59 protein-coding genes, 2 pseudogenes and 1 riboswitch (2 of these 62 cut by a window edge) are annotated in these 57,671 nt (G+C 43.5%); of the genes and pseudogenes, 7 read left to right on the top strand and 54 right to left on the bottom strand.

Annotated features, from left to right (window positions below; translation table 11 throughout):
* From preA to QFZ78_RS02895, 9 genes are all read right to left on the bottom strand, one after another.
* Positions 1-224: the start of an NAD-dependent dihydropyrimidine dehydrogenase subunit PreA gene (gene preA / locus QFZ78_RS02935; RefSeq protein WP_307545199.1), read on the bottom strand. 1,072 nt of this gene lie to the left of the window's left edge; only the first 224 of its 1,296 coding nucleotides appear in the window; it begins with the start codon at positions 222-224; its stop codon lies beyond the left edge, outside the window.
* 32 nt (positions 225-256) lie between these two features.
* Complete coding sequence (locus tag QFZ78_RS02930; protein WP_307545198.1) at positions 257-1,621, bottom strand: NAD(P)-dependent oxidoreductase; 1,365 nt, start codon at positions 1,619-1,621, stop codon at positions 257-259.
* A 20-nt stretch (positions 1,622-1,641) separates the two neighbouring features.
* Positions 1,642-2,523 (bottom strand): nitrilase-related carbon-nitrogen hydrolase, encoded by an 882-nt coding sequence (locus QFZ78_RS02925; protein ID WP_307545197.1) that lies wholly within the window; start codon positions 2,521-2,523, stop codon positions 1,642-1,644.
* The gene (locus tag QFZ78_RS02920; RefSeq protein WP_307545196.1) at positions 2,516-3,790 is read right to left on the bottom strand and encodes a M20 family metallo-hydrolase; all 1,275 of its coding nucleotides are present in this window, start codon (positions 3,788-3,790) and stop codon (positions 2,516-2,518) included. The genes QFZ78_RS02925 and QFZ78_RS02920 overlap by 8 nt, the downstream gene beginning before the upstream one ends.
* 6 nt (positions 3,791-3,796) lie before the next feature.
* Positions 3,797-5,170 (bottom strand): aspartate aminotransferase family protein, encoded by a 1,374-nt coding sequence (locus QFZ78_RS02915; protein ID WP_307545195.1) that lies wholly within the window; start codon positions 5,168-5,170, stop codon positions 3,797-3,799.
* Between the two features lie 81 nt (positions 5,171-5,251).
* Entirely contained in the window at positions 5,252-6,325 is a 1,074-nt protein-coding gene (locus QFZ78_RS02910; protein WP_307545194.1) for an ABC transporter substrate-binding protein, read from the bottom strand.
* A gap of 60 nt (positions 6,326-6,385) precedes the next feature.
* Positions 6,386-7,279 carry an ABC transporter permease gene (locus tag QFZ78_RS02905; RefSeq protein ID WP_307545193.1) on the bottom strand — a complete coding sequence of 298 codons (894 nt, stop codon included), beginning with the start codon at positions 7,277-7,279 and terminating at the stop codon, positions 6,386-6,388.
* A complete protein-coding gene (locus QFZ78_RS02900) occupies positions 7,276-8,088 on the bottom strand; it encodes an ABC transporter permease (RefSeq protein ID WP_307555443.1) in 813 nt (270 codons plus the stop codon). The genes QFZ78_RS02905 and QFZ78_RS02900 overlap by 4 nt, the downstream gene beginning before the upstream one ends.
* Complete coding sequence (locus tag QFZ78_RS02895) at positions 8,072-8,884, bottom strand: ABC transporter ATP-binding protein (RefSeq protein ID WP_307545192.1); 813 nt, start codon at positions 8,882-8,884, stop codon at positions 8,072-8,074. Before QFZ78_RS02895 ends, QFZ78_RS02900 begins: the two co-directional genes overlap by 17 nt.
* 376 nt (positions 8,885-9,260) lie before the next feature.
* On the opposite strand from QFZ78_RS02895, the gene QFZ78_RS02890 reads away from it, so the two are divergent.
* Positions 9,261-9,566: a C40 family peptidase gene (locus tag QFZ78_RS02890; protein WP_307555441.1), complete on the top strand. Its 306-nt coding sequence runs from the start codon at positions 9,261-9,263 to the stop codon at positions 9,564-9,566.
* A gap of 49 nt (positions 9,567-9,615) precedes the next feature.
* Here the strand turns inward: QFZ78_RS02890 and QFZ78_RS02885 are convergent, their stop codons facing one another.
* From QFZ78_RS02885 to QFZ78_RS02870, 4 genes are all read right to left on the bottom strand, one after another.
* A complete protein-coding gene (locus QFZ78_RS02885; RefSeq protein WP_307545191.1) occupies positions 9,616-10,539 on the bottom strand; it encodes a S66 peptidase family protein in 924 nt (307 codons plus the stop codon).
* 104 nt (positions 10,540-10,643) lie between these two features.
* A complete protein-coding gene (locus tag QFZ78_RS02880) occupies positions 10,644-11,555 on the bottom strand; it encodes a tyrosine-type recombinase/integrase (RefSeq protein ID WP_307555439.1) in 912 nt (303 codons plus the stop codon).
* Between the two features lie 149 nt (positions 11,556-11,704).
* Positions 11,705-11,956 carry a YolD-like family protein gene (locus QFZ78_RS02875; protein WP_307545190.1) on the bottom strand — a complete coding sequence of 84 codons (252 nt, stop codon included), beginning with the start codon at positions 11,954-11,956 and terminating at the stop codon, positions 11,705-11,707.
* A gap of 24 nt (positions 11,957-11,980) precedes the next feature.
* A complete protein-coding gene (locus QFZ78_RS02870) occupies positions 11,981-12,184 on the bottom strand; it encodes a YwbE family protein (protein ID WP_029195001.1) in 204 nt (67 codons plus the stop codon).
* Between the two features lie 611 nt (positions 12,185-12,795).
* On the opposite strand from QFZ78_RS02870, the gene QFZ78_RS02865 reads away from it, so the two are divergent.
* The 3 genes from QFZ78_RS02865 (at position 12,796) to QFZ78_RS02855 (ending at position 14,629) form a co-directional block, all read left to right on the top strand.
* Positions 12,796-13,218: a DUF3995 domain-containing protein gene (locus QFZ78_RS02865; protein WP_307545189.1), complete on the top strand. Its 423-nt coding sequence runs from the start codon at positions 12,796-12,798 to the stop codon at positions 13,216-13,218.
* A 133-nt stretch (positions 13,219-13,351) separates the two neighbouring features.
* Positions 13,352-14,215, top strand: a complete 864-nt coding sequence (locus tag QFZ78_RS02860; protein WP_307545188.1) for a helix-turn-helix transcriptional regulator — start codon at positions 13,352-13,354, stop codon at positions 14,213-14,215.
* Between the two features lie 132 nt (positions 14,216-14,347).
* Positions 14,348-14,629, top strand: a complete 282-nt coding sequence (locus QFZ78_RS02855) for a hypothetical protein (RefSeq protein ID WP_307545187.1) — start codon at positions 14,348-14,350, stop codon at positions 14,627-14,629.
* Between the two features lie 382 nt (positions 14,630-15,011).
* Here the strand turns inward: QFZ78_RS02855 and QFZ78_RS02850 are convergent, their stop codons facing one another.
* The 7 genes from QFZ78_RS02850 to QFZ78_RS02820 all read right to left on the bottom strand — a co-directional run bounded on the left by QFZ78_RS02850 (position 15,012) and on the right by QFZ78_RS02820 (position 20,569).
* The gene (locus tag QFZ78_RS02850; RefSeq protein ID WP_307545186.1) at positions 15,012-15,767 is read right to left on the bottom strand and encodes a DUF3892 domain-containing protein; all 756 of its coding nucleotides are present in this window, start codon (positions 15,765-15,767) and stop codon (positions 15,012-15,014) included.
* 86 nt (positions 15,768-15,853) lie between these two features.
* Complete coding sequence (locus tag QFZ78_RS02845) at positions 15,854-16,699, bottom strand: ABC transporter permease (protein ID WP_307545185.1); 846 nt, start codon at positions 16,697-16,699, stop codon at positions 15,854-15,856.
* Positions 16,683-17,486 carry an ABC transporter permease gene (locus QFZ78_RS02840; RefSeq protein ID WP_307545184.1) on the bottom strand — a complete coding sequence of 268 codons (804 nt, stop codon included), beginning with the start codon at positions 17,484-17,486 and terminating at the stop codon, positions 16,683-16,685. Before QFZ78_RS02840 ends, QFZ78_RS02845 begins: the two co-directional genes overlap by 17 nt.
* On the bottom strand, positions 17,461-18,480 hold the full coding sequence (locus tag QFZ78_RS02835) for an ABC transporter ATP-binding protein (RefSeq protein WP_307545183.1): 1,020 nt from the start codon (positions 18,478-18,480) through the stop codon (positions 17,461-17,463). Before QFZ78_RS02835 ends, QFZ78_RS02840 begins: the two co-directional genes overlap by 26 nt.
* A 299-nt stretch (positions 18,481-18,779) precedes the next feature.
* Positions 18,780-19,124, bottom strand: coding sequence for a hypothetical protein (locus tag QFZ78_RS02830; RefSeq protein WP_307545182.1), 345 nt, complete (start codon positions 19,122-19,124; stop codon positions 18,780-18,782).
* A gap of 64 nt (positions 19,125-19,188) precedes the next feature.
* Positions 19,189-20,064, bottom strand: coding sequence for an anti-sigma-V factor RsiV (gene rsiV, locus QFZ78_RS02825; RefSeq protein ID WP_307545181.1), 876 nt, complete (start codon positions 20,062-20,064; stop codon positions 19,189-19,191).
* 1 nt (position 20,065) lies between these two features.
* On the bottom strand, positions 20,066-20,569 hold the full coding sequence (locus tag QFZ78_RS02820) for an RNA polymerase sigma factor SigV (protein ID WP_307555437.1): 504 nt from the start codon (positions 20,567-20,569) through the stop codon (positions 20,066-20,068).
* A gap of 205 nt (positions 20,570-20,774) precedes the next feature.
* Between QFZ78_RS02820 and xerS the strand changes: the two genes are divergently transcribed.
* Positions 20,775-21,857 (top strand): tyrosine recombinase XerS, encoded by a 1,083-nt coding sequence (gene xerS, locus QFZ78_RS02815; RefSeq protein ID WP_307545180.1) that lies wholly within the window; start codon positions 20,775-20,777, stop codon positions 21,855-21,857.
* Between the two features lie 3 nt (positions 21,858-21,860).
* Here xerS and mgrA read toward each other — a convergent pair whose 3' ends face one another.
* From mgrA to QFZ78_RS02770, 9 genes are all read right to left on the bottom strand, one after another.
* Positions 21,861-22,850: an L-glyceraldehyde 3-phosphate reductase gene (gene mgrA / locus QFZ78_RS02810; protein WP_307545179.1), complete on the bottom strand. Its 990-nt coding sequence runs from the start codon at positions 22,848-22,850 to the stop codon at positions 21,861-21,863.
* 567 nt (positions 22,851-23,417) lie between these two features.
* On the bottom strand, positions 23,418-24,446 hold the full coding sequence (locus QFZ78_RS02805; RefSeq protein WP_307545178.1) for a phosphotransferase: 1,029 nt from the start codon (positions 24,444-24,446) through the stop codon (positions 23,418-23,420).
* A gap of 24 nt (positions 24,447-24,470) precedes the next feature.
* Positions 24,471-24,977 (bottom strand): ADP-heptose synthase, encoded by a 507-nt coding sequence (locus tag QFZ78_RS02800; protein ID WP_307545177.1) that lies wholly within the window; start codon positions 24,975-24,977, stop codon positions 24,471-24,473.
* A 147-nt stretch (positions 24,978-25,124) separates the two neighbouring features.
* Positions 25,125-25,718: a ribonuclease H-like YkuK family protein gene (locus QFZ78_RS02795; protein ID WP_307545176.1), complete on the bottom strand. Its 594-nt coding sequence runs from the start codon at positions 25,716-25,718 to the stop codon at positions 25,125-25,127.
* A gap of 106 nt (positions 25,719-25,824) precedes the next feature.
* Complete coding sequence (locus QFZ78_RS02790; protein WP_307545175.1) at positions 25,825-26,778, bottom strand: C40 family peptidase; 954 nt, start codon at positions 26,776-26,778, stop codon at positions 25,825-25,827.
* 165 nt (positions 26,779-26,943) lie between these two features.
* Positions 26,944-27,031: riboswitch (cyclic di-GMP riboswitch) on the bottom strand.
* A gap of 119 nt (positions 27,032-27,150) precedes the next feature.
* Positions 27,151-27,444: a hypothetical protein gene (locus QFZ78_RS02785; protein WP_307545174.1), complete on the bottom strand. Its 294-nt coding sequence runs from the start codon at positions 27,442-27,444 to the stop codon at positions 27,151-27,153.
* Between the two features lie 70 nt (positions 27,445-27,514).
* Positions 27,515-29,818, bottom strand: coding sequence for a thiamine pyrophosphate-dependent enzyme (locus QFZ78_RS02780; protein ID WP_307545173.1), 2,304 nt, complete (start codon positions 29,816-29,818; stop codon positions 27,515-27,517).
* A 34-nt stretch (positions 29,819-29,852) separates the two neighbouring features.
* Entirely contained in the window at positions 29,853-30,863 is a 1,011-nt protein-coding gene (locus QFZ78_RS02775; protein WP_171688207.1) for a 2-oxoacid:acceptor oxidoreductase family protein, read from the bottom strand.
* Positions 30,864-30,976: 113 nt separating this feature from the next.
* A complete protein-coding gene (locus tag QFZ78_RS02770; protein WP_307545172.1) occupies positions 30,977-31,153 on the bottom strand; it encodes a hypothetical protein in 177 nt (58 codons plus the stop codon).
* Between the two features lie 214 nt (positions 31,154-31,367).
* On the opposite strand from QFZ78_RS02770, the gene QFZ78_RS02765 reads away from it, so the two are divergent.
* The gene (locus QFZ78_RS02765) at positions 31,368-32,615 is read left to right on the top strand and encodes a sensor histidine kinase (protein WP_307545171.1); all 1,248 of its coding nucleotides are present in this window, start codon (positions 31,368-31,370) and stop codon (positions 32,613-32,615) included.
* A gap of 90 nt (positions 32,616-32,705) precedes the next feature.
* On the top strand, positions 32,706-33,104 hold the full coding sequence (locus tag QFZ78_RS02760) for a hypothetical protein (RefSeq protein ID WP_307545170.1): 399 nt from the start codon (positions 32,706-32,708) through the stop codon (positions 33,102-33,104).
* 83 nt (positions 33,105-33,187) lie between these two features.
* On the opposite strand, the gene QFZ78_RS02755 is transcribed toward QFZ78_RS02760, so the two are convergent.
* From QFZ78_RS02755 to sleB, 25 genes and pseudogenes are all read right to left on the bottom strand, one after another.
* Positions 33,188-33,670 (bottom strand): low molecular weight protein-tyrosine-phosphatase, encoded by a 483-nt coding sequence (locus QFZ78_RS02755; protein WP_307545169.1) that lies wholly within the window; start codon positions 33,668-33,670, stop codon positions 33,188-33,190.
* Complete coding sequence (locus QFZ78_RS02750) at positions 33,667-34,443, bottom strand: phosphonate ABC transporter ATP-binding protein (protein WP_307545168.1); 777 nt, start codon at positions 34,441-34,443, stop codon at positions 33,667-33,669. Before QFZ78_RS02750 ends, QFZ78_RS02755 begins: the two co-directional genes overlap by 4 nt.
* A gap of 105 nt (positions 34,444-34,548) precedes the next feature.
* Positions 34,549-34,938 (bottom strand): YlbF/YmcA family competence regulator, encoded by a 390-nt coding sequence (locus tag QFZ78_RS02745; protein WP_307555434.1) that lies wholly within the window; start codon positions 34,936-34,938, stop codon positions 34,549-34,551.
* Positions 34,939-35,047: 109 nt separating this feature from the next.
* Entirely contained in the window at positions 35,048-36,517 is a 1,470-nt protein-coding gene (gene miaB, locus QFZ78_RS02740; protein ID WP_373461094.1) for a tRNA (N6-isopentenyl adenosine(37)-C2)-methylthiotransferase MiaB, read from the bottom strand.
* Between the two features lie 129 nt (positions 36,518-36,646).
* Positions 36,647-37,217, bottom strand: a pseudogene (gene pduL / locus QFZ78_RS02735) (phosphate propanoyltransferase).
* 95 nt (positions 37,218-37,312) lie between these two features.
* A pseudogene (locus QFZ78_RS02730) lies at positions 37,313-38,180 on the bottom strand (2-oxoacid:ferredoxin oxidoreductase subunit beta).
* Positions 38,168-39,916, bottom strand: a complete 1,749-nt coding sequence (locus tag QFZ78_RS02725; RefSeq protein ID WP_307545166.1) for a 2-oxoacid:acceptor oxidoreductase subunit alpha — start codon at positions 39,914-39,916, stop codon at positions 38,168-38,170. The pseudogene QFZ78_RS02730 and the gene QFZ78_RS02725 overlap by 13 nt, the downstream one beginning before the upstream one ends.
* Positions 39,917-40,121: 205 nt before the next feature.
* Positions 40,122-41,063, bottom strand: coding sequence for a dipeptidase (locus tag QFZ78_RS02720; protein WP_307545165.1), 942 nt, complete (start codon positions 41,061-41,063; stop codon positions 40,122-40,124).
* A gap of 124 nt (positions 41,064-41,187) precedes the next feature.
* Entirely contained in the window at positions 41,188-41,448 is a 261-nt protein-coding gene (locus QFZ78_RS02715) for a stage V sporulation protein S (protein WP_028558349.1), read from the bottom strand.
* Between the two features lie 114 nt (positions 41,449-41,562).
* The gene (locus tag QFZ78_RS02710; RefSeq protein WP_307545164.1) at positions 41,563-42,357 is read right to left on the bottom strand and encodes a TIGR00282 family metallophosphoesterase; all 795 of its coding nucleotides are present in this window, start codon (positions 42,355-42,357) and stop codon (positions 41,563-41,565) included.
* 117 nt (positions 42,358-42,474) lie between these two features.
* The gene (gene rny / locus QFZ78_RS02705; RefSeq protein ID WP_307545163.1) at positions 42,475-44,016 is read right to left on the bottom strand and encodes a ribonuclease Y; all 1,542 of its coding nucleotides are present in this window, start codon (positions 44,014-44,016) and stop codon (positions 42,475-42,477) included.
* Positions 44,017-44,402: 386 nt separating this feature from the next.
* A complete protein-coding gene (locus QFZ78_RS02700) occupies positions 44,403-45,095 on the bottom strand; it encodes a regulatory protein RecX (protein WP_307545162.1) in 693 nt (230 codons plus the stop codon).
* 76 nt (positions 45,096-45,171) lie between these two features.
* Positions 45,172-46,215, bottom strand: a complete 1,044-nt coding sequence (recA, locus tag QFZ78_RS02695; RefSeq protein WP_047672987.1) for a recombinase RecA — start codon at positions 46,213-46,215, stop codon at positions 45,172-45,174.
* A 175-nt stretch (positions 46,216-46,390) separates the two neighbouring features.
* Positions 46,391-47,641 carry a competence/damage-inducible protein A gene (locus tag QFZ78_RS02690; RefSeq protein WP_307545161.1) on the bottom strand — a complete coding sequence of 417 codons (1,251 nt, stop codon included), beginning with the start codon at positions 47,639-47,641 and terminating at the stop codon, positions 46,391-46,393.
* 159 nt (positions 47,642-47,800) lie between these two features.
* Positions 47,801-48,385 (bottom strand): CDP-diacylglycerol--glycerol-3-phosphate 3-phosphatidyltransferase, encoded by a 585-nt coding sequence (gene pgsA, locus QFZ78_RS02685; protein WP_307545160.1) that lies wholly within the window; start codon positions 48,383-48,385, stop codon positions 47,801-47,803.
* Positions 48,382-49,710: a 30S ribosomal protein S12 methylthiotransferase RimO gene (rimO, locus tag QFZ78_RS02680; RefSeq protein ID WP_307545159.1), complete on the bottom strand. Its 1,329-nt coding sequence runs from the start codon at positions 49,708-49,710 to the stop codon at positions 48,382-48,384. The genes pgsA and rimO overlap by 4 nt, the downstream gene beginning before the upstream one ends.
* Positions 49,711-49,838: 128 nt before the next feature.
* A complete protein-coding gene (locus QFZ78_RS02675) occupies positions 49,839-50,330 on the bottom strand; it encodes a YajQ family cyclic di-GMP-binding protein (RefSeq protein ID WP_047672977.1) in 492 nt (163 codons plus the stop codon).
* A gap of 142 nt (positions 50,331-50,472) precedes the next feature.
* Positions 50,473-51,357: a helix-turn-helix domain-containing protein gene (locus QFZ78_RS02670; RefSeq protein ID WP_307545158.1), complete on the bottom strand. Its 885-nt coding sequence runs from the start codon at positions 51,355-51,357 to the stop codon at positions 50,473-50,475.
* Between the two features lie 48 nt (positions 51,358-51,405).
* Positions 51,406-52,149 carry a DUF3388 domain-containing protein gene (locus QFZ78_RS02665; protein ID WP_373291262.1) on the bottom strand — a complete coding sequence of 248 codons (744 nt, stop codon included), beginning with the start codon at positions 52,147-52,149 and terminating at the stop codon, positions 51,406-51,408.
* Between the two features lie 128 nt (positions 52,150-52,277).
* A complete protein-coding gene (locus QFZ78_RS02660; RefSeq protein WP_307545157.1) occupies positions 52,278-53,129 on the bottom strand; it encodes a hypothetical protein in 852 nt (283 codons plus the stop codon).
* A gap of 93 nt (positions 53,130-53,222) precedes the next feature.
* Positions 53,223-53,474, bottom strand: coding sequence for a DUF3243 domain-containing protein (locus tag QFZ78_RS02655; RefSeq protein ID WP_307545156.1), 252 nt, complete (start codon positions 53,472-53,474; stop codon positions 53,223-53,225).
* Between the two features lie 96 nt (positions 53,475-53,570).
* Positions 53,571-54,326 (bottom strand): elongation factor P 5-aminopentanone reductase, encoded by a 756-nt coding sequence (gene ymfI / locus QFZ78_RS02650; protein WP_307545155.1) that lies wholly within the window; start codon positions 54,324-54,326, stop codon positions 53,571-53,573.
* Positions 54,323-55,612, bottom strand: a complete 1,290-nt coding sequence (gene yfmH, locus QFZ78_RS02645) for an EF-P 5-aminopentanol modification-associated protein YfmH (RefSeq protein ID WP_307545154.1) — start codon at positions 55,610-55,612, stop codon at positions 54,323-54,325. Before yfmH ends, ymfI begins: the two co-directional genes overlap by 4 nt.
* Positions 55,613-55,615: 3 nt before the next feature.
* Positions 55,616-56,896: an EF-P 5-aminopentanol modification-associated protein YfmF gene (yfmF, locus tag QFZ78_RS02640; RefSeq protein ID WP_307545153.1), complete on the bottom strand. Its 1,281-nt coding sequence runs from the start codon at positions 56,894-56,896 to the stop codon at positions 55,616-55,618.
* Between the two features lie 102 nt (positions 56,897-56,998).
* Positions 56,999-57,671, bottom strand: partial view of a spore cortex-lytic enzyme gene (gene sleB, locus QFZ78_RS02635; RefSeq protein ID WP_307545152.1) — the 3' portion only. Its footprint extends 107 nt past the window's final position; 673 of the gene's 780 nt are visible here — the last part of the coding sequence; its start codon lies beyond the right edge, outside the window; it ends in the stop codon at positions 56,999-57,001.

Below are 57,671 nucleotides of genomic sequence, written 5' to 3'. Positions count from 1 at the left end.
TCAATATTATTGAAGCCTGCAACGCGTTGTCCGTTGAAATGAATAGCCGCAAAGCGCGAAGATGTATTAATGATTGGATCACCAAGTGTTTTCCAAACCGCTCCACCCCACCCCGCTTCGAAAGCGCGCTGAACTTGATAGCCTGTGTTAGTCGGTGGCGCCGATGCCAACCAGAACGGATTAGGTGACACGATACCTGCCAGATTTATGCGTAAATCAGCCATGTTGAATCCCTCCCGATCCATTTAGTTAGTCGTTAAGCCGATGCATGTTCCCTTTTCACCAGTTGATTATAAATAGCATAAGCCGTTTGTTTGCCTTGCTGAGCCGCCGATACAACCATCGCTTCTCCCTGTCCTTCTCCGAAAATGACGTCACCTGCTGCATACACCTTGGGATTGGACGTTTGACCTGTTAACGGATCAACCGTAACGGTTCCTCGCGTATGTGCAAGTTCAAATTGATCAATGAGGGAACCGTGCCTCGTCTGCCCAATCGCCTTAATAACGGCATCCACCTCAATGATGAATTCTGAGCCTTCAATGGGAACCGGACGTTTGCGTCCCGCATCCACATCCACAAGCTCCATTCGCAGGCACTCTAAAGCCACAACGTTTCCATTCGCATCTCCTATGATCCGTTTTGGAGCCGTAAGCCATTGAAACGCAACGCCATCCTGCTTAGCGAAATCAAATTCAAATTCATACGCCGTCATCTCTTCCTGCGTACGCCGATACACAATTTGCACCTTTTCTGCTCCTAGCCTCACTGAGCACGTGGCCGCATCAATGGCTGTATTCCCAGCTCCAATGACCGCCACCCGCTTCCCAATAAAGGATGTATCCAACAATTGTTCTGTCTTCGTGGATTCCACAAAATCAATGGCATCGTATACACCCGTCAAGGATTCGCCGTCAATACCGAGCATCGGAACCTTTGACATGCCCACAGCCAGAACAACAGCATCATAGTCACCAAGTAAATCTGCACTGCTTATATCTATGCCGACTCGTGTGTTCATATGGAATTCCACACCTAACTGTCTAACCTGCTCGACTTCCCATAGTGAAATCTCTTGGGGCAGCCGAAACGATACGATCCCGTATGTATCTAACCCTCCCGCCTGCTCCTTCGCCTCAAACACCGTAACCTTGAACCCGAAGCGGGCAAGCTCCCGAGCTGCCGACAAACCAGCAGGCCCGCCACCAATCACAGCAACCGACTTCCCATTACTTGTCCCGGCCTTGAACAATATTTGTTCATTCTTGATAGCCCAATCCGTCGCATAGCGCTGTAAGTTGCCAATCAGGATAGGCTTGGACGAATGATTGAGTACACAAGCCCCTTCACAAAGCTCCTCTGTAGGACACACCCTTGAACAAGAGGCCCCTACCGGATTCGCTTCCATAATTGTACGTGCGGAGCCTTTGAGATTGCCGGAAGCAATCTTTTTGATAAAAGATGGAATATCAATCCCTGTTGGGCAGGCACGAATGCAAGGAGCATCATAACAAAATAAGCAGCGGTTCGATTCCTCGATCGCCTCTTTCGGCTTCATGCCAGATTTGACCTCGGCGAAATTGCGTTTTAAATCGGTTAAGGAAATAAATGTTGAACTCATCTTCGCTCCCCCTCCCACGCTTATAAGCTAATAATTTGATCATAGGTTTCAGGCCTGCGATCCCGATAAAATTGCCAAACATTGCGGACTTCACGGATTAACTCTTTGTCCATTTCTCCGATGACTACTTCATCTTGATCTCGACTTCCGATGGCAACAATCGAACCGCGCGGATCCACTAAGTAAGATTGACCATAGAATTCTCCCATGTTCCACGGAGCTTCGAGACCCACACGATTAATTGCACCGACATAATACCCATTGGCCACGGCGTGTGCTGGCTGTTCGAGCTTCCAGAGATACTCCGATGTCCCCGCTACCGTAGCGGAAGGATTAAACACAATCTCCGCTCCGCCGAGTCCGAGAGCCCTTGCTCCTTCTGGGAAATGGCGATCGTAACAGATGTAAACCCCAACCTTAGCAAACGCTGTATCGAATACGGGATAGCCCAGATTACCTGGTTTAAAATAGTACTTCTCCCAGAACCCGCAAGAACCGCCGCCTGCCGCCACGTGAGGTATATGTTGTTTGCGGTATTTGCCCAAATAGGCACCATCGGCATCAATCACAGCAGCCGTATTGTAGTAGGAAGCGATACCTTCTCTCTCATAAATAGGGAGAATGATGACAACACCAAGCTCCTTCGCCAATTCCTGAAAGAGCATCGTCGTTGGCCCCTTCGGAATTTCCTCTGCGGCATCGTACCACCTCGTTATTTGCTCTGCGCAGAAATAAGGGCCATAGAAAATTTCTTGTAAAGAAATGATTTGCGCGCCTTGCTGCGCCGCTTTACGAACCAACGCGATATGCTTTTGTATCGCTGCTTCTTTGTGCTTGGCCACAGCCTCATCCCCATGTACATCATGCGAGGCTTGAATGAGGCCAATTTTCACTTTACTCATGGCTGGAAGCCCCCTTTTCCGTGGCGATCCGTCGTGCGGTGCGGTATAAAAGCTCCGTGCCCAGCGTGATGTCCTCTGGACTAGCATATTCTTTGGGATTGTGACTGATGCCTTCGAGGCATCGAACGAAAATCATCCCATAATCACACACATAGGACATGGTGAGCGAATCATGGAAAGGTCCGCTCATCAGTTCTGGCGGGGTCAACCCCATCAGCGCTGCTTCCTGATGCAGGCTTTGCTTGATCCAATTCGCACAGTAGCGGGGTTCACTGTTCGTATCTTCACGAATCGTATACGTAAGGCCATGCTCGAGCGACACGTTCTCGATCACACTGAGCAGCTCAGCTTCCAGCGCGTTGCGACGCCGTAAATCAATATCCCGCAAATCAATGGTGAAGGATACCTTCTCAGGGATGATATTGCGAGAGTCGGGGAACACAGAGAGTGAACCCACTGTACCAACGGTAGGTGCACCCGGCTCCTGCCGCACTAACTCATTGAGCGCCACGATGATTTTGGCGCAGCCTAGAAGCGCGTCGTGGCGCATAGACATCGGCACTGAACCCGCGTGCCCGGCGAATCCGATCATCTCCACGGTGAGCCATAATGGACCAGAGATTCCGCTGACGATACCGATCGGAGCATCGAGTGACTCCAGAACTGGACCTTGCTCGATATGCAGCTCTAGAAAAGCGCCAATCCGACCTTCTTGGTACACATAGCTCTCGAAGTCTGCAGGGTCGCACCCGAACTGAACCAATGCTTCTCTGCGTGTAACGCCATTTTTGTCCGTACGCTCCAACTCATTTTCTTCAAGCTTCCCGGTCATGCCACGAACGCCGAAGAGCCCTTTATTGAAGCGACAGCCTTCTTCATCGCAGAAAGCCACAACTTCAATATTACATTCTGGCGTTATCCCTTCCTCTACTAGCGTTTGGACCACTTCAATCGCACCAAGTACACCTATCGCACCATCAAATCTACCGCCATAAGGCTGGGAATCCACATGTGAACCTAGCATGAGAACAGGCGCATTTGGATTGCTCCCCTTAAGTACCCCAATTAAGTTGGCGAATGGATCGATTGAAGCTTCCAACCCGGCTTCTTCCATCCACCTTTTCACAAGCTCCACGCCTTCTCGATCTTCTTTGGACAAGGCCAACCTGCATACGCCGGTTTCTCCGATTTTCCCGATTTGAGCGAGCTCCTGAATTCGCTGTTGCAGTCGTGAAGCGTTAATTTGTATCTGAGGTGCTCTAGGCAAGTCCTATCATCCTTTCTCCTGATTGGCATCAAACACAGCAAGCAAGGTCTCGATGATAAAAGCAATATCCTCATCTGTCGAAGATAACGGCGGACTTAGCGTGAGAATGTTAGCAAATCCAGGCACCGTATCCCCGTTCTTCCCAATGAGCAGACCCTTTTGCTTGCAGCCTGCAATAATCTTCATCACACGCTCAGCAGTCGCCGGAACCTTCGATACTTGATCTTCTACAAGCTCGATGCCCATTGCTGATCCGAAAATGCGTATCTCGCCAACATGAGGGTGGTCAAGCAAAGGTTCTAATTGAGTTCTAAATGTGCTACCGATATAAGCAGAGCGCGTAACCAGGTTTTCTTTTTCCAAGATCTCCATATTTTTCAACGCAACAACGCAAGAGACTGGATTACCCCCGAAAGTATTGATATGTCTTAAATGGCTGGTCGCTTCTTTATCTTTGAACGATTCATACAATTCAGCCGAAACAGCGGTTGCAGAAAGTGGCGAGTACGCACTGGTCAAGCCTTTGGCCATCGTCACGATGTCGGGTCTCACCCCATAGTTCAGATGACCGAACTTTTCGCCGGATCGACCGAATCCGCAGATCACTTCATCGACAATGAGCAGCACATCATACTTATCACAAATGCTGCGCACCATGGGCAGGTACTCGTCCGGAGGAACAATCATTCCGCCTCCCGTAATTACTGGCTCCACGATTACGCCGGCAACGGAATCTGCACCCTCCCAAACAATGGCATCCTCGATTGCTTTGGCGCATTGAAAACGGCATGCCCCCTTCGTCTGGCCAAATGGACAGCGATAACAATAAGGCGGCGGCACATGCTGAAAGCCTACACCAAGCGGTTCATATTTCAACTTACGCTGCGCTTGCCCTGTTGCACCCAATGCTCCCATGGAATTGCCATGATAAGCGCGATGCCGCGAGATGAACTTATGTTTGGATGGCTTCCCGTTCTGATGATGGTATTGGCGGGCAATCTTGAAGGCCACTTCATTGGCATCTGACCCTGAATTCGAGTAAAAGATTCGATATTCGCCATCCAGCCACTCATTCAATTTCGCCGCTAGTTCAATTGCAGGAACATGGGACTGAACGAGCGTAGCATAAGCGATTTTCATCATTTGCTCAGCGGCCGCTTCCGCTATTTCTTTTCTACCGTGACCCACATTAACGCACCATAATCCGGACATGCCATCCAAATAACGATTTCCATCCACATCCGTAACCCAGCTTCCCTCACCAGAAGCAAGTATCATCGGATTCTCGTTATGTGCTGACATGTGATGCCACACATATTTGCGATCCTTCTCAAGCAGGTCCTCCTTCGTCAGCAGATCACTAACCTCGTTAGCGCTCATAAGCCCAGCTCCCCTCTCCTGATGATGTAAAGAAGGATCGCAGACTACAGTCATCCACGATCCGCCTTCCTTTCCGAAAATTTACTTGCCCTGTAAAATCGTTTTATCAATAGCCGCTGTCAAATCGGCCGGTTTCTTAATCAAGCCATATTTCAGCGCAATGTCCGCTGTCCGTGTCACTGATTCATCTACGAATGAACCGACTTGTTCATTTTTAAATCCATCCGGCTTCACAAGCTTTGCCATTTCCTTCAGCATTGTCGTTTGGTGCTGTTTAGTTGTACTTCCTGCCGTTACACTTTTCATCACAATATCAACGACTTCGTCCTGATGCTCAATCGCGTAGTTCCAGCCTTTCATGGTTGCTCTCACGGCTTTAACTGCGAGATCGTGGTTCTTATCGACCCAGTCCTTCTTCGCAATAAGCGTATCCTCCAGCATCGCAACACCGGCATCATCAAAGTTAAACACATTCAAGTCTGTCTCTTTCACACCGCTCTCAAGCACAACATAGTACTCGTTATAAATCGTTGCTGTCGCCACATCCAGTTGATCCCCAAAGAATTGATCCATCGTGAAGCCTTGTTTCACTAATTGAATGTCTTTTTTTGGGTCAAGTCCGTTCTTCTCCATAAATGCAAGCACTTGGAACTGCTGGCTTCCCATCCATGTCCCGACCTTTTTGTCCTTCATTTTGGCTGGCGCATCGATACCGGTCGACTTTTTGGATAATAAACGGTACGAGCTCTTCTGCGTCACTTGCGCTAATGAAACGAGAGGTAATCCATTGTCACGGTTAACTAGCAAGGAATCAAAGCTCGATACGCCGATATCGACAGCGCCATTCACAACCTGCTGCTCGATAATGACATCCGGTCCGCCAGGCACTATTTCTACATCTATTCCTTCATCCTTGTAGAAGCCTTTCTCTTTAGCGGCATAGATTCCGGCAAACTGCGCTTGCGGCACCCATTTCAACTGAATTTTGACCTTCTTGAGCGGCTCTGCCGATGGAGACTTGGTTGCACCTGCTTCGGTAGATGCAGCTGGTGTTGTGGTTGCTGATTTGTCGGAAGCACAAGCTGTGACAAGAACTAAAACCAAGAACATACTAAGCATCAAAGCCAATTTTCCAGTAAGGATTCTCTTTTTCAAACGAACCAATCCTCTCCTATTTATTTCTATGTATGTAAAGATGGTGTCATCCCTTGATGCTCATGTTAAATATTCGTTTTCATTACGATTGGAAATTGACCACGGTATAAAGCGTTTTTCTAAAAGTTGAATAATCGTATATAAAACAATACCCAAAATAGCAGCGATGACAATACAAGCCCAAGCTAGGGGCATATTGGCCAGGCGGATCTGGTCCGAAAGTAAGTAGCCTAGGCCACGCGACGCAATGAAAAATTCCCCCACTATCGCACCAATGATACTCGTTGACATGTTGATTTTAAGGGCAGAGAAAATCAATGGTAAGGCTTTGGGTAATCTTAATTTGAGAAAAAGCTGTCTAGCGCTAGCCGCGTATGAACTCATTAACTCCAGGTAGGACGGCTCAATGGAGCGCAGCCCTTTGTAAGTACTGACCGCCATGGTAGCCATCGTCATGACCGAGACGATCCCCATTCGTGAGGCGACACCATCTCCCAACCAATTATTCATGATTGGCGCAAGTGCCACGATCGGCACCGCATTGAGTGAGGCCATGATCGAAATCGCACCAGCACCCGCTTGTGGCCGAAAGGAAGCCGCGATTGCAGCAAGCCAGCCTAGCAGAGAACCGATGAGGAATCCGCCGATGATTTCTACACCCGTGTACAGCGAGTAAATGAGCAGGATATCGCCATTCTCTCGCATGGCAGTAATGATATCCGAAGGAATAGGCAGCTGATAGCGTTCTAAGCTAAATAAGGTGTGTATCCCTCTGAATTGCCAAAGCAGCAAGAATACGAGTCCGAATAAATACGGGAACAGCTTTATTGGCTGCGTGAACATAGCCGTGTAGTCTGCTCGGGCATTTCCCGTGGAAGCTCGAGTTGGTTCTTCTAAACTCTTTAACGTCGACACTGCAGCTTTTTGGTCTTTGCTTAAAATGACCTCCTTCATGCGCCTCCCCTCCTGCTTTCGCGGAAATCAGGCTGCCAAGGTGTCAGCCATCTTTCTAGGAGAACTAGCATTAGAAAGGTTGTAAAGCCGATAGCAATCGAGACAAGCACTGTGCACCAGAACATGTACACTTGTGCAGCTCCGTAATATAGAGAGCTAACCATTAGCACGCCGATTCCATCGGGAGCTCCCATCAGCTCAACGATAATGGAAGCTGTGATCGCCAGCGGAGCTGATATCTTGAGTCCAACGAACAGCCCCGGCAGCGCAGATGGCAGCTTGAGCTTCAGATAGCTGTGCCAGGTTGAAGCAGCTAGGGAGCGCATTAGCTCCAACTGTTCAGGCTGCACACTGCGCAGCCCGCGAAGCGAGTTAATGGCGACAGGGAAGAATGTCACATAACCTGCCATAACGATCCGCGAAAGACTCGGATCATGGAGGATGCCGTACAGGATCGGTGCAAGACCGATGATAGGCACCATTTGAGAAGCAACCATGTAAGGTGTTAGCGTGTGTTCAACCGTTTTGGAGAGGCTCATGAAAATGGCTAAAGCGGCACCGAAAATGGTACCAATCAGGAAGCCAGTCATCGCATTGCCGAATGTTGTGAAGCCTTGCTTGATGAGGGTAGGAAGATTGTCTTGTAAGGAGGAGATGACCTTATGCAAATAAGGCAGTTTGGAGTCAGGTTGTGAGACTTGAATTACGTTATGGAGCAGCCATGCGAACACTTCCCAGAGGAGGAGTAATGCTGCTATCCAACAAGCAATAACAGCAGCTTGATGCCATTGTTTATCCAATTTGATCATCAAGGGCATCACTCTCCTCGTAAAAGCAATTTCGAATCGAAGCCGTCAACGTATGGAAACGCTCCGATTCTCGGGTTTGCAAAGTGCGATCCTCTCCCAAATCGACGTGGTGAACGGAGTGTACGCGACCAGGATTTGCCGATAAAACAATGATTCGATTAGATAAAAATACAGCTTCCGGAATACTATGAGTAACGAAAACGATCGTCTTATTCGTCTTTCTTTTGATTTCTAGCAATTCGAATTGCAGTTTCTCCTTTGTGAATTCATCGAGCGCCGAGAAGGGTTCATCCATAAACAAAATAGGCGGATCCAGCGATAAAGCACGTGCAATAGCCACTCTTTGCTGCATGCCTCCACTTAGCTGCCAAGGGTAATAATCTCTGAATTTCGTTAAACCTACGGTTTCAAGGAGTTGATCGACCATACCTCTGTACTCCGCGCGATTACGCCCCATTACCTCTAAGGGAAGCTCTACATTTTCGCGTACGGTTCGCCATTCGAAAAGCGTGGGATTTTGAAACACAATGCCGAACTTCCTGCGCAAACGCACTTCCCGCGGATGCTCCTTTTGAATAATAATTTGCCCACTGGAGGGTTGCAGCAGGTCGGCCATCAGCCGCAGCAGCGTTGATTTACCACAGCCGGAAGGCCCAAGTAAGGATACGAATTCATTCTGGGCTACATCGAACGAGATGTCTTGGAGTACAGTCACTTGCCTTCCTTTTTTCCCGAACACCATGCAGACGCCATCCACCGATATTTCCACTTTCTGCTGGGAAAGATCAGAATTCATTGTGTCCCTCCTCATTTGAACTTTATCATTGCGTCATGTAAATGTAATGTATGATTACTGTATATGTTATATTATATTACTTCTATGACGATTTACATTATACAAAGTGTTCCAAAATTAGACTCTGCATTTGACATAGTGTAAAACAACTAATAAAACAACCCCCGCAGCATGGATATAATTTGGATCCCCCTACTCGTTTCTTTATCATACTTGGGGAAGCTAGTTGTTCTTTTTGAGACTCCCTGAATTGTTAACTACATAATATATGTTATGTAAACAAATGATATGCAAATAGCCCCGCTTCACATTTATCTATAATTTGTTCATATTCTCTATTTCTTCATTTTGATAGAATATTTATGTAACTACATAAATCATCTTACAATATGCATTTAACCAACACGGGTTTAACTTTCTTTATTCGTCAGTATTGTTGAGTCAATTAGGAACGCCAGTAGATAAAAGCAATCTGCGTAAAGGAGACCTAGTAATTCTACAAGGAACTTATACAAGCGGAGTTTCCCATGTAGCTATCTTTCTTGGAGATAACAAAGTTCTTCAAGTAGGTACCATGGGAACGAGGGAAGTAAAGATTAGCCCTTACTTTGGTACTCCCTACTATGATGCACATTATTGGGTGCGCGTCGTTTTAATTAACTCGTATGGAAAAAGCCGGTGATCACCGGCTTTTTTTCGTTCTAGACAAGGGATTATGTGCAAAAAGTGCTCTAAGCTTTTACCGTTGGTTCAAGTACAGTAAGCCTGTTATTGTATGTATCAAGGTTTACGTTCGCTCCAATGGGGATTGCCGCTTTATAATACCCATGAGCTGTGCTTACGTTGGTCATGAGAGGTTTTCCTAGAGGAGCAATTACCCCATTTATCAAGTCGTTATAAGTCGTAGAATAAGAAATGGAGCAATTCGAGCATTGCCCCATGACCACACCGACGCAATCTTGAAATTTCCTTGCCATGATCAGATGAGTCAAATATCGGTAAATCACATTCGTTGCTTCGTGTGTCTCTTCTAGGACCAATATTTTTCCAGCTGTATCAATTTCGTATGGAGTTCCAAGTGTATCAACCAATGAAGCGATATTCCCCCCTACGATTGGACCTCTAACATTTCCTTTAATCAGGCCGGTCATCTGCATGCCGGGTGGGTTCTGAATCACTCTTGGGCTGCTGAGGGTTGATGTAGCTGAATAAAACTGGTTGAAGTTATACGCTGGTGTGCTCGTGCTAAAGTCAATTAATAATAGACTTTGAAAAGTAATTAAGTTGGAAAATTGGTACAGGATATTTAATAAAATCGTGATATCACTGTATCCTGTTACGATTTTGGGATTGTTATTTATAATCGTATAATTTAGGTACGGCAAAATATCTTTGACCCCTGTCCCTCCTCTTGTAGGTAATATCATCTTCACACTGCGATTTTCAAACATACTCATAAGGTCTTCAGCACGCTGCTGTGCTGTTGAGGCAACAATGCCACCATAAGCATACGTATATTTCCCCACCACTACTTTGAATCCCATATTTTCAATTGTTCGAATTCTTTCATCAATCATATTTGCATCAAGCGGACTTCCTAAAGTAACAATTCCGATGGTATCACCCCTTTGTAAAATGGGGGGCTTTATAGCCATACATATGCCTCCTACCAAAGAGAACTTATTCAATATTGGATCTACGTTGTAATCTCTCTGTTGCCTTATATGCTTCACACGAACTAATTATTACTTCAACCGTTCTATATCTCCATCCCTACCGGAATAAACGCCGAAACCCTGTTCATTGCTTCCTGCTTTTGTTTATCTCCGACATGGGTGTAAATCTGTGTGGTCTGGATGCTCGCATGGCCAAGTAATTCCTGCAAAGTTCGGATATCCGTCCCTGCCAGAACCTGCATCGTGGCAAATGTATGGCGAAGCTTGTGACTTGAGATCGACTTCCCTTGTAGTTCGGCATACTGCTTCTTCAGCACCTCGAAATGCTTCTCTGCAATCGTTTGAATCATACGAACACTAATTCGCCGGCCAAATTGAGAAACAAAAAAAGGCTGCTCCGCCGAGCTCCTTGTATCCATTCGTTCCATTAATGCTTTATTCAGAACTTTAACCAATTCGGCAGGAAGAGGGATGACACGCCATTTTCGTCCTTTGCCGAACACCTGCAGCGTACTCGTTGAACGATTGAAATCAGCAATGTTTAGTCGATGCAGCTCACTTACACGTAAACCTGCATAACTCATTAATAGAAACATGGCCACATTCCGGATCTGATACTTTCCCTCAATCGATTGTAAAAACACAGCAAGCAGCTGTTCGCTGAGAAACGTAGGAATTTGGTTTTTCTCGACCTTCGATTTCTTCACGTTTAGTGAAGGGTTGCTCTGCGCAATCTGGAGTTCGATCAGTGCCGCGAAAAATGTCCGAATTGAAGATAAATAGCGATTACGCGCGGCATCCCCTGCCCCGCCCTGTCGCATTTTTGTCAAAAAGCGCATGATATCAATTGCCTCAATCGTTGGCAATGATTTCTCAACGCCGGAAAGGAATAACCGAACATCCCCTAAGTAAGCTTGTTGTGTTCGTTTCGTAAATCCCTGATCTTTCATCCATGAGTCAAATAGCTCCAAATACTCATCATCATACTCGTACACTTGCCCCAATCCTATTCACTCCGTCCGTTACAATCTAAGTTGCGTTAAATATAGATTTAGTGCAATTTTTTTGACAGCAAAAAACGGTCAATTAGTGCTTATCCCGTGTAATAAACAGCAGAATAACCTTATTAACCGTTTTTCTGGTCTTAATCCCGTGGGTATTCGACTTTCATAATATCCATGAATGGAACTTTATCAATTTCACCATTCGTTTCCATATGTACTCTACCGGTCCGCGAATCCATTGTCGCTATAATCCCTCGAACACGTTCTTCACGCCCCCAAACCGTCAGAACAATCTCGGAGTTCTCCTGCTTCGCTTCGGACAATTGATTACCGATCTCTTCCAATACAAATTCATCCCGCGTTGGTCTTTTTGCTACTTTTGCCTTGGCCATCTCACGTTCCCCCTGGATTATAAATCACCTTGCCGGCGATAATATTTCTTTGACACGTCCAACCTGTCCATCTGCAAGTCTTACTTTAATCCCATGCGGATGGGTAGGCGAGTTCGTTAATAAATCTTTGACAATTCCACGCGTTAACTTCCCGCTACGTTGGTCTTGCTTCAAAACAATATTTACTTCAATACCTGGAATCACATCTTTGCGATTTTGGCCATTCATGCTGTGTAAGTCGCCTGCTTTCTTTCAATTGTGTGTTTTATTATACCATAGTTTTCCCCCATTCCCCATCAAGTTGCGTACATTTGCAAAACCCTTTACAACACCTTACTAATTCAATACGATTAACCTACATTATAAATTTCGAAGTCGTGAACACAGAAAGAGAACCACTTATGAGCCGATCATGGCCGTTACCTGACAAGTCATGGATCATGCGCCAAATCTGGAATGATTTACTCTTTGCTCATTGGCCCATTCTATGTCCCATGGCCCTTACAATCGGCTGAAGCTTCAATCAACGTCAATACCCTCCCTAACTCCTTTGGGATCCAGTTGCCAGATACACCACCGCTTTTCCATTATGCTAAAAAGTTAAAAGTTAAAATCTGGGCACTCGAAAAGCTTCATCTTACATAAAGCACGATAATCTTACTTCAAAGGTGCCAAAATAATAATTAATGATATTAATATTTAATGTGACTAATTCATATAAAACCCACATTCTGATGACGTTTTTCTATCATTTCGCTCTTTTTCCTATTGAAAACAGCTTAATTCAGTTAAAATAATGACAGAGATGGCATTCGTTCCCGAGAGGTTGTGATTCAAGGATGATGATCAGTGGAATTTCTGTTTTCCTTTTATTTTGTATCGGAGGATTACATGTGTTCTGGGCATTTGGTGGTCAGTGGGGAAGCAGAGTTGCTATCCCTGCTACAAGCGGATTAGGAGAACAGACGTTTAAACCTGGCCCAATAGCCACTTTAATCGTAGCCATTCTCTTATTTAGCAGTGCGCTGCTACTGTCTATTCAAGGGGGCTTACTTCCAGTCCTCCCTTCATTTCCATGGGTTCAATGGGGCTGTTGGCTTTGTGTCTTCGTATTTGGACTCCGAGCAATTGGGGATTTTAAATATGTGGGTTTATTCAAGAGGGTCAAACAGACTCGTTTCGCTACATATGATACATTTTTGTTCACACCGCTTTGCTTATGGCTTTGCTTCACTTTTTATTTCACGCTCATTTATAACTAATTCGTCTCTTCAAGCAATCACTTTTTTTAAGCCATACTATATCAAATTTTTGTTGTCCTTTTTCTCAATTAAAAAGGTGCTTTTCACACTTTATCAACGATACCATGGAGCTTACACGGAGGGAATATACGATATGCCAAGATTCATGGACTATATGATCAGTCCTTATCCGCTTCGGATCATTTCATTGCCTATTGATTCCAGTAAATTAAAGCTGCAATCCTTGATTATCCTCGCTGTTGGGCATCTTCCAGGCCGTATATCATTTCGAGCTCATGCAAAATTTACCAAATGGGCCTTCGTCTATATTGCCGGTGGAAAAGGCTCCTATCAAGTCGATGACGGAGCTGTTCAACACATTGAAAGCGGCAGTCTGTTTTTCCTTCGACCAGGAGCTGTATATAATTATGGACCTGATGCAGACGGTTATTGGGATGAGTATTACTTCACATTCGAGGGAAGCCGTATTGCGGATTGGCTCAGTAGTTGGCTTACACATGTGGATTTGGCGAAGCAGGTTGGGCATGAAGATGCCGCCCAGCACAATCGGATCGAACGCATCTTTATTCTCATGGAAAGCGGTGTACCCGATAATATCGACCGTGCTTCCTTACTGCTTGAATCCTTGCTTTTTGAATTTATTCTAAAAGATCAAGTACCGGCAGAAACGACAAAAACTCAGCAATTGATTGATCTCATGGCCGATCTCGGTGATTCGTTGTTCCAGCCCTTTGACGCGGCGCTTATCGCAAAACGCCACCATATGTCGCTTTCCACTCTCCGGAGGATCGTAAGCGAATATACCGGCTACCCACTTGGAGCCTATATTCACCGTTTGAAAATGGCTGCAGCTAAAAACATACTGCTGAATTCAGACGATACCATAAAGGAGATCGCAGATTCGCTTGGTTATAAAGATGTTTTTTACTTCTCACGTTTATTTAAGAAATACGTCGGTGTCTCCCCCCTTATTTATCGAAACAATATGCAGCTTTAAATATGTTTACATAATTATAATTATGTAAACATATTTTTTATATAAAATAATCGTATCGTCCTAGTACGACTTGTCATATGACAGCATATGATAAAGTAGAAAGAAAATCTTCCTACGGGGAGGTGAATCTAAATGACACTTACACTTACGGGTTGGATGCTCTATTCGATGTGGGTAGTTCTTGGTTTTATGGGGCTTAGCTTTTTACTAGGCTTATATAAAACACTCAAAGCTGGAAGCTTCTCCAGCACTCTGATTCTGACTTATCTGCAAGATATGCTGTTCTATGTTTTCCCATTATTTTTAATTTCCAACATGATGTCCCTTGATCCAACAGGCTTCGTATTGTTAATTTCTTATTACATCGGCGCACTTGGACTTGTTCTCAAGTATCTGGCAGATTTCAAAAAGTAAAATGTATCCGCATTCAAAGAATGCTATTATATGAGTTCATTAAAACACTAGAGCAAAAAAGGCTGCCGTCTGTAACGGTAGCCTTTTCATTTGGGAATACCTCTTCGCAAAAAAAAAACTGAGGCTCCGCCTCAAATCCTTTGACTAATGCATACATTTGGCGGATGAAGAAAGGCTAGGATTTTCTACTCTATATTAAAATTGCCGGTACTCTATGAGATGGGCTAATTTTGTGAAAACTCAGATACAGACCTAAACCTTAGCGATCAGACTTACGCGGAGCGACGGGCTGTAAGCGCCTTTTCGGCGCTTATCGGGTAAATTCTCACTTCTACATAAAATAAGCAGCTTGCACCAGGGCAAACTGCTTCAGATAAGCTTTTTAAAAACGAGGTAAATTAGATAAATTGTTGCTTGGATCGCCATCCGGATAAGATCTTAGCGTTTTTTGACCTTCCCGATTCCTGCCCGTATTCACATCTTCAATCAGTCCTGCTTCTGTCATGGCAATGGCATTCGCAATATCAACCACCCTGCCATCTTGGAATTGAACCGCACTAATGCCGCCATCTCCATAATGGACGGATTGAATAATAGCTTTATTGGGGTCTATCGTGTGTGGACCTGCACCATACTGCGTTCCATCCCGCATAAAAGTGCCATATTGGGTTGGTTGGCCATTGGCACCATAGCCTGTATATCCCCCTTGAAAGCCTACATTTCTCGCATCCGCATTGTTGATTCCCGTGTTTCGCTGGCCATATTCGGCATTCATGTTGCCTGAAGAACCTGGAACTGGCATTCCACCTTCGGATGTCTGAGTTCCATTGTTACGAGCTTGGGGAATAAATGACTGCTGCCCGCTTTGCCCAGCTTGCTGGTACATCTGCGTTGGAATCGGTTGACCATTCCATGCAAAATTCCCATTATGGATAGGTTCGACCGCATTGCTATAATTTTGAGATGGTTCAAGCTGTGTATTCGTCATACCAAACGGTTGATTCTGCATCATCGGTTGTTGCATCTGTTGCATCATCGGTTGTTGCGTCTGTTGCTGCATCGGTTGCTGCATCGGTTGCTGCATCGGTTGTTGCATCAGTTGCTGCATCGGTTGTTGTCCACGTCGGCGTCGCGCCATAGATATCAGCTCCTTTGTTAATTCTATAAAGCGGCTTCCACCTATAGCATGCGTCACCTATATGCAACTTATCCCTATTAACCCAATTAACGCCGAAGCCCCATCATATTGCCAGAAGCGTATCGCCGGAGTCCTGTGTAAAACAAATACATACCTCCCAAGCAAAGCAGGCCTGTCACGGCTATGGCACCTGATATAAAAGGAATGTCAACCTGTCGTAACAACCCAATTGGCAAGTAACTGATGAACCCTGCCGGCAACACCGTAAACAGTACGATTTTACCTAGCCCCCGAAATATGCTCGTTGGATATGTGGTGAATGTCAGAAGCCCATTATATAGCTGAAAACTCAACCCGTCTGAACTCCCTAACCAGAACGCAGGACTGTTCACAATAACCGTGAAAAATAAGAAAATCAGCGTCGATAACAGCAGCGCTAGACCAAATTTAAGAAAGCCTATCATCGATTTATCTCCAAAAGTGACATAAATTAAAAGTGCGAATAAGACGTCCCCAATTGCACTTACCGACATGCGGCTAATGAGAACATGAAGCAGAACTGGCTTTGGTTGCGTTAAATAAATATCAAGCTGTCCGGTTACGATCAGATTAGAAATGCGCATCGCATTACCGAAAAACGTAGCCATAACGCCGAAGCCGCCAGCCGCTACAGCCCAGAGCATCATCACATCCTGTAGTTCCCATCCATTCAATACAGGAAATCGGCCAAAATAAAGTCCCCAGAACACAATCCAAACCACATTATTGATAATCATCATACCGGCCGTGAGAAAGAAGCTCATCCGAAACTCCATGGCGCCAGCAAGATTAAGTTTCCAGCATTGCCAGACGAAACGAAGTAAACGCCTGAATTTACCTGGCTGTTCAAATTCACTAATGGGTGTCAATTTGCGGCTATCCACCATTAACATTGAGCTTTTTCACTCCTTTTCTATAGACCAATGAGACAATTATGCCAATGATAACAACCCATATCAGCTGTGTGCATATCATTCTTGGCAATTGAACTGCATCAAAGGTCACGGTTGTCTTGGCCGGGATGTAGACAATGGCTTGAAACGGCAGCCAACGACCTACCTGCTGCAGCACGTCGGGAAATAACTCCAGAGGCATCAGCATGCCGCCAATCGTGAATAGAAATTTGTTGTATACGAACTCCAGCCCTCGTGTCTCCTCCACCCAAAAAGAGCTTAGCGCTAAAACCATATTCAACATGAAATTAACCGTGAAACCGCACAAAGCCACAACTGGCAACCATAGTAACCCATAACCAAAATCAGGCGGACCAATAATGAGCAAACCTAACAAACCGCCAATCGCCGCGTTGACGAGAAACCGCATCGCAGCTTCGCTCATATATTCGACGTAGTGAAAGGCGACAAAGCTAACAGGACGGACGAATTTGAACACGATATCCCCGCTTTTCACTTCTTCCTCTACGCGTGTGCAGAGACTTGGACAGGCGAGGATCATCGATTCCGTTATTACGAGATACCACATGATCTGCTTGAAGCTGAAGCCTCCTATAGATTCCGTTCCTTCGCCATGAAACGTTGCCTGCCATAGTTGAAGAAAAATATAAAGAATCAACAGCAGAAACAACGAGCGGATAAGAAAATCAGCCACATAAGCAAGTTGATTGCGAAGTGTGATTTTGCCGATAAAGACATATTTAACCGATTTTCTCCAGTTGTTCATGTCCTTTCTCCTCCTTTCCGAAGCTCCCGTACATACGTGTGATGATGTCCTCCATCGGTGGATCTTCAACCGTAACGTCGATAATCCGGTGCTCAGACATGATCTGGGACAGCGCTGCTTCAATCGTTGTTTGACTCATATCGACGGAAAGAACAATTCTTACACCACTTCGTTCGAGTACTTTCACCCCGACAATTTCTAGGGAATCGGGCTCCTCTCCCAATACAAGGCGGACTGTTTTTTGTGTCAAAAACTGCTGCTTCATCACCTCGACTCGGTCATCGAAGACAATCCTGCCGTGATTGATTACAATCGCCCGGTCACATAGCCGCTCAATATCACCAGCATCATGGGACGTAAGAAACACAGTTGTTCCTTCTTCACGTTTTAACTCTAGAATAAGCTCGCGTATTCGTTGTTTAACGACAACGTCTAGTCCAATCGTAGGTTCATCAAGGAACAGCACCTGCGGGCGGTGCATCAAGGAAGCAGCGATCTCACAGCGCATCCGTTCGCCTAGCGAGAGCTTCCTGACTGCCGTATGCAAATAGGGTCCAAGTTCAAATCTCTCGATGAGATCATCACGCCGGCGTATATACTCACTGCGCCGCAGCTCGTAAATACGGCTCATTAGCTCGAAGGTATCGATGGGTGGCAGATGATACCAAAGCTGCGACTTTTGCCCGAAGACAGAGCCTATTCGATAGCTTAGCTTCGTCCGCTCCTTCCATGGACAGCAGCCTAGAACTTCAGCCTGGCCTGTTGTAGGATGAAGAATGCCTGTCAGCATCTTAATAGTCGTGGATTTCCCGGCACCATTCGGTCCGAGAAAGGCAAGTGTTTCCCCCTGATCCACGGAGAATGTTATCCCCTCTACAGCTGACTTGTCTACATACTCCGGCTTTAAAAGTGTCCTTACACTCGCCATAAAGCCTTCTTCTTTTTTCTTGAGTCGAAAGGATTTCCCCAATTGGTCCACACGGATCGATGCCATCTCTGTTCCCTCCACTTTTTATTTCGGTAAAGCAAAAAAGACCTCAGTCCGTTTCGCCTAAACAGGCGGAACTTTCCGAAGGTCTTTTATCCCTTACGGTGTAACACGTCAGGTATCCGTGTCGGCTTCGCTCGGTTCGCCACCTTTGTAGGTTCGGATCCCTAGAAGCCCTTCCGTTTATTTTCCACATATTAACACATGATGTCATGTACAGACAACACTTTTTTTGCGACTCATCCAAGCAAAAAAAAGCCTGTTGCAGATGCACAGACTTTTTACGCTAACCCTCTTTCGTTGCGCTATTGGGTTTGATGAGATTGCGAAGATTGCGAAGATTGTTGAGATTGTTGAGATTGTTGAGATTGTTGAGATTGTTGGGACTGTTGAGATTCTTGAGATTGTTGAGATTCTTGTGTCGTTTGTAATTCTTGTTTTAAACTTTCCGTCTTTTGCTGGGCTTGCTGAATTTGTCCCTGAAGATCCTGCAGCTGTTGTTCTGCTTCGGACAATGCAGCTTCAGTCGCCTGTGTATAAATATCCTGAGCAACTTGCAGCGTTTGTTCAGCAGCTTGCTCAGCTTTTTGGGCAGCTTGTTTAATTTGCTCAAAGCCTTGTTGATTTTGTTGCGGCGTTTGTTGTTGCATAGAGATACCCCCAGCTGAATTTTTCATACCCGATTAATTTTAGTAAATGTTCCTTTTTTTATTCCTAATGAATATACTCGCCTCTCATCGTCAAGGTATCAGACAGCACGGGAGTCGGAATGATAAATTCTACAATACCCATATAACCGGGTGAAACCTCGTATTTTTGGAAAGAGAGAACAAGTTGACCGTTTGAATTGATATAGAAGTTTTGATCCATCGTGATGGTTTTGAAGTATGAATTTAACTCATTAGCAACACCCTCAACCCAGTAAATCTTCTGCGGGTCCCGCTTCATCTTTTCCTTCATTTGCTCCTTAATATTTTCACTGATAACATCAATATAATCATCATTTTTAAACAAACTTGGCAAAGTAATGAGCAATTGTTTCTTCTTGTCGATTGTGTCGTATTTGAATGTTGTTGAGGAGGATCCGACTGTATTTACCACGTATCTTCCCACTGAGAGGATCTGATCATTATCAGTTTTAATGACATATCCGCTATCTACCCCTAAATGACCGCCGCCACTTTGCTTCATACTTTCCATTTCAATGATGAAATCAGTATATAACTTCTTGCCTTCTTCTAGATATTTGTTATTCAGGGTATCTTCCAAGGTTTTATTATCCAAATTCGTGATAACTGGCACTTCTAAATTAGCTTTATAGGTTCCATCGTTGAACTTATATTCTCTAAACGTTAGCACCTTAACGATGTCACCAACGAGAGGCACCTCAGACAAAGCATGGGCCAAAGTAGGACTGGTATTGATACCTGTGACAAACAAGATAGCCGCCGCCGCAACTGCAAATCCCCAATTAACATTGCTTTTTCTTCTCTTATTCTGCTTAATGGCTTGGTTTACAATAAAATCCAGTTCTTTTGGAATCGGAATATCCATATAGTGTTGTTTCATTTGTTCTAGTTTTTCATTCATTTTAGTTGACCTCCTCTAATTTATCGTCGATCATTTTAATCCGGAGTAATCGGAGGGCTTGATACAACCGTGTTTTTATCGTACTGCTGTTTTCTTGTAAAACCTCGGCGATTTCATCAATCTTCAAATCCTCGAAAAATCTTAGTAATATCACACTTCGATAGATTGTCGGCAAATCATCTAGTGCCCTTTCCAGATCAATATTAGGATAGGCATCTTCACTGCCTTGAGCATACGATTCCATCGTGATATCATCAACGACTTGAATTTTTTTATGCTTCCTCAAGAAATCCAATGAAGTATTTACTACAATCCTGTAAAACCAGCTCTTTATGGATGCGGTGTCTTTCAGAGAGCAAGCTGAGGCAAAAGACTTATGTATGGCGTCTTGAACGACATCGAGGGCATCTTCCGAATTTTTCACGTAACTATATGCTAATCGATAAACATTTTCTTTATGTTCTGTTATACATGCAATCAGCAACTTTTCTAACTTGCCATTCATCGTCATGAGGTTAAAAGACGCTCCTTTTTCTACGCGCGTAAAAGATTTGGTCTTGTATGAGCTAGGACGTGCGAGTGCGTAGAATAGTTTGGTACACTACATAATAGCACAGGGTCAGAGGCTTCGAATCGACCTTCTTCTACCAATTTCCCTTGCCCACTGCTATACTAACAGCAAGAAGAAGCTAGTGAGGTGACATTTACCTATGAACATTATTAAAGTTAAAGATCGCCTTGAATTAGAAAAAAGAATCCCTACTATGCCTTGGTATATTGAGAAATTTATCAATTATAAGCTGCCAGACCTCTCTCCATCCTCATTACTTGAGTATGTGCGTGATTACGAAATCTTTCTATCCTGGCTGCTGGCCGAAGGATTAAGTTCTGCTCCCTCTATGAACCAAGTTCCTCTGGAGGATTTGGAGAAATTACATATGGATAGCGTTGATAACTTTCGCATGTTCCTAGCTACTCGTAAAGTTCAGGCTAATGTGAAAACCACGATTAACCGTAAGCTTTCCGCTTTGCGTTCCTTATTCCATTATTTAAGCCAAATTGCAGAGGACGATAATTTCTACCCGCTTCTGAAGCGGAATGTGATGGCCAAAGTAGAGATCAAACGATCGCATAGGCCCAAGGACAGTGCCGCAAAGCTCGAGGGCAAGCTGCTCCAAGAAGAGGAAATTGTAGAATTTATTGCGTATGTACAGCATGGTTATGAGCACGATGTAGCTACCAATAAGCAAGCTCTCTACTCCTACGAGTTGAATAGAATAAGAGATACTTGCATCATTACTCTCATACTTAATTCGGGGCTTCGTGTATCGGAAGTATTCAATCTGAACGTCGATGATATTGACCTTAAGAAGAAGCTTACCTATGTATATCGTAAAGGTAAGAATGATGACACGTTCAAAACTCCCGTTTACTTCCGTAATGAAGCTATTCAAGCTCTAACGGACTATATCAACATCCGCTCAACTCGCTATAAGCCGCTTAAAAAGGAAAAAGCCCTCTTCCTTGCCATCGCAAATGGCAAAAAAGAGGGCGAACGTATGACGAAACGGGCTATCCAAGAACTCGTTATCAAGTATGCCAAGCGCTTCGGCAAGCCCTACCTATCTGTTCATAAGCTGCGGCACTCGTTCGCCACAGATTATTACTTACAGAATGACTTGTATAAAACACAAGAGCAGCTCGGCCATGCTTCCCCTGAAACAACACAAATCTATGCGCATCTCACGGATAAAACAATGTCCGAAGCGATTGATAAACGGCTGGAATCCTGAAGATTACTTCAGGATTTCTTCAATTGTAGCCAATTCTTCTGGAGAGAATGCTAGGTTTTTGAGTGCAGCTACGTTCTCTTCAATTTGAGACACACGACTTGCACCAATCAGCGCTGACGTTACTCGCTCGCCGCGGAGAACCCAAGCAAGCGACATTTGCGCCAAGCTTTGGCCACGACTGCTCGCTATCTCATTCAGTTGATTAATTTGTGCAAGTTTCTCTTCCGTAATATCTTTCGTGTTCAGGAATTGACTCTTCCCGCCCGCGCGAGAATCATTTGGCACCCCACTCACGTATTTGTTCGTCAGCAGGCCTTGTGCAAGCGGACAAAACGCGATGCTGCCTACACCAAACTCATCCAGCACGTCCTGCAGGCCATTCTCAATCCAACGATTCAGCATGCTGTAGGATGGTTGATGAATCAGCAGCGGTGTTCCCAGACCTTTCAGAATGGTTACTGCTTCTTTCGTTTGCTCTGCCGTATAATTGGATAGCCCTATGTACAACGCTTTACCTTGACGAACTATTAAATCCAGGGCAGCCATTGTCTCTTCGAATGGCGTATTCGGATCCGGTCTGTGCGAATAGAAAATATCTACATATTCCAATCCCATTCTTTTCAAACTTTGATCCAAGCTGGATACTAGATATTTCTTGGAACCCCACTCTCCATAAGGACCTTCCCACATGTGGTAACCCGCTTTGGTTGAGATGATCAGCTCATCACGATACGCGGCCAAGTCGCTTTTTAACACCTTACCAAACATTTCCTCAGCTGACCCTGGCGGCGGCCCGTAGTTATTAGCCAAATCAAAATGGGTAATCCCTAAGTCAAAAGAGCGAAGCAGCATAGTTCTTCCATTCTCATGGAGATCTAATCCACCGAAATTGTGCCACAAACCTAATGATATGGCCGGGAGCTTAAGTCCCGATTTACCTGAACGATTATATTTCATTTCTGCATAACGCGTTGAGCTTGCTTGATAGACCATTTTTGTCCTCCTCAGAGTTTTCGTAGAAAACTTACTTCGTAAGCATCCACTTATGTTTTCGTAGAAAACTTATCTCGTAAGCATCTACCAAAGTTTCACCATTAAACTGGCTTCTTAAGTACTAGTATAGGTTAACCGCGGTAACAAAAAAAGAACTAAAAAAAACGTGTCTTACTTACCTCTAGGTTAGTTATGCTTTTATTTTGCCTACAATCAGAAATAAAACTGCCGAATTCCTTCGACAGTTTTTTCGAAATTATTTACATTTGCCACAACCGCAGTTACATTTACGTTTTGATTTGTGAGCCATTTTTCCTTTTGATTTCACAGTGGACTTTGCGCTTCCGCGTAATCCACCACACCGCAGACAATCCGCAATACATTGATTTCGCCCAACTACAAATAATCGATTGCACACATTACGACAGAAACGACCACAGTTAGGAGCGAGAACATTGTTGCCCAGATAAACACCTTTAGGCATACCTAAACACCACCTTTTCAATTGGTGTTATATGGTATTCCAACCAGAGAAGTATCGATTGTACGATTACCCCTATCTTTATGCTATTTGAGCAAAGTAAGCACAAGCTCCGAGCCATTCAATTCCAGCCACTCCGTTTTGTCAAACGTGTTATGAATAATATCAACGAGCACGCCTTGAGCATCCACACCATCTAAATATCTTCCTAGAAAATGAATAAATACATCCAACCTACGAAGCTCGATCAGAAGAGGCAGCAACACAATTTCTTCCTCTCCCAAATGAATCGATTGGCCATACCCCTTATAGAAGGCAGTACAATTGCGTCGCAATTCTTCTGACGGTAGGGTGGGATCGATAAGATCTGATAAACAGACCGCTAGCTCCATCACTCGAACATCTTGAGTTACGAACTCAAAATCAAGTACGGCCGTAATTTGACCCTCGTCATTAACCAGCATATTAGACCCATTGATATCACCATGAACGAGTTGATGAGGAAGCTTTCTAAGGTCAGGAATAGCCTTATAAAAAGCAGCAAATCGTCCAAATATATAGGAGAGCTCATCGCGCTGCATCCTGAATGGTTCTGATGGATGAAGACAGAACTCTTGAATCGCATCTGGTGTGCAGCGGGGATGGATATGTTCAATTTCATAATAAGGTGGGTAGACAGGTTTAAGTTCCATGGTAATCGCAGCCAGAGCAGAAGACAGCTTTCCAACAGCTTCTCCGAACTGCAGCAGTTGATGCATACTCCCCCAAGTAGGATTACAGCCATCTGTATACGTAAATAAGGCAGCCAATTTGCCTTCGCTTGCATCTAAGCGAACAACAGTCCCCCCAGTTGGGAGCTCCACTGGCACAGGTACACGAAAGGGAAGTTTATCTTTTTCTTTGTCTAGTGCCAAAAGAACACTATGTTCGAACATAATTTTGTCCATGTCACGATGAGTTTCGTACAATCGAAGAACATAGGAAGTACCTTCCACGTCTACGAACCGAGTTGTATTATTCATACCTCCCGCGCCAACACGCATGGACCATGTTTGAGCTGGAAACCAGTAAGTTGGTAGTGAGGTTAATTGCTCCTCTTGATCTTTGACACGCATAATTGCCTTCCTCAACTCCTCTTCCTAAACCTGATTGTCACCTTCTACCGCAAATTCAAAATCCTCTACGTCATATGCTTCGACTGGAATTCCTGCTTGAACCATACGTTCAATGAAATCTAACTGGTCAGTTAACAAAGCAGCCTGTTCTTTGATCGCCGTTAGAATTAATTCGGTTTCAATCGGGTCAAAATTGTCCCCATACTCCTCATTGTCAATCGCAAAAACAACCATCAAGGTGACATGCTCATTAATTGGCAAAGGTGGGCTTTTCCGCCATGGAACAGTTAACGCTTTTTCAATTTTTTTCTTATTAAAAGATTCCTCGAAGAAAGCAATCAGCTCACCAATCATTTGCTTCACGAAACCATCGTCTTCTTCCTCTAACATGATCGGCTCAGAGCCTGTCTGAAGCTCGTATAACTCCTGAATGCTGGTATAAGGTATCACATAAGTAACAGGCTGCCCAGGCAGCATTAACTGACCATGCACCGCTAGCATAACGGCTTCGATAATAAATGTTTTGCTCATCTTGTTCTCCCCTTTCTCTCTAACCTTGTAAAAGCATTATTTCGCTAAGAAGCTGAGGAATCCTCTTTTCACAACCTTCTCAACTAAACAAAACCGTCAGTTCCTATGATCGTGGTGACCACTTCGAACTAACGGTTTCGATTTCTCTTATAGGATGCCATCGATGACCTCATGATTCTCATAAATTGGCTGATACGGCTTCTTCGAAAACCGATTGGCATAGGCCGAAGCTACATAACAATCTGGTTTAATAACAGGAACCATACCAACAGATTCCACTCTCCGCACCATTTCTTGGACGAATTTAGCAGTCCTGTTTTTATTCTCATCGTCACCAGCATCAATATGAATAAACATGTCGAAGGAAGCACCTTGATACAGATGTGGAAGAATAATGTTTTCCATATCCTGTCGCTTAGACTCATCAAAATACATGGCAATCTCTTCACTCAAAGCAGTTTCCATCGAAAGTTTTTCCTTAATCGAATGCAGGGCCCGATGAACGATGACTTGACGATAACACGCCCACGCTCCTTTTCCTAACCGCTGGATAACTACACCGGTAATGAATTTCGTATGACCTGTGTGTACCTGACAATCCGTACCAATAATAAATTTGTAGGTTGCTACGGGGTCGTGACGCATGAATTGTAGAATACGCTCGTGTACGGTATCTAGGTTAAGTCCTCTTTCCGTTGTGTTCCGAAATTCCAGTGGCTGGGTCGTCGTCAAAGGTTTCAAAGATAAGGTTCTTCCTTTCTTCTTAGAATGAGGAAGAAGCGGATGCTGAAGCTGCATCCGCCCCTATCTATAGTATATGGCAAAACTCCTATGATCGAACCATCACTTATCGTAAAACACTGCCGCCGAACAAAAATCGATTTTCCCATTGCTTCCCAGCGATCGTATCTGTGCGAACTCCGCCGGATTCGACAGAATACGTATGCAGCATATTCCCATTTCCTAAATAAAGTCCAACATGCGTGATCGGCTCTGTAAGAACGTTCACGTTATCATAATCTGATTCTCTACTCCCTTTGTAGCTGCTGAAGAACATCAGATCTCCACGTTTCAAATTTGTCCACTCCTGAATTACAGGACCTAACGATTTAACATAGTTGCCTTGTGCCTGTGAATCGCTTGGTACGGAGAATCTTAGAGCATCCCAGAACATCGTTTGAATGAAATCCGAGCAATCAAAGGTCGTGGTGTCATTGCGTACCGAACCAAACTCATAAGGTGTGCCTAAGTAAACTTGGCCAGCTGCAATAACAGCTTCAATTTCTTCAGCGAGAGGTAGATTGGGTTTGATGACAGAGAAATCCGTGCTTATGTATTTACTATTTGTGCTTACATACCCGTTAGTTCCATTGGCGTCTTGAATTTGATACCAACTGTCGTTGACTTTTGCTATAACGAGGACGTCTTCCCCTTTACTAAGCATTCGAATAATCTTGGAGCCGGGCTCGGTTGCTGGAAGTGTACGAAAGTTTACGCCATAGATGATTTCCGCATTACTAGTTATTTTTATGTATCTGCTATTCGTCGAAACATAGCCGCTTACGCCCTGCGCATCCTTGATTTTATACCAATTCGTCGTTACATAGTCTGTGACGGTAACAATTTCGTTTGTTTTCAATAAACGTATAACATTGCTTGAAGTACTAGCTTGATCTCTGAAGCTTACCCCCGAAACAATTTGAGCCTTTGTTGTTACCCCCTCTTCTGCCTGAATGGCTGCAGGGACTACAAAAGTAAGCGCTAAAACAAGCATTCCGATAACCATCGTCCATTTTCTCATCGTCTCTACCTCCATAGGTTGATATCGCTCTTGCTGCGTTTGAGTCACGTAAAACCGAACTGGCGAAATGGATTATTTGAACCTGACACCTCCTCTACATCGAAAAAAGGATGACCCGTTTGCCTCAGCTGGGTCATCCTCTTCTTGTAGATGGGTCCTATCGCATTCGGCAGCTGGCTAGCACTGTACCTTTGGCACGAGAGCCCCTAAAGCTTTGCGTCCCTAGCTTTCGCTCGGTTTGCCATTTCGTTGTGATGTTAATTTTTTCTTTCGCATCTTATTATAGTTTGAGGGGGTTCTTCACGAATATAGGCGAAAGGTTGCGATTCTTTGTCGATATCATAGTGTCTGCGTACCTATTGACGCTAAGGTTTATTTTTCCAGTTTACGGACTTCCAGTTTTCGTGTATGTGTCCAAAACACTTGTAAATTAGGATCATTTTTCAACTTCACATTGCAGAGCTTCATTTCCCCTTCCTCGAGCTCAGTCACCTGCCAAGCATCCGGCTCCATTTCCCCTATGTTGTGCAGAAAAGCAGGAAACTGCTGCTCAGCCTCTTCTAAATCCGGCCAAAATTTAACGCCATAATAGGCTAAACCGTAGTGATTGACAAGTGTGCATGTGAAAATCTGCTGCGATATTTTGTGCTGCAACACATAGGGCATTTTCATTCCTCCGATAAAAAGGCACGTTCACCACGGAGGTGAATGTGCCTTCATTTTTTATGATGACGACTTATAAATAAGCATTCTCATGCTTGGCTTTTAACATATTCCAACGACGCTCGACTTCCGTTTCGAATGATTTCAGGGAACCCTCATATTCAGGCTTCGTCATATGCTTCGTTTTCCCCATCGTCTTGAGCCAATCCGATAGTGGTATCTTCTTGCTCTTATCCTCTGGGTTATATGTGATGGATGTAACCCCGTGTTCCACTTCATAGAGCGGGAAGAAGCAGGAGTCTACCGCAGCTCCAACGATATTGGAGCCTTCCTGGTCATCCGACAGCCAGTTCAGCGGACAGGCAATGAGAATTTTTCCATATACCAATCCCTCATTTTGAGCGTACCATTGTGCTTTCGCGGCTTTCTTCACAAGATCCTGCGGATACGCTTCCGACCCCGTAAATACATACGGAATATGGGTAGCGGCCATAATTTGGGCGGTATCCTTGTGATGGAACACTTTACCACCTTGGTGCTTCCCAACGTTCGAAGTCGATGTACGATGACCCATTGGCGTCGAATAAGACAACTGCGCACCCGTATTCATGTATCCCTCGTTATCGTACTCGAGAATAATCATTTTATGATTGCGCAAAGCCGCTCCGATTGCTGGTCCCATGCCGATATCCATTCCGCCGTCACCAGTGATCATCACGAAGGTGAAATCGTCCTTCAAACCCAAATGGTCGAGCTCGCCACGTCGCTTGCGCTCCCAGAACATCTCCACAACTCCTGAGAGGGTCGCTGCGCCGTTCTGGAACAGATTATGAATATAGGTCGCTTTGTGAGCCGAATACGGATAACCCGTCGTTACAACCATCGCACAGCCTGTGTGGAAGATCGAGACAATATCGCCTTCAATCCCTTTGAAAAACAGTTCCAAGCCGGAGAAAATACCGCAACCTGGACAAGCGCCATGCCCCGGAGCAATACGCTTCGGTTTCTTCGTCAGTGCTCGCAGTGGCGGAATACGCACATTCAGCTTGCCTGAGTTCTCATCCGGCGTTACCGTGATGAGTCCCGTCTTCAAATCCTCATACTTCATCGGCGTCAACACCCGCTTCGGCGCTTTCGAAGGATCACCTGGCGTGTGGCCGTAGTAATCGAAGGGAACTTCAACCTTGCCGCTTTGTACAGCGTCAGTGGCAAATTGGAACAAACTATGCCCGTCTTCGGCATAAAAGTCCTTGCCACCTAAGCCGTAGATTCGGCTTATGACAAGCGTATCTCTGTTCCCGTGTGTGAACAGCGCCGCTTTAATTTCGTTGACCATATTGCCGCCATGGCCGCCATAGGAATCCGCGCGATCGCCAACGGTGATCGCCTTCACATGCTGCAAAGCTTCAGCGATCTGCTTTGCCGGGAATGGTCGGATGATATTCGGCGCGATCGATCCGGCCTTAATACCCTTCTCACGGAGTTGATCGACGACGTCCTTAATGATTTCGGAAGCCGAATTCATCAAGAACACGGCGACTTCCGCGTCCTCCATGCGGTATAGCTCAAGAATCGGATAATCACGGCCTGTTAACTCCGCGTATTCCTGCCGAATACGATCATAAACACCTTCGGCGTTATACATGGCCATGGACTGCTGATAGCAGTTATTTATATAATCCGGCTCATTCATATAAGGACCTACGGTAATCGGATTATTACGATCCAACGTATCCGGGAAGCCCTGTGGCTTCTCTCCGACGAAAGCATGCACATCCTCACGATGTGCGAACGTTTGTACTCTACGCTTTTGGTGGGACGTGAAATAGCCGTCTGAAGCAACCAGAACCGGCAAGCGCACTTCCGGATCCTCAGCCAGCTTTAAAGCTATGATATTCATATCATAGACCGCTTGCGGGTCCCGACACATCACAATCGGCCAACCTGTATTTAAAGCATAGTATAAATCGGAGTGATCCCCATGAATATTCAATGGTCCAGATACAGAGCGACATACCAAGTTCATTACCATGGGAAAGCGTGTCCCCGATTGTACCGGCATTTGCTCTAACATGTACAAATAACCGTTGGCGCTTGTCGCGTTAAATACGCGGCCGCCAGCAGTTGAAGCGCCATAACATATGCCAGCCGAACCATGTTCACCATCTGCTGGAATGAGCACGATATCATGTTGTCCGTTGGACTTCATAAGATCTAGAAATTGGGCAACCTCCGTAGATGGAGATATCGGAAAGTATCCCATAACATGATAATTAATTTGATGAGCCGCATATGCCGCCATCTCGTTACCTGATTCATATACAATGCGCTGTTCGACCTTGGCTTGCCCTAATTCCTTCTTGATATCAATGGACATGCGAGTAGTTCCACCCTTCTCCCATAAATACTCTCTAAGAGTTTACAGCTAGATTGAATCGATGCGGCATGCGATTTAAGTCCGCATAACCATCCTCTTCCCGCTCACTTACGAGCGCTTCGGTCGGACAAGCTTGTACACATTTAAGGCACCCTTTACAGTATTGATAGTCGATCCCCTGTAAGAACATCTGAGGCCGCCCCTTCTTGTCGGGGAGTTCATCCCAAACGAAACAGAAATCCGGACACACATTATCGCAGGAAGCACAGTGAATGCATTTATCTTCATGGAAATGCGGCATCATCCCCGCACGTGAAATGCTTAAATCTTTCAGAATGCTGTTCCCAGGATTCGTAATGACACCACCAATGGACTGCGTTTCATAGCCAAGCACTGGCGTATCGAAACGAACGAAATCGGGCATCGTCTCCCCTTCGGGAAGCGCATACGTTTGGAACTTAACTTCATTGTAACCACGGTCAAAAGTTCGTAGGGCTGGTGCTACAGCAAGCGGATATTTCTTTTCTAATGATTTACGAATAACGCCTCTCATGACATCTGGATCAAGGAAATCACACAACCGGAACAGCGCGCCAAGCATCGCCATATTCACGCGGTTCTTCTCCTCTAGCGAGATTCCAATTGCATCGATAACGGCAATGGTACCTCCCCGGAGCTTCATCTTTTCCTTCAACTCATCCGGTGTTTTTGTCGAATTTACAAGTACGGTACTATCTTCATAGATGCCACTGATAACGTTTACAGTTTTGGAAAGCGATTCGTGAAAAACACCCACAACATGCGGTCGTTCGACCGGAGAAGTATCCCGAATTCGCGTATCCATGTCACAAAACCTTATATGTGCTTTCACTGCCGATCCTTTCTTCTCTGAACCATAGGAAGAAAAGCTAACCCCGTTCAAACCCACCCCAACGACTCCCGCTTCCGCCAGCATCTTACCCGCTAGATTCGCGCCAAGCCCACCGATGGATTCCAGTCTAATCTCAAAAAACCCGAGATCGTTCAATTTAGGTAAAGTTACCATGCCAGGTCTCCTTTCAAAAATGAACTGCATAAAGAATGAATAGTATGAATAGTAAATCTACTCTCATTGTAACAAGAAATCTCTGGTAATCAACCTTTTTTTGAAGGGTCCATTCATAGTAAATAATCAATTATGAGGCCGCACCCTCCCAAATAGTAACTTTTCGGCTCTTCATTCTCGTCTTGAGCAGAATTATCTTTCTCGGCATCCTCACAATCCGCACATACGTCCACATAATCATCATCAATCGGATTAAAGACAACACCGCAAACCTGTGAGCACGCCCGCATCCTCATCTCTCCTTGTTTGACAACCAACTTAGATTGTAAACGCTTGCATCATTGTGTTCCTTTATTATACAGCGGTTTATAGGAATAACACCATAAGTCTTTATCAAATCTTTAGCATTCGAAATAGCCTTTTTCCCTTGATAAGGTCAGTTTATGTGAGATAATGTAGAAATAATAAAGATACTGTCGGACAGTGGAAAGGATGGCATTTCATTTGCTCCATTCAATCATTTCCAATGAACTACATGGTCTCTTCTACATCATGAGTGCTATATTAATCCATCTAGTTCTTACCCCTATTTTCATTTACAAAGAACATCAGCGTAGATCTCTATTTGCTCTTATTTTGATCGTACTCATCTTTTTGTACTGGAAATTTGAAGACATTGATCCCTTAATTTATTCCCTCCATTTGTTTCCGATCAGCTTGATTGCTGTGATTCTGTTTGTCGGATTTATACCAGCTTTTATTGCCTGGACCTTATTTAACATAGGCTGTATGGTCGTCCTGAATTACTATTGGCAACCCGCTCTAATAAGCAGTGCTGTTTTACTATTAGGTGGATTTCTCTTTAGAAATAGGACAAATCAACCTATACTCAAGATGAAATTCGCTTATGCAACGGGTATGCTGCTCGTGTACGTAGTATTGTATGCGCTTTTAGCGCTGAACATACGATCTCCTATAAGCTTGTATGCTGCATACACCGTAATTTTATCCTTTTTCTCTCTTTGGATGATTACATACTTACAATTTTTTGTGAAAAAGCATGAGATTCACAAACAAAGACTTGTCGCATTGGAAAAGGATCGAATGCTCGGCCAATTTGCAGCCACCATTTCTCATGAAATACGTAATCCTCTCACATCTACAAGAGGCTTTCTTCAGTTGCTGGATCAGAAAGAGCTATCCTTCAACGATCACAAACGTTATGTCGACCTTGCATTGTCAGGTGTGGATCAAGCAAATGCCCTCCTAGGTGATTACTTAAACTATGCCAAGCCGTCATCTAACTTACAGGAACAATTAGAACTCAAAGAAGAGATAGAAGCTATGCTGCGTTTCATCTCGCCATTTGCTACAGATCATCAAGTTGCTATCCATATTAGTCATGAAAATGAGGATCCCCTTTACATCCTAGGAGAATCCAAAAAGCTGCGCCAATGCTTGATGAATCTTGTTAAAAATGCGATTGAGTCCATGCCTAACGGCGGTAAGATTTCATTAAGCACCTGTAAGCTGCCTAATGCTGTTCAAATCTCTATTTCTGACACTGGCGTTGGAATGAGTAAGCAGCAATTAAATTCGCTTGGCATGCCATTCTACACGACCAAAGAACAAGGGACTGGACTTGGGCTCGTTGTGGTAATGAGTATTATCAAAATGATGAACGGGAAGATCTCCTTCTCCAGTAATTTAAACCAAGGCACCCAATGCTCCATTTTATTTCAGCAAAATTGAACACCCAGAGACCTCCATTAACATACTTGATGATCTGTGCTATTCTGTTAAGACATGCGATCATCATGACTGGTAAGGAGGTCTTTTACTATGAATTCAGATTTCATTCCGATTAAATCACTTGAGGGCGACTTGAAAATGTCGCATAAGAAGAGGGATTTCGGTCTTACTGTCTCATCCAAAGAGTTGATCCTTCACAAACCCCACATTAATTATTATTTCAAGTTGGAACATATCATTAGCATTATTCCATACGATCATTCTGCTCTCAAAGCAGTCACCTTCGTAAACTTGCGATCAGCCAATCGAGAATTCACCCATGTAGCTCCGGGTTCTGATTACTTCCGCATTTATGTCCAAGCAGCTACCGTCCATAACCGCAGCGGGCTGTTCGAAATAGGTCCAACCGATATCATTATTCCCATCCACCCGAGTATGCTCAAAGCCATATCTGAATATATGCAGCGCATCGGTATAACTATATTTTAGAGCTCCATCACAACAAAAAAGCAAGGGTGAAAAGAAATGAATCTTTTCTCACACTTGCTTTTTTAATTTTATAAGAGATTATCTTACAGCTTTTCTTTTTCGATAATAAAGGCTAGTAAGCGTTCGCAGCTATCTTCTACCATCTCGTACACCTCTTGAAAATTACCCGTGTAATAAGGGTCTGGAACATCTTTATTAGCACGATCAGGTGCAAAATCCAGCAATTTATGAATGGCAGCTCGTTTCTCACCTTCAACTAAAACAGGAGCAAACGATGCCAGATTAGTTACATTGCTCTCATCCATCGCAATGATATATGTATATTGTACAAAGTCATCAGACCTAACTTGCCTTGCTTTTAGACCCTCATGATTAATCTGATACTGATCCAATATGTCCCTAGTTCCTTGATGTGGGGGATGTCCAATGTGCCAATCACCAGTTCCGGCAGAATCAATCGCAATTACAGCATCGAGACCCGCCTTTTTTACCTGATGACGAAAAACCGCTTCAGCCATGGGAGAACGACATATATTTCCTAAGCAAACGAATAAGACCTGGATCATACTTCACCAAATATGAGCTTTTTTTCACGCATGGTGAGTGACCTTGCTGGAATATCCAGCACAATTTTACCTTCAGAAAGTCCCCAAATACGGGTGGCATATCTTTCCGCAAGTTCAACTTGGTGCAGTGTTGCAATGACGCTCATATTTCGATCTTTGCAAAGCGATTTTAAATCCTGCAAGATATATTCCGTTGATTTTGGGTCAAGTCCAGAAACAGGTTCATCGGCGACAAGTACCTTTGGTCCAAGTATTAGAGCTTTAGCAATAGCAACACGCTGCTGTTCACCGCCGCTTAGCTGGCCCACTTTCTTCTCACCCTTATCAAGCAACCCCACTTTTTCCAAATAATCCATGCTGTCCACATGCTCATCTCTCGAAGTCATGCCAGTCAAAATACGCAGAGGTGTTTGATAGACACGACCCATCATGACATTTTTGACAGCGCTTTTATTTCGATTTAAAGCAGGCTTTTCTTCAAGAAATGCGAAATCTCTACCTAATTTGAAGCGTTCGAATGGACCTGGCTTCGATATATCAATGGAGTTATAGATCAACTGACCGCTTGTCCATTTCTCTTGGTGACTGATACATCGCAATAAAGTGGTTTTCCCACTACCACTGCCCCCAATAACCGCAATGAATTCGCCTTCATCAACTTGAAAGCTCACTTGTGAAAGTACCTGATTGTCCGGAGGATATACTTTACTTAAATTACGAACTGTAAGCATGACAATGTCTCCTTCGAGTAAGTCTTCTTCCGTCTTTTCCATAGAAAGACTCATTTCATAAGCTGCCCTTTTGGGAAAAAATCGCCACTCATATCAAGCAGTACGCCTGAGCAGAGGACGATTTTCCAATTCCCAAAGGATGTTATCTTAATCGCAAGATGTCGGAGCTTCCGCTGTACCTGCTTCTACATTAATTTTATCCGATATCGTATCACGAATGACCGACATAACAAGCTGTAATAAATAGTTGATATCCTCTTGTGTTTGCTTGAATTCATTCACAATCGGAATCTCATCTAATTGATCCTGCAGCACTTCAATCTCATTCTCAATTTTCTCGATCATTTTAACATTTTGGAAAGTCTCAAAAGCAACGACTTCCTTCTGTTTCTTTTTGATTGCACCAATTAGCACTTGGATATCAGGATTCGTAGCGATTTGCTTCTCAGCCTTTTGATAAAACTGTACTTCATTCGAAGTCGTTAACAATTCAGCCAATTCCTTGGCTTTGGTTAAAATATCTTCGCGTACGATCATTTCCGTATTTGTAAACTCCTCTACTTTAAAAGCATGAGGTTCATTATCATTATGTTTATGTTCACATTGGGACACTTCTAAACACGCTCCTATCTATTTCAGCTTCAAATTAAATGGACATTTTCATGGGTTTGTGAACAATCTCACCCTTCAAAATCCAAGTTTGTGCATGCGTCACTTCCACTTCAACCATTTGGCCAACTAAAGACTTGTCGCCAGTAAAATGGATCAATTTATTCGTCCGCGTGCGACCAGCTAGTACATCAGCATTATTCTTGCTTTCGCCTTCAACAAGTACTTCAACAGTCTGCCCTAACAATCTCTCGTTGCTCGCTTTACTGTATTTATTTACTAATTCATTCAAGCGATATAGACGTTGTTTCTTTACTTCCATCGGTACATTGTCTTCCATATCGGCAGCAGGCGTACCTTCTCGCGGTGAATAAATAAATGTAAACGCGAAATCGAAGCCTACTTCCTCATAAAGAGACATGGTCTCATCGAATTGCTCATCCGTTTCACCTGGAAAACCAACGATAATATCTGTTGTCAGAACGACATCGGGCATCGTTTCTTTAATTTTACTGGCCAGCTGTAAATAATGATCTCTGGAATATTTTCTGCTCATTCTTTTCAGAACCTCGGTATTACCCGATTGAACTGGTAGATGTATATGCTCTACTAGATTACCGCGTTTACCTAACACTTCAATCAAGCGATCATCAAAATCTCTTGGATGCGAAGTCGTAAAGCGAATACGCGGCACATCAATTTTACGAATATCGTCCATCAAATCCGCGAATGAATACGCAATATCCTCAAAATCTTTACCATAGGCATTGACATTCTGTCCAAGCAGCGTAATTTCCTGAAACCCTTGACGAGCCAAGTCTCTAACCTCAGCAAGCACGTCTTGTGGCCGGCGACTTCTCTCTTTTCCGCGCGTATAAGGAACTATACAGTAGGTACAGAACTTATCACAGCCGAACATGATGTTCACCCAAGCACGGATTCCTTCACGTTTTTTTGGTAAATTCTCAACGATATCGCCTTCTTTAGACCATACCTCAACAACCATTTCCTTGTTATAGAAGGCATCCTTCAATAAGGTCGGAAGACGATGAATATTGTGCGTACCGAATATCAAATCTACAAAAGCATGCTTTTGCATAATTCGATTCACGACCGCTTCTTCCTGCGACATACAACCACAAACACCAAGAACAAGGCCAGGTTTCTGTGCTTTAAGTGCCTTCAAATGGCCAAGCTCGCCGAAGACCTTGTCTTCTGCATTCTCCCGAATTGCACAAGTGTTGAGCAGAATAACATCTGCTTGGTACTTGTCCTCTGTCGTTTGATAGCCCATTTGCTCGAGTAAACCCTTCATTACTTCTGTATCATGCTCATTCATCTGACATCCGTAAGTGCGAATCAAATAATATTTATCTTTGCCGAACTCCTGCATGTCCTCAGGAATGGTGAAGTCATAGTGTACGGCGATCTCTTCTTTTCCGCGCTTCTTTGCATCTGTCAGTGAAGGAGGCTGAAAATATTGGGAATAATCCTTATCGGATTTCACTTGGTTAGCCACTTTCTTTCCTCCTAAGAGTTTTGCTGTAGTAAACTGACGCAACTTTTATTATATCATCACATGCCTACATAGTACAAAAAGAAATTAGCATTTGTATGGAAATTTGCCTTACTAGAACTAATCTATCAGTTCAGCTAAATCGCCAGTTTTCACACCAGCAGCATTCCCCTCATCCGTATCAATATGCATGTCTAACGCATAGTTATCAGATACACGCGCAATGACATTCTCGAAGATCAAAGGTCGTGCTCCATTCACTTTGACACGTAGTAGCTGTTTATCTTGAATGCCCCATTTCTCAGCATCCGAAGTATGAAAGTGAATATGTCTAGCCGCGACAATTACGCCTCGTTCCAGATCTATCTCACCCTTTGGACCAATGACACGAAGGCCAGGAGTGAGTTCTATGTGTCCGGACTCACGTACCGGCGGGTTAATCCCTAAAGAAAATGCATCTGTTCGCGATACTTCGATTTGTGTATTTGGACGTGCAGGTCCAAGTATACGTACTTTCTCGATCTTACCTTTGGGTCCAAACAATCGTGACCGTTTCTTGAGCCGCATATTGTCCTGGTTGTGAGAGAGCCTTTAACGTCGTTAATTCATATCCCTGACCAAATAAAATGTCGATATGAGCTGGAGATAGATGTATATGTCTGGCTGAAACCCCTACCGGGACTGTTTTCATAGTAACCATCCTTTTACTTTTGTGATAGTAGACAGTATTGCCGCTCAGCAAAAAAGGCATACGGATAATCTCCATATGCCCTCAATGTGCAACTATTATTTGAATTCAGTAAGCATTTTGCTGAAATCTGCTTCTGAAAGCTTAAGGTCTTGTTTCGAAAGTCCTTCTTTAGCGAAGCTTGGAATGGAATCTTCATAACTCTTTTTCTCTTTGTTTTGATAGATGATACCCGTCAACATGGAGTTTGTTTCCATGATTTTGGTCATTGCCATCACACGGTTCGTATAATCATAATCAGGAATCTCATCCAAATCTACGATGTTCTCTTTGAACCAGTCATACGTGTTTTACTTTATTGAAAGTTACGCATGGGCTAAATACGTTAATCAAAGAGAAACCTTTGTGATTCAAACCAGCTTCAATAACAGCTGTTAACTGTTTCAAGTTACTGGAGAACGATTGTGCTACGAAAGAAGCACCGGCAGCCATCGCAACTTCTAATGGTGAGATCGCAGACTCAATTGTACCTGATGGTACACTTTTCGTTTTGAAACCTTCGGCACTACGTGGGGATGCTTGACCTTTCGTCAAACCGTAAATTTGGTTATCCATAACGATATATGTGACATCAATGTTACGACGAATCGCATGTACAGTATGTCCCATACCGATTGCGAAGCCGTCGCCGTCACCGCCTGAAGCGATAACTGTCAAATCGCGGTTAGCCATTTTCACACCTTGTGCGATTGGCAAAGATCTACCGTGAATACCGTGGAAACCATAAGCATTGATGTAACCAGAGATACGACCGGAACAGCCGATACCAGATACGATTGCTAAGCCTTCAGGCTCTAAACCAACATTAGCTGCTGCACGCTGAATTGCCGCTTGTACAGAGAAGTCTCCGCAACCTGGACACCAGTTAGGCTTTACATTGTTACGAAAGTCTTTTAATGTTGCCATGCTAAAGTCAACTCCTTACATTTTTGTTCAATTTCTGCTGGCAAGAACGGATTGCCGTTGTATTTAAGAACGTTTTTAATTTTATCTGCATGACCAACATGCAGTTTAATTTGATCTGCTAATTGTCCAGTTGCGTTGTTTTCGACAACGATAACTGTTCTCGCTTTTTCAACAAGAGGTCTCAGCTGCTCTGCAGGGAACGGATGAATCAAACGCACTGTAGCGTGATTTGTCTTAATTCCTTCTAGTTCAACGCGGCTTCTTGCTTCATCAATTGTTCCACCAGTGGAACCCATTCCGATAATTAGAAGATCTGGATTCTCATGAGGTGCGTCGAATTTAATGGCATCTGTTACTTGAATGTGTTTCAGCTTCTCAAGACGCTTATCCATCATACGTTGACGGTTTTCAGTGCTTTCCGAAGGACGACCAGTTTGGTCATGCTCAACACCAGTAACATGATGAATACCATTTTTCACGCCAGGGATGACACGCGGTGAAACACCGTTCTCAGTGAACTCATAACGTTTGAACAATTGATTCGCTTCTGTTTCAGGAGCTTCTGTTACTAGCGCTCCGCGGTCAATCACAATACGGTTGTAATCTAGCATCTCTGCGGATTGTTTACCCAAGGAGAGTTGTAGATCCGTCATCAAAATAACCGGAACTTGATATTTCTCAGCAAGGTTGAAAGCTTCAATCGTATCATAGAAGCATTCTTCAATCGTGCTTGGGGAAAGAACGATTTTCGGGATTTCACCGTGTGTACCGTATACCATTGCGTTCAAGTCAGATTGCTCTTGTTTCGTTGGAAGACCCGTACTTGGACCACCACGCTGTGTATCTACGATAACAACAGGCGTTTCAGTCATACCAGCCAGACCAATAGCTTCCATCATCAAAGACAGACCAGGACCTGCAGAAGCTGTTAGTGCACGAGCACCTGCATAGTTAGCACCGATAGCCATTGTACATGCAGCAATTTCATCTTCCGTTTGGATAACAGTTCCACCCAATTTAGGAAGTGCTTTTTGCAAGTACTCCATAACTTCAGATGCTGGTGTAATTGGATAAGCTGGCATAAAGCGGCAACCTGCTGCAACAGCTCCAAGAGCGATGGCATCGTTACCAATCATGAACAATTTTTGGTTGCCGTCAGCTGGTTCCAATTGGAAGTCAGCAATAGGTCCACCGGCCAATTCCAGAACGGATTCTGCACCTTTACGAACAGCTTCAATATTTTTTTCTACAACAGCTGCGCCTTTACGGCCAAATTCTTCCTCAACAGCTTTATTAAACACGTCAAGCGGCAAACCGAGCAATGCCCACGAAGCGCCTGATGCGGCCATGTTCTTAAATAGGGAAGTTCCTAGTTCTTCTGCAATCGCAGTAATTGGAACTGGAAACAAACGTGCTTTAATTCCTTCAGGTAAAACGGGGTTAAACTTTGCATCTGCAACAATAACACCGTTATCACGAAGTTCGTGTGCATTAAAATCGATACTTTCTTGGTCAAAAGCGACCAGAATGTCCAAATCGTCTGAAATTGCGCGAATCGGTTTAGTGCTGATGCGAATCTTGTTATTTGTATGCCCCCCCTTAATCCGTGAAGAGAAATGACGGTACCCATACAAATAGTAACCGAGACGGTTCAATGCAGTAGAGAAAATGCGGTCTGTACTTTCGACCCCTTCACCCTGCTGACCTCCGATTTTCCAAGATAACTGACTAATCACCGTACGTCCACTCCTTTTGATTGTAGCTGCATGTAGACCTTAAAAAGCTAATTTGTAGAAATTTAAAATGATGCTATAAAAAATTTCTTTCACTTGTCATCCAAATTCTATGCCTTTATAGAGCAAATTGCAAGGGGTTTAAACGATTCTAAAACATAGAGTTTTTAGATCGAATCCATATCAATATTAGAATGATTCCCAACTTTCATTTTGGAAGATTGGTGAGCATGAACTTTCGCCAGTTCCCATACAGGAATGCCTCCACTTGAGATTCCTTATAGTTTCTACACAAAGCTTCTATTATATTTCCGTATTGACCGACATGTCTCAAACCTTTTATCCATTGTTCGATCCCATCAAAATCCGATCCAAAGCCAATATGCCCTTCCCCACCCAGTGAACAAACATGATCAATATGTTTCAGCAGTGCCGTAATGGGAACAGCTAAATTTGTGCTATCTACAAAGTAAGGAACAAATGTAATTCCGATTAGTCCTTGACACTGGATGATAGCTTTGATTTGGTCGTCTGATAAATTTCTTGGATGAGGACAAACTTTTTGAGCATTCGAATGGGAAGCAATAAATGGTTTAGCATACACCTCAACTAATTCCCAGAACGCCGCTACTGATAAATGTGATACATCTGCTATTATACCCATAGTTTCTAATTCTTTTAACATCAGCTTGCCTTTTCTTGTAAAACCACTTTTACGCGGCTCCATAACACCATCTGCAGCCCAATTTGCATAGTTCCAAGTCAAACCAATACTTCTAACACCAAGGTGGTGAAGAATCCTTAAATGCGTCATGTTACCAGCTAAAGCATCTAAACCTTCAAGAGTGAGAATAGCTCCAATCTGTTCCCCCGCTTCAACAGCACGCCAGTCATCGACATTTTGAATAAATTTCATTCCTGGATGACCAACAATTTTTCGATGAAATAAATCCACCATTTGCAAAATATGATCGAATGTAGGCTGCTGAATGGAGTCCGATAAATAGATGGCAAAACACTGAACCTTTACTCCCGCTTGCTTAAGCCTTGGATAACTAACATCCAATTCGTGTTCTTCCTTATCGAAATCCAACTTGGGGTTCATATACAATTTCGTAAGCGCATCGCAGTGACCATCCATTATTCTCATCCTAGCAGCCTCCTATACACCATCTTCTAGACAACACAAAAACCCCTAAGCAGAGGTTTGATAGGCATTGTGAAAAACCTGTCTACTAGGTAAACAGGCTTGGTATTTAGTATGGTACGGTTTATTATCTTGGCTCTACAATAAGTTTAATGGCCGTCCGATCTTCCCCGTCAATCACGATGTCTGTAAAGGCTGGTACACAAATTAAGTCGACTCCACTGGGCGCGACAAATCCTCTTGCGATAGCTACTGCTTTGATGGCTTGGTTTAAGGCGCCTGCACCTATAGCTTGGAGCTCAGCAGCTCCACGCTCACGCAAAACACCTGCCAATGCACCTGCTACGGAGTTTGGATTAGACTTTGCTGAAACTTTTAATACATCCATGAATAGTACCTCCTCGGGAATGATGGATAGATTCCATTACCCATCATATTCTCAAGGTTGAACAAACATGCTATCCTATCCGATTTAAATGTTCGCAATATTTGAAATTATCTGCTAATCCATGAAAACTTGATCTTCATCATAGCGGATAAGGTTAATTCCTTTTGCCAAACCTGTCTGATCGTTCAATTCAATCACGACAGCATGGAAATGCCATTTGCCTTCATCCGTAACGAATCGAACTGGAAGCTGTGTTTTGAACTTTTGCAGTACAGCATTACGTTCAACGCCAAGAATACCATCACGTGGCCCTACCATCCCTACATCGGTTACATAAGCTGTTCCTTGCGGCAAAACACGGTTATCATTCGTTTGTACATGTGTATGAGTGCCGACAACTGCTGACACTTTTCCATCTAAATGCCAACCCATCGCAATTTTCTCAGAGGTTGCTTCTGCATGGAAATCAACAAATACAAATTTATGTTTCTTCTTATCCGCTTCAAGAATTTCATCCACTTTACGAAATGGGCAATCAATCGGCGGTAAGAATGTGCGTCCTTGCAAATTAATAATCAGTAATTCCTGATCCTTGACCTTAATGACCGTATGTCCTCTACCTGGTGTCCCAGGAGGAAAGTTTGCGGGTCGAACCATCTTCTCGTCACGATCAATGAAATCAAAAATCTCTTTCTGGTCCCACGTATGATTGCCCATCGTCAGGGCTTGAATGCCCATCTCATAGATTTCCTTAGCTATTGCCGCTGTAATACCTTTCCCTGCGGCAGCATTCTCACCATTAGCAATGAACACTGCGTGAGGATGAGCTTGTTTTAATCTAGGCATACTATTTTTTAACGCTTTTCTTCCAACAGATCCTACAATATCTCCAATAAATACAATTTTCATAACAATGTTATAGCTCCTTTATAAACCCTAGATGCAAAGGCGAGCAATTGATAGATTCAATGACAAGCCTGAAAATAAGGAAAAGTGGCTATATCAGCCACTTTTCGCATTGGTATCTTATTTAGCGTATTCAACAGCCCTTGTTTCACGAATGACCGTAACCTTAATATGTCCTGGATAATCGAGTTCACTCTCGATTTTCTTCGTAATATCGCGGGCTAAACGGAATGCTTCGGTATCATCCACTTTCTCCGGCTGAACCATTACACGTACTTCGCGACCAGCTTGAATGGCGTATGATTTCTCAACACCTTCGAAGGATTCCGAAATTTCTTCTAGCTTCTCCAAACGTTTGATATACGTTTCAAGCGTCTCTCTGCGTGCTCCAGGTCTTGCTGCGGATAAAGCATCTGCAGCTCCTACTAACATTGCAATAACAGAGGTTGCTTCCACGTCACCGTGATGAGAAGCAATACTATTAATAACGACTGGATGCTCCTTGTACTTCTTACCAATTTCAACACCGATTTCCACATGAGATCCTTCAACCTCGTGGTCTAGCGCCTTACCGATGTCATGAAGCAGCCCGGCACGTTTCGCCAAAGTTACGTCTACCCCGAGCTCCCCGGCCATCAGACCAGCCAGATAAGCTACTTCCATGGAATGTTTCAACACGTTTTGACCGTAACTTGTTCTGAATTTCAAGCGACCCAAAATTTTGATCAAGTCAGGATGCAATCCGTGTACACCAACCTCAAACGTGGCTTGCTCCCCGTATTCGCGGATACGCTCGTCCACTTCTTTACGGGATTTCTCGACCATCTCTTCAATGCGTGCTGGATGAATACGTCCATCAGCAACAAGCTTTTCTAAAGATGTACGAGCAATTTCGCGTCGGATTGGATCAAATCCTGATAAAATAACTGCTTCTGGCGTATCATCAATAATAAGGTCGATACCCGTCAATGTTTCCAGTGCGCGAATATTACGTCCTTCACGACCGATAATTCGGCCTTTCATTTCTTCATTTGGCAGTGATACAACTGAAACCGTTGTTTCAGCAACATGATCTGCAGCACAACGTTGAATGGCGAGCGTGATGATTTCACGGGCTTTCTTATCACCTTCTTCTTTGGCCTGCTGTTCGATTTCTTTAATAAGCTGTGCGGTTTCGTGACGAACTTCCTGTTCTACATTTGTAAGAATGATACTCTTAGCTTCATCCATTGTAAGACCAGAAATTCGCTCTAACTCCGAAACTTGGCTTTTATAAAGCTGATCAATTTGTGATTGTGTATCCTCGATCCGCTTCTCTTTGTTGGCAACTTGCTCTTCTTTACGCTCGAGAGATTCTAATTTTTTATCCAGCGATTCCTCTTTTTGCAACAATCGTCTTTCTTGTCGTTGAATTTCATTTCGACGTTCACGAATGTCTTTTTCAGCTTCGGACCTCAGTTTATGCACTTCGTCCTTTGCTTCCAGAACCGTTTCTTTTTTCAGTGCTTCTGCTTCCTTCTTTGCAGATTCTGTAATCTGTTCAGCGGCTGTTTCAGCACTGGAAATTTTCGCTTCTGCAAGAGATTTACGGATAAAATAACCAATCCCTAAGCATGCAGCTCCAACAATGAGAATGATCGCGATCCAGATGAATGACATCATCTTGTTCACCTCCTCGTTGGTTTCTCCAAGGTGTTAGCCTGGGATTCCCTTCGGTTTTTTAATCCGATTTTTAATTGTTTTGACTAGTCATACATACCCTACTAATTAAGAGTATGGCTTTTAAATGAATGCGCACCGTGCGTTAGAGGCACTATAGTGCTAATAATCCATAATCAACAGTGTAAAAATTGGCGGTTTCTACATCTGTCCCCTCAAAATCAATGAAATGAGTATGATTTTGAATACATTATGAAAATATACACTGTTATTTTATCTTTTGTCGAAGAAGCTTGTCAAGCGAATGTCCCTAAGATGACTGAATAAGTATTTCCAGTTCCCGCGAAATATTTAACGTCATTAACTAATTTAAATTATAATTAATGTCATTAACAATCAAAGGGATCATCTGAGATTTCAAATTCCTCTTCACTCGATTCACTGCTTAGTACCCCCAAAACCTTGTTGACAATAGAGCCCGTATAACCTCTCCGCATTAGAAAAGCTCCCGTCTTTCTTTTACGATCTATTGTCTTGCCTGAGGTTTGCTTCCATTTCGTTTGGCCCAACTTCATCGCCCCCGTATACTCATCTTCGGGATTGATTGTCTCCATCGCATTTTTAACTAATTCTTTATCAATGCCTCTTTGTTGGAGCTCCTGTCGAATGAGATTACGACCTTTTCGCTGCGAAATAATGCGATTATCTGTCCACATTTTCGCAAATTCCTCATCATTGATATAATTTTGCTGGACAAGCTTCTCACATGCCCATGCAATGATATGCACTTCGAATCCTTTCTCTTTCAGCTTACGTTTTACTTCACTTAATGAATGTGGTCGTCTGCCTATCATGCTTATTGCCTTTATATAAGCCATATTCTGTTCCTCATCAAGCGTAATGCTTTCGATTTCTTGTAGATGTATCGTTTCTCCTTTGTTTAACCGATGCTTGATTAAAATGTCTTCATGAACCGAGAATGCGTATTCTTCATTTAGAAATATATTGTATCGATGCTTACCACGCTTCTGTTTCTCTACCTTGGTGATGATTAACAATGGTTGTTGCTCTTCGCTATTCAAAACTAACCAACTCCTTCAATGAAGAAAGCACCTTAACACAAGGTTTAAGGTGCTTTCATGTATGATCATTTAAAACTTATTCGAAATCTGGTTCCAATTCATCGTCTTCCTCGTCAACATTAAGAGGGACTGCTTTGATTAGATTACTGTTCTCTCGAATCCGTAATTCAATCGTTTCCGAAATACTTTTGTTATCTTTCAAAAACTGCTTCGAATTCTCACGGCCTTGACCAAGACGCTCACCTTCATACGAATACCAAGCTCCGCTTTTATTAACGATATCCATCTCTGTTCCGATATCAATAATACTGCCTTCGCGTGAAATTCCTTCACCGTACATAATATCCACTTCCGCTTGTTTGAACGGCGGAGCTACTTTATTCTTAACGACTTTAATTCTTGTGCGGTTACCAACCATATCATTACCCTGTTTGATTGTTTCCACACGACGAACATCTAGTCGAACGGATGAGTAGAACTTAAGTGCACGGCCACCAGGTGTTGTCTCTGGGTTACCGAACATAACGCCTACTTTTTCACGCAACTGGTTAATGAATATCGCGATAACTTTGGACTTGTTGATCGCACCGGACAACTTACGAAGCGCTTGGGACATCAAGCGTGCCTGCAGACCCACGTGAGAATCACCCATATCGCCTTCAATCTCTGCTTTAGGTACTAAAGCGGCTACAGAGTCAATAACAATAATATCTACAGCACCACTTCGTACTAGTGCTTCAGCGATCTCAAGTGCTTGTTCACCGGTATCCGGCTGAGAGAGTAGAAGCTCATCTATATTAATACCAAGCTTGCTTGCATAAGAAGGATCCAATGCATGCTCCGCATCGATAAAAGCTGCTTGTCCACCATTCTTCTGTACTTCTGCGATTGCATGTAGAGCTACAGTAGTTTTACCGGAAGACTCTGGTCCGTATACTTCAATAATTCTTCCGCGTGGAAATCCACCTATTCCAAGAGCGATATCAAGCGCAAGAGAGCCGGATGAAATCGTTTCAACTTGCATATGTGTAGATTCTCCAAGCTTCATAATGGAGCCTTTTCCGAACTGTTTCTCAATTTGACGTAAAGCATTATCAAGTGCTGCGCGACGATCTGACAAAACACTCACTTCCTTCTTCTATCATTATAGGTATATGATAACTTGTTTTCAGGTGTTTGCCAAGCATTTTTTCGAACATACATTCGACTTTTTAGCGAACAAACAAAAAACCGCAACAAAGTTATCGCTTTGTTACGGTTCTTCCGTTAACACTTAGTCTCATTATATGCGAACTCTAGCTATCTTTCAACTGTTTCCATAAATGATAGAGTGCGCTTTTGGCAGCTCTATGCTTAATGGACTCCCGGTTACCAGATAGCTGCAAAGTAATAACCGTTGTTGCTGCGTCTTTTTGAGCAAAACCTATATAAACAAGCCCTACTGGCTTGCCTTCAGACGGACTTGGACCGGCTACACCCGTGACTGATATGCCAAAGTCGCTTCCGGTCACAGTAATCAATTGCTCCGCTAAGAAGGTTGCTGTCTCGCTGCTAACAGCACCAGGGGAACCCTCCCCTTCCAGCACTTCCATTGGAACACCGAGGAGCTTATGCTTCAAGGCATTCGAATAACAAATAATTCCTCCAAGAAATGATTGGGAACTCCCCGGCACTGCAGTAATCAAATCACTTAGCAAGCCGCCTGTGCAGCTTTCGGCCACAGCAAGCGTCTGGTTCTTCTCGCCAAGCAATTGCAGCACAATTGTTTCGATGGGAACATCTTGGTCCGCATAGAGATACTCTCCTAATCGCATTCTAATCTCTTGTTCGGTCGCTTGAAGATTTCGTTCGCCTTCTGAAGATGTCTGTGCACGAGTAGTTAAGCGAATCGTCACTTCGCCTTCTTTGGCGTATGGAGCGATCGTTGGGTCCGTTTGAGCTTGGATTAGATCAAGTAATTGATGTTCCAAATTAGATTCACCGACGCCGGCAAATTTGAGCATTTTGGAATAAAGCGGAATCTCATTGGTCATCCGTGCACGCAGCCAAGGAGCCGCATACTTGGAGAACATCGGTTTCATTTCTTTGGGCGGACCTGGCAGAAGAATGAAATGTGTCCCTTCGTATGTAAATGCTACACCAACAGCAAGCCCTGTTTCGTTATGTAAAGGATCACTTCCCACTAGCATCATCGCTTGTCGTCTGTTACTTTCCACCATATGGATCCCGCGCGACAGGAACATATCTGTAATTGTTTTCATAGAGGGCTCATGCACAATCAATTCACGGCCTACAAACGCAGCAAGCACATCCTTCGTCAAATCATCCTGCGTAGGTCCAAGACCTCCTGTACAAATAACGACATCAGCCCTTGAAGCAGCTAATTTGAAGCTATCCAGCAATCTCTGTTCATTATCACCAACGACCGTTTGAAAATACATGTCTACGCCAAGTGCAGCACATTCTCTGGAGAGAAATTGAGCATTTGTATTTACAATTTGGCCTAGTAAAAGTTCCGTTCCAACAGCGATAATTTCTGCTTTCATCTCGAGTTCCCTCCTTAACATGAGAAAACCTCTACCCTCGGCCATTCAAAGATGAGCGACCGCGTTTAGAGGTAATTTTTATCGCCAATAAGAAAGCGGTTTTCGGGAGCCGAAAACTTATACTTTCTTAAGTGGTAGAAAAAACAATAGGTTGCCCTATTAAGCCTTTTCCGAAAAATCTATGACATGCTTATTTTTCACAAAGTACTCTACACCAGAATACACGGTAATAATTGCAGCTGCCCAACTAGCTATAACATCAAAAGGAAAGTGCATAAACGTAAAAGGAAAATTATTGATAAGAAGTGCAATGATGGCTGTAATCTGAGCTGCCGTCTTCGCTTTTCCCCATTTGCTAGCCGCCATCACTGTGCCTTCCAATAGAGCAATTTGGCGAAGTCCTGTAACAGCCCACTCCCTACTGATAATGACAATGACAATCCAAGCATCTACTTTATCCATTTCGACTAATGAGACGAGCACAGCCGTAACAAGCAGCTTATCCGCTAAAGGATCAAGCAGCTTGCCCAAATTAGTTACAAGATTACGTTTTCTGGCAATGTAACCATCTAAACTGTCTGTACTCGCAGCAATAATGAAAATTAAAGCAGCAATAATTTGATTATATGTTATGCTAAATTCCTCTATCCGTATTTGAGGGAATTTCACCTTAATCAACAGAAAAAACATGATAATAGGTACTAATAAAATCCTCGCCACGGTGATGCGATTGGCCAGGTTCATGCAATTACCTCCCCGGATAAGTCAAACTCATAAGAGTGGGTAATACGAACCTTAGCTAATTCACCAATGTTAAGCTTCGCATTTGACACGAATACTTCTCCATCAATCTCAGGAGCATCAAATTGAGAACGTCCAATATATACATCACTTCTGCCATCGTATCTTTCGATAAGCACGTCAATTTCCTGCCCGATGCGGCGTCCGCCACGCAGATTCGAGATTTCTCGCTGAATTTCCATAATCGCGTTCGCACGATACTCTTTGACATCATCAGGAACTTGGTCCGGCAAACGCGCTGCTGGCGTATCATCTTCCTTGGAATAGGCAAAAACACCGAGACGGTCAAACTGAATGTCGCGAACAAATTGTTTTAAGTTTTCAAAGTCTTGTTCAGTTTCGCCTGGGAAACCTACAATGAGTGATGTACGTAGGGCAACATCCGGAATCGCTTCACGAATTTTACGAACTAGTTCACGTGCATCCTTCTGGCGGCCAGGTCTACGCATACGTTTGAGAATAGAATCTTCACTGTGTTGAAGTGGCATATCGATATACTTACATACCTTTGGATTAGATGCCATGACAGCAATCAATTCATCGCTAAAGAATCCAGGGTAAGCATAGTGTAGTCGCACCCACTCGATGCCTTCCACTTCACTAACTTTATTCAGCAAAGTAGGCAGCATGAAACCATCGTAAAGATCCGTTCCATAATTCGTGGAATCCTGCGCGATTAGACTAATCTCTTTAACGCCTTGTGCAGCAAGATTAGCTACTTCAGCAACAATGGACTCCATACTTCTGCTTTTGAAGTTACCTCGCATAATTGGAATACTACAGAATGTACATGCGTTATCGCAACCTTCTGCAATTTTCACATAGGCTGTATATCGAGGTGTAGTCATGAGTCTTGGCAGATCCGCATCATAATTGAACACCGGATTCCCAACAAGAACCGGTTTCTTTCCGCGAAGTGCTTCATCTACGATATGGTTGATTTTATCGAAATCTCCGGTACCCACAATGCCATCAATCTCAGGCATTTCTTCCATCAACTGCTTTTTGTAGCGTTGAGTCAAACACCCTGATACGATAAGCGCTTTGAGATTCGCTGTTTGCTTTAATTCTGCCATATCCAAAATTGTATTAACGGATTCTTCTTTTGCTGCATCAATGAACCCGCAAGTGTTCACGATAATGACAGTGGCATCTTCCTTGTTCTCAACAAGCTGAAAGCCACGGCCATGAATTAATCCTGACATAATCTCGGAATCGACCAAATTTTTCTCGCATCCGAGAGTAACTACTTTAACCTTTTCTGTCATGAAAGAAACAACCTCCAATAGTCCTAAAAAACACTCCCTACCAGTATAATACAAGCCCTATAGGGTGTCAAAATGTAAAAACCCCCTACATGTAGGGGGCTACTCTCCAAAGAACATCGTATGTATGCCTATTTCAAGTTAACAAATTGCAAATCAAGAGGAATTTCCGCCTTACGCAGCAAGGCAATAACAGCTTGTAAATCATCTCGACTCTTCCCGGTTACCCGGATTTGATCACCTTGGATTTGCGTCTTAACTTTAAGCTTGGAGTCACGAATTAGAATGTTAATTTTTTTCGAGTTCTCCTGATCGACACCTTGCTTCATGCTAATTTTCTGCCTTACGGTGGAACCAGCCGCTGGTTCTACCTTACTGTACTCGAGATTCTTAATCGAGATGCCGCGCTTCGTCATTTTGGCGTGCATAATATCAAGGACATTCTGAAGCTTAAACTCATCATCCGAGGTAACAACAAGTTGGTCCTTATCCAATTTAATGCTGCTTTTACTACCTTTAAAGTCAAAGCGGGTTAGGATCTCTTTTTCCGCTTGCTGTATGGCATTGTTTAGTTCCTGCATATCCACCTTGGATACGATATCAAACGAGCATTCTGAACTCATCTTAGACAAAACATCCTTTCCATCAAATTACAATAGAATTATAGCAAGAAGCCGTAAAAAAAGAAACATCCTAAGCACTCTCAGCCTAGGATATCTCTTGGTATTATTCATTACCCGGGAAAGCGCAGGAAACGTCAAAATGCTAGTTTTTTTGCAAATTGAGCTGTACCCTTTTGGGGTTTGGTGTATCCCCGACAGGAACGATCGTACCATTCACAGTAAGCTCCAAAGCACTGGCTGCGCCTACATTTAAATACGCAGAACCGGTTAAATCAAAAGAGTCCGTATCACCGGCTTTGTAAAGTTTCTGTCTAAGCATTTCCTTACCGCCTGTCTCTGTAAGAGAATCCACACGTATCCAACAGGAACCTGTTATTTTCATCTGAATATTCAGATTGGAAGCACCGGTTATCGTGTAATTATCCACACCCTTCTCGCTGCTGCTAAACTTAACCTGAACGGATGGTGTTGGTGTTGGCACCGGTGTCGGAGTAGGAGTCGCAAGAGGCGCCACTTTACCGTCACCGGACGCATTCGTTGTCGTACTTGGAGCAGTGCCAGTCGCAGGATTCGTAGAATCTGTGATTCTCGGTGATTGCGTTTGAGAAGAAGGATTTTCATCCGCTGGTGTTCCCTTATAGTTCTTGTATGTATAGTAATATACGATACCGAATATAAGCAAAATGAAACAGACAAACATCGTACCAGAAGCCCAGCGGCTCAATTTCTCGGTATTACGGACACTTGTTCTATTATTACGAATCGTTTCTACAACTGGTTTCTCTACAGCTGGGGAGGGATTCGTCGTTTGGTACATGTTGAGAACTTCCGTAGGGTCAAGTCCCACCGCTTCAGCGTAGCTTTTAATAAAGGCACGGACATAGAAGCTGCCAGGCAGAACCTTGTAATTTCCTTCTTCAATTGCTTCCAAGTAGCGTTTACGAATTTTCGTAACTTCTTGAAGATCATCAAGCGAGATCTTTTTTTCCTGGCGTGTTTTACGTAAAATGTGTCCTAGATCAGACATATGGTCACCTCCCCGCGGGATCTTCTTTATTTAATGACGTTACAGACATTAAAAAGGTTCGGACGTATACGTAAATGAATCATAATTGATTTCTTCATCCGGGCTATTTCGCAACTCAATAATATAATCGAAGTGATTATATGTGTATTCCGACTCCCGAATAAATATATCCGGATGCTCGATAACCTTAGTAGAAGGCATACCCATAATGTCCTGCAAAAGGCTATAATGCTTCTCATTTGAGCGTATAGTAGAAACGATTCCATCAATGATATATACGTTATTTGGAGTCATTTCATCTTCCGACAGTTGACTGCGTACGGTTTGTCTAAGTAACGTAGAGGAAACGAAAGTCCAGCGCTTGTTTGCGCATACACTTCCTGCAATAATTGACTCCGTTTTACCAACTCGCGGCATGCCACGTAGACCTACAACTTGGTTCCCTTCTCGCTTGAAAATCTCACCAAGGAAGTCAACTAAAAGTCCCAATTCATCACGAGTAAAACGGAATGTTTTGCGATCATCCGAATCGCGTTCAATATACCGACCATGACGGACAGCCAAAATATCAACAAGCTTGGGGGGTCTAAGGGCGGTAATAGTAATATTATCTACTTTTCTTAACATTTTACCCATTAAGTCAATTTTTTCTTCATCATTGGTTTGTAGAAGCATACCACGGGTACGATCTTCTACCCCATTAATGGTCACAATATTAATATCCAGCATACCCATCAAAGAAGCAATATCCCCTAATAAGCCGGGACGGTTTTTGTGAATTTTGTACTCCATATACCATTCTTTTACGTCCAATCTTTCCACCTCATCGCAATATCTGTAACGAACAAGTCGATACCTACTCAAGTAATTTCTACAATTTCCGTCAATGTCCTTCTTTTATCGCATAAACCTACACAAATTCATTTCATTTTTAGTTCTTTAAGCTCTTGTTCGTTGTAAATTGTACCACCTTTTTTCCAAGAACTGTTTTTCATCAAAACTAGACGATTGTCCAAAATTTGAGTCCAGTTTAGTTCAGCCGATACAGCTCCTGAAAGATCCACAACCGATACTCCGATAGATTTAGCTTTCAGCACTTGTGCCTCATCTACGGGTGTATAGAAAATAATCGTGTTAGAGTGATGCTGTCTCGTTTGGAATGATAACTGCTGGAACCACTGTTCATTATTATCGAGTAAAACGATATGATCCGCTTCCTCCGAAGGTGCCCAAGCAGAAGGAATGGGACGATCGCTTCGAGTCACCCACTCCACGAGAACATTTTGTGCTAAAAGGTCTTGGATCCATTTATTTTTCAAGGTCTCAATCTGTTGAGAATCAATTTGTAAGAACGAAGCTTGCTCATTTACCTGACTTGTGATTCCTTTGGTATCAAGCTGACTTTGTAATAAGGTCCACTTCCCCATCGAAAGTCCTTGTCCAATCACCCCATTAGCAGAAGGGAACAGTTCATTACCAATGACATATATGTAATCATATTTGCTTGCTTTCAACTTTGCTATTACGGTTTCATCCAGTTGATTCAAATCCTTGATCCAATCAAAGGCTATAAAATTAGCATCTCTCCACTGCTGAAGCGCATTTCCTACCGACTCTTTAGCCGGCGCAGACATACTAGCTCCTGTCAGCATTAGCACTGATAATTTATTATCCAACAATTCCTGCTTAATGGTTGGAATTCCACGATTTCCACACCCTGCTACGATAAAAGATAAGAGCAATAATGCAAGCGCAAAACGTTTGATTGCCATGAAGTTACAATTCCTTTCATCCTTATAAAGCGTGCAAAAGCCTCCGAAAGAGGAGGCTTTCACATAGTACCCTATTGAATTGTAAAACGGTTATTAACCTTTGTCTACTAATTTTACCATGAGGCGGGCAATTGTATGTTTTTCTTGCTCATCCCCTGCATCCCACAGCTCTTTGAGCACTCGCTCTTGTTCATTTTCGGGATCCACTTTATTTGCCAGAAATTCTCCAATTTGAAAAGCGAGCTTAGAGATGGTTTCCTCACTCATCCCCGCATTTCCAGCCTGACTCACACGTTCAGCCAAAAACTCTTTCCACTTATCAAATACTTTAAGTACAGTAGCCATTGTAAGAAGCCTCCTTTAAATTATGAGAAATGGTCATTACATACGTAATATTCGCTTCCCAGCTTAAAATTATGCGTGAGGCTTCCTACACTGTACTCAAGTTAACCATCCACCATTTGGACTTATGATTTGACCCGTAATATAACCGGATTCAGGCAGTGCTAAAAAGTATACAAGTGAAGCAACTTCATCAGGCAAAGCAAAACGGCCTGCCGGAATTTCATTGGCGATCGCTTCCCGCTCCTCAGGTTGGAATCCTGCCATCATTTCGGTATATACCGCACCGGGCGCTACAGCATTCACCGTCACACCAGAAGGAGCCAACTCCTTCGCTAACGCCTTCGTAAAGGCGTTCAATCCACCTTTGGCTGTTGAGTATACAACCTCACAGGAAGCACCTGAGATGCCCCATATGGAGGATACATTAATAATGCGGCCGTACTTTTGCTTGACCATTGCAGTCATGAAAGTTTGTGTACAAAGAAAGGCGCCTTTAAGATTTACATTCATCACCAGGTCCCAATCTTCTTCACTTACATCAGAAAGCATTCCGAAGTGAGAAATCCCCGCATTGTTCACGATAATATCAGGGACCATGTCTTTTTGTTCCAGCTTTTCTTGCATCTTGTTGATTTGCTCACGAGATTTTACATCTGCGGAAATGGTTAACACTTTGGCGCCATGTTTCATGCAGGATCTGGCTACTTCATTGGCAGCTTCATGTGACTCACGGTAGTGGATAACCACATTCATGCCTACCGCGGAAAAACGCTCAGCAATGGCTGCACCAATTCCCCGGCTAGCTCCTGTAATAAGAACTGTTTGTTCACTGAATGGCTTAGAAAACGTCACGACGGCTTACGACTTTGCACAATCGAAATAGCAAGTCTGCTCCAGTCAAAATGCTCGCGGAACCGACGGTTCACGTCTTCAAGTGTAATCTGCTCGTAAACAGGCAGTATATCGAATAAATCAATACCTTTAAAACGGTATTTAGTGAATTCATTCGCTATGGATTCCGGTGAGTTCATCATCCTTAGGAAATTGCCAATTTTCTTTTTACGACTCCGTTCGAAAGTGACTTCATCGAGCCCAGCATCCTTACGTTTCTCAACCTCTTCGCGTATGCGCGCTACAAGTTGGTCCGGATCTTTAGTATCTCCGCCAAGAATGGAGAACGCATATCCCTCACTACAGTTATATTCATGACCAAAATTATCAGAAATCAATTGCTCATCATATAATGCCTGATAAATATCAGAGCTTGAGCTGAACAATACATCCAACATTAATTTCGTCGTCAATTCTTTAACTAGTAAGTCTTTCCCACTTACAGATGGCACAGGCTCCTTGAATCCGATTAAACATTTTGGCATTGAAACAGGAAGTAATGTTACTCTGCGCGCTTCCTTCACTTCTAATGGCTCCTCTGGAAAAAATCGTTGGATATTTCCTTGAGGTGGAAAAGTTTTGGCAGCTTGATTTCCTTTAACTAGCGAAATAACCTCTTCTGGATCCACACCTCCAACAACAAACAAGCTCATATTGCTAGGGTGATAGAATGTGTTGTAGCACTCATATAAGGTTTCTTTTGAGATTTCGGCAATAGAATCAACTGTACCAGCGATATCAATATGGATGGGATGCTTAGCATATAAGGATTCAATTAATCCATAATAGCTTCTCCAATCCGCATTGTCTTCGTACATTTTGATCTCTTGACCAATAATGCCTTTTTCCTTTTCTACATTTTCATCTGTAAAATAAGGATTTTGCACGAAATTAATTAATGTCGTTAAATTTATTAAATAATGATCTGTGGATGAAAATAAGTATGCTGTCCGATCAAAGCTTGTAAAAGCGTTAGCCGAAGCACCGTTTGAAGCGAAAGTAGCGAAAATATCACCTTCAGGCTCCTCGAACATTTTGTGCTCCAGAAAATGAGCAATGCCATCCGGAACTTGAACTGCCTCTTTCCCTTCAACTTGAAAAGAGTTGTCAACCGATCCGAATTGCGTCGTGAACGTCGCATAGGTTTTCTGGAAACCATCTTTGGGTAGAACAAAAACATGTAACCCATTATCGAGTTTCTCATGATAAATGGTTTCACCCAGATGTGAATAAGGAATAACCTGCATCTTCTACTCTCCCTTCTGGTCCCGCAAAAAGTATATCGTATCCAGTTGAACACGCTTGGCAGCTTCTGCAATAGCCGCAATATCTACCTGCTCCACAGATTCAATCAAGCCTGAAACCGTACGTTCTTTTCCAGATAAAATAGCATTAAAGTCAAATGAAATTAATTCAAATGCGGAATCCTGAATTTCGCGCAGTTGATTGGCAATCATGGCTCGAGTTTGATTCCATTCAATATCACTGATATCTCCTTGTTCCATGGCAGTCAGCTGCTTTCGAATGATATCAACCGCTTTCTCATAATTCGCCATTTCGATCCCTGATTGAATCGTCAGAATGCCTTTGTGACCATCGAACCGAGAAGAGGCATAGTAGGCCAGACTCGCTTTCTCACGAACATTCGTAAACAATTTGGAGTGTGGGTAACCTCCGAGAACGCCATTATACATAAGAGCTACTGGGTACTGCTCATCTCGATACGAAATATTTGTTCGCAGTCCCATGTTCAGTTTCCCTTGATTAACATCCAGACGTTCAACGATTGTCTTCACATCTCCTGTTGCCCCCCGCGGGGCAGATGTTACATAACCAACATCCTCTTTACGTTCAATGGAGAATGCCTGCTTTACAATACCCTCTACTTCAAAAAGCGTCGTATTTCCAACGACATAAATATCGATAGGTGCCGTTTGAAGCCAGTGTTTATATTGTTCGTACAGTTGCTCGGCATTGATAGGGTCCAAATCATCGATTTTACCCAAAGGGTGAAGTCGATAAGGATCATCACTGCACATTTCTTCGATACAGCGTTCAGCTGCGTAACGAATTTTATCATTAATAACTGATTCTATGCGCTTTTGGAGAGTCTGCTTCTCAGCATCGACATATTTGTTACGAAAATGTCCTTCTTCGAGCGCAGGCTTTGTCAAAGTTTCTCCAACGAAGTCAAGTCCCTGCTCTAATAAAGATTGTGCTGATTTTACGAATCGGTCATTGATGATATCCATGCGTAACTGAACAATTTGGTAATCGCCCCGTTTGTAAATATCAAAACCGAACCCTGCACCATATAAATCATCTAAATATTCTCGAAATTGCTTTGTTTCTGGGCGAAATTCCGTACCTCTTCGCAGTACAAAGGGTGTTAATGCGGTACTCGTGACCGTTTCTTCCTCTAGAGGACGGCCTATGTACACTGAAATGGCAAACGTTTTAAACCGATCTGTCGGCAGCACATGTAAACGTATATGATTCCATGTAGTGCGCTCAAATTGTATTTGCTTCAAAGGTCGGTCTCCCTTCATTGTCCGTGATATAAATCCATTATATTCCTATACGAAGAGGAGAAGCAACCAAAGCTGGTTCCTTCTCCTTTGTCCATGTCTAAATTATTTACAGAAAATATGCTTCCCAATATTTTTGACTTGCGTCCTGCTCCAAATCCATTTGGATGTCGCTGTTACCGGGTTGAAATAATAGATACAACCGCCCGTAGGATCCCATCCGGTCAGCGCATCTTTTACTGCTCTTTTCGTCGATTCGTTTGGTGTTAGCCAAATTTGGCCATCTGCTACGGCTGTGAAAGCACCAGGCTGAAAGATAACACCAGAAACCGTATTAGGAAAACTTGCTGACTTTACACGATTCAAAATAACTGCTGCTACTGCTACCTGACCAATATAGGGTTCTCCCCGAGCCTCACCATTCACAGCATTTGCCATCAGATTAATATCCTGCTCTGATAAGCCCAGGTTATTAGAAGGCAGCAAATTGGCTGGCTTTTTATTTGAAGTAGCCGTTTCTTTGCCTGCGCCGCTCTGTCTTCCTGTTGTTGGTGCTGTAGGCCTCCAATTCTTCGTAGCTTCCCACAGTTTAAGCTTGGTCTTGGGACCTACAACGCCATCTACTTTCATCCCAAACTCACCTTGGAATCGCTTCACTGCCAATAAAGTTTTATACCCATAATCTCCGTCTATACTGCCGTTATAGAAGCCAATGAACTTCAATCTGCCTTGCAGCTCGTTAACGTCAGTTCCTGTGGCTCCATATCGCACTTCATTT

Origin of the sequence: Paenibacillus sp. V4I5, from assembly GCF_030817255.1 — a bacterium.
Classification (GTDB): domain Bacteria; phylum Bacillota; class Bacilli; order Paenibacillales; family NBRC-103111; genus Paenibacillus_E.
This window is presented reverse-complemented; position numbering and strand designations above follow the sequence as displayed.

Coding starts and splice junctions, on each gene's coding strand:
- QFZ78_RS02665 (WP_373291262.1), bottom strand. CDS start 52,149: ATGGAGTACAAAATTCACAAAAACCGTCCCGGCTTATTAGGGGATATT.
- QFZ78_RS02775 (WP_171688207.1), bottom strand. CDS start 30,863: ATGGTAACTTTACCTAAATTGAACGATCTCGGGTTTTTTGAGATTAGA.
- QFZ78_RS02715 (WP_028558349.1), bottom strand. CDS start 41,448: ATGGATGTATTAAAAGTTTCAGCAAAGTCTAATCCAAACTCCGTAGCA.
- QFZ78_RS02855 (WP_307545187.1), top strand. CDS start 14,348: ATGACACTTACACTTACGGGTTGGATGCTCTATTCGATGTGGGTAGTT.
- QFZ78_RS02670 (WP_307545158.1), bottom strand. CDS start 51,357: ATGTCTGATCTAGGACACATTTTACGTAAAACACGCCAGGAAAAAAAG.
- QFZ78_RS02830 (WP_307545182.1), bottom strand. CDS start 19,124: ATGCAACAACAAACGCCGCAACAAAATCAACAAGGCTTTGAGCAAATT.
- QFZ78_RS02930 (WP_307545198.1), bottom strand. CDS start 1,621: ATGAGTTCAACATTTATTTCCTTAACCGATTTAAAACGCAATTTCGCC.
- QFZ78_RS02840 (WP_307545184.1), bottom strand. CDS start 17,486: ATGAACAACTGGAGAAAATCGGTTAAATATGTCTTTATCGGCAAAATC.
- QFZ78_RS02660 (WP_307545157.1), bottom strand. CDS start 53,129: ATGGCAATCAAACGTTTTGCGCTTGCATTATTGCTCTTATCTTTTATC.
- yfmH (WP_307545154.1), bottom strand. CDS start 55,612: ATGCAGGTTATTCCTTATTCACATCTGGGTGAAACCATTTATCATGAG.
- QFZ78_RS02790 (WP_307545175.1), bottom strand. CDS start 26,778: ATGAGAAAATGGACGATGGTTATCGGAATGCTTGTTTTAGCGCTTACT.
- QFZ78_RS02770 (WP_307545172.1), bottom strand. CDS start 31,153: ATGCGGGCGTGCTCACAGGTTTGCGGTGTTGTCTTTAATCCGATTGAT.
- QFZ78_RS02850 (WP_307545186.1), bottom strand. CDS start 15,767: ATGGCGCGACGCCGACGTGGACAACAACCGATGCAGCAACTGATGCAA.
- QFZ78_RS02845 (WP_307545185.1), bottom strand. CDS start 16,699: ATGTTAATGGTGGATAGCCGCAAATTGACACCCATTAGTGAATTTGAA.
- QFZ78_RS02865 (WP_307545189.1), top strand. CDS start 12,796: ATGATGATCAGTGGAATTTCTGTTTTCCTTTTATTTTGTATCGGAGGA.
- rny (WP_307545163.1), bottom strand. CDS start 44,016: ATGATGTCATTCATCTGGATCGCGATCATTCTCATTGTTGGAGCTGCA.
- QFZ78_RS02745 (WP_307555434.1), bottom strand. CDS start 34,938: ATGATCGTACGCGAAGATATTTTAACCAAAGCCAAGGAATTGGCTGAA.
- QFZ78_RS02750 (WP_307545168.1), bottom strand. CDS start 34,443: ATGGAAAAGACGGAAGAAGACTTACTCGAAGGAGACATTGTCATGCTT.
- mgrA (WP_307545179.1), bottom strand. CDS start 22,850: ATGGTCTATCAAGCAAGCTCAACGCGTTATGCAGAAATGAAATATAAT.
- QFZ78_RS02925 (WP_307545197.1), bottom strand. CDS start 2,523: ATGAGTAAAGTGAAAATTGGCCTCATTCAAGCCTCGCATGATGTACAT.
- QFZ78_RS02780 (WP_307545173.1), bottom strand. CDS start 29,818: ATGTCCATTGATATCAAGAAGGAATTAGGGCAAGCCAAGGTCGAACAG.
- QFZ78_RS02710 (WP_307545164.1), bottom strand. CDS start 42,357: ATGAAAATTGTATTTATTGGAGATATTGTAGGATCTGTTGGAAGAAAA.
- QFZ78_RS02915 (WP_307545195.1), bottom strand. CDS start 5,170: ATGAGCGCTAACGAGGTTAGTGATCTGCTGACGAAGGAGGACCTGCTT.
- QFZ78_RS02805 (WP_307545178.1), bottom strand. CDS start 24,446: ATGCGTGTCAAAGATCAAGAGGAGCAATTAACCTCACTACCAACTTAC.
- QFZ78_RS02720 (WP_307545165.1), bottom strand. CDS start 41,063: ATGAGAATAATGGATGGTCACTGCGATGCGCTTACGAAATTGTATATG.
- QFZ78_RS02785 (WP_307545174.1), bottom strand. CDS start 27,444: ATGCCCTATGTGTTGCAGCACAAAATATCGCAGCAGATTTTCACATGC.
- QFZ78_RS02905 (WP_307545193.1), bottom strand. CDS start 7,279: ATGAAGGAGGTCATTTTAAGCAAAGACCAAAAAGCTGCAGTGTCGACG.
- QFZ78_RS02875 (WP_307545190.1), bottom strand. CDS start 11,956: ATGGCCAAGGCAAAAGTAGCAAAAAGACCAACGCGGGATGAATTTGTA.
- QFZ78_RS02870 (WP_029195001.1), bottom strand. CDS start 12,184: ATGAATGGCCAAAATCGCAAAGATGTGATTCCAGGTATTGAAGTAAAT.
- QFZ78_RS02655 (WP_307545156.1), bottom strand. CDS start 53,474: ATGGCTACTGTACTTAAAGTATTTGATAAGTGGAAAGAGTTTTTGGCT.
- xerS (WP_307545180.1), top strand. CDS start 20,775: ATGAACATTATTAAAGTTAAAGATCGCCTTGAATTAGAAAAAAGAATC.
- pgsA (WP_307545160.1), bottom strand. CDS start 48,385: ATGAACCTGGCCAATCGCATCACCGTGGCGAGGATTTTATTAGTACCT.
- rimO (WP_307545159.1), bottom strand. CDS start 49,710: ATGACAGAAAAGGTTAAAGTAGTTACTCTCGGATGCGAGAAAAATTTG.
- QFZ78_RS02760 (WP_307545170.1), top strand. CDS start 32,706: ATGAATTCAGATTTCATTCCGATTAAATCACTTGAGGGCGACTTGAAA.
- QFZ78_RS02860 (WP_307545188.1), top strand. CDS start 13,352: ATGCCAAGATTCATGGACTATATGATCAGTCCTTATCCGCTTCGGATC.
- QFZ78_RS02755 (WP_307545169.1), bottom strand. CDS start 33,670: ATGATCCAGGTCTTATTCGTTTGCTTAGGAAATATATGTCGTTCTCCC.
- QFZ78_RS02820 (WP_307555437.1), bottom strand. CDS start 20,569: ATGAATGGCAAGTTAGAAAAGTTGCTGATTGCATGTATAACAGAACAT.
- QFZ78_RS02895 (WP_307545192.1), bottom strand. CDS start 8,884: ATGAATTCTGATCTTTCCCAGCAGAAAGTGGAAATATCGGTGGATGGC.
- QFZ78_RS02835 (WP_307545183.1), bottom strand. CDS start 18,480: ATGGCATCGATCCGTGTGGACCAATTGGGGAAATCCTTTCGACTCAAG.
- rsiV (WP_307545181.1), bottom strand. CDS start 20,064: ATGAATGAAAAACTAGAACAAATGAAACAACACTATATGGATATTCCG.
- QFZ78_RS02900 (WP_307555443.1), bottom strand. CDS start 8,088: ATGATCAAATTGGATAAACAATGGCATCAAGCTGCTGTTATTGCTTGT.
- QFZ78_RS02675 (WP_047672977.1), bottom strand. CDS start 50,330: ATGAGTTCAGAATGCTCGTTTGATATCGTATCCAAGGTGGATATGCAG.
- QFZ78_RS02885 (WP_307545191.1), bottom strand. CDS start 10,539: ATGGCTATAAAGCCCCCCATTTTACAAAGGGGTGATACCATCGGAATT.
- QFZ78_RS02800 (WP_307545177.1), bottom strand. CDS start 24,977: ATGAGCAAAACATTTATTATCGAAGCCGTTATGCTAGCGGTGCATGGT.
- QFZ78_RS02690 (WP_307545161.1), bottom strand. CDS start 47,641: ATGAAAGCAGAAATTATCGCTGTTGGAACGGAACTTTTACTAGGCCAA.